Source organism: Hydrogenophaga sp. OTU3427, from assembly GCF_038440225.1.
In the GTDB taxonomy this organism is placed as follows: domain Bacteria; phylum Pseudomonadota; class Gammaproteobacteria; order Burkholderiales; family Burkholderiaceae_C; genus Hydrogenophaga.
Window position 1 is genome coordinate 1 of the sequence record NZ_JASATI010000001.1, and the last position, 56,229, is coordinate 56,229.

The 56,229-nt window shown below is 68.7% G+C and carries 49 protein-coding genes (1 of these 49 only partly in view); 26 read left to right on the forward strand and 23 right to left on the reverse strand.

Annotated elements, in window-relative coordinates; genetic code table 11:
• The first annotated feature begins 86 nt into the window (after positions 1-86).
• The 6 genes from urtB to AAHB17_RS00030 all read left to right on the forward strand — a co-directional run bounded on the left by urtB (position 87) and on the right by AAHB17_RS00030 (position 7,212).
• Positions 87-1,670 (forward strand): urea ABC transporter permease subunit UrtB, encoded by a 1,584-nt coding sequence (gene urtB, locus AAHB17_RS00005; RefSeq protein ID WP_342128343.1) that lies wholly within the window; start codon positions 87-89, stop codon positions 1,668-1,670.
• A 14-nt stretch (positions 1,671-1,684) separates the two neighbouring features.
• Positions 1,685-2,785: an urea ABC transporter permease subunit UrtC gene (gene urtC, locus AAHB17_RS00010; RefSeq protein ID WP_342128344.1), complete on the forward strand. Its 1,101-nt coding sequence runs from the start codon at positions 1,685-1,687 to the stop codon at positions 2,783-2,785.
• Positions 2,782-3,657, forward strand: a complete 876-nt coding sequence (gene urtD / locus AAHB17_RS00015) for an urea ABC transporter ATP-binding protein UrtD (protein ID WP_342128345.1) — start codon at positions 2,782-2,784, stop codon at positions 3,655-3,657. Before urtC ends, urtD begins: the two co-directional genes overlap by 4 nt.
• 17 nt (positions 3,658-3,674) lie before the next feature.
• Positions 3,675-4,367 (forward strand): urea ABC transporter ATP-binding subunit UrtE, encoded by a 693-nt coding sequence (gene urtE, locus AAHB17_RS00020; RefSeq protein WP_342128346.1) that lies wholly within the window; start codon positions 3,675-3,677, stop codon positions 4,365-4,367.
• Between the two features lie 219 nt (positions 4,368-4,586).
• Positions 4,587-5,843: an MFS transporter gene (locus AAHB17_RS00025; protein WP_342128347.1), complete on the forward strand. Its 1,257-nt coding sequence runs from the start codon at positions 4,587-4,589 to the stop codon at positions 5,841-5,843.
• 31 nt (positions 5,844-5,874) lie between these two features.
• Entirely contained in the window at positions 5,875-7,212 is a 1,338-nt protein-coding gene (locus AAHB17_RS00030; protein ID WP_342128348.1) for a glycerate kinase type-2 family protein, read from the forward strand.
• 268 nt (positions 7,213-7,480) lie between these two features.
• Here AAHB17_RS00030 and AAHB17_RS00035 read toward each other — a convergent pair whose 3' ends face one another.
• From AAHB17_RS00035 to AAHB17_RS00045, 3 genes are read right to left on the reverse strand one after another with little or no spacing between them, the layout of a single operon-like run.
• On the reverse strand, positions 7,481-8,446 hold the full coding sequence (locus AAHB17_RS00035; protein ID WP_342128349.1) for a Bug family tripartite tricarboxylate transporter substrate binding protein: 966 nt from the start codon (positions 8,444-8,446) through the stop codon (positions 7,481-7,483).
• A 20-nt stretch (positions 8,447-8,466) separates the two neighbouring features.
• Entirely contained in the window at positions 8,467-10,023 is a 1,557-nt protein-coding gene (locus AAHB17_RS00040) for an indolepyruvate oxidoreductase subunit beta family protein (protein ID WP_342128350.1), read from the reverse strand.
• A gap of 7 nt (positions 10,024-10,030) precedes the next feature.
• On the reverse strand, positions 10,031-12,196 hold the full coding sequence (locus tag AAHB17_RS00045) for an indolepyruvate ferredoxin oxidoreductase subunit alpha (RefSeq protein ID WP_342128351.1): 2,166 nt from the start codon (positions 12,194-12,196) through the stop codon (positions 10,031-10,033).
• Between the two features lie 84 nt (positions 12,197-12,280).
• On the opposite strand from AAHB17_RS00045, the gene AAHB17_RS00050 reads away from it, so the two are divergent.
• A complete protein-coding gene (locus AAHB17_RS00050) occupies positions 12,281-13,186 on the forward strand; it encodes a LysR family transcriptional regulator (RefSeq protein ID WP_342128353.1) in 906 nt (301 codons plus the stop codon).
• Positions 13,187-13,201: 15 nt separating this feature from the next.
• On the opposite strand, the gene AAHB17_RS00055 is transcribed toward AAHB17_RS00050, so the two are convergent.
• From AAHB17_RS00055 to AAHB17_RS00090, 8 genes are all read right to left on the reverse strand, one after another.
• Positions 13,202-14,032: an urease accessory protein UreD gene (locus AAHB17_RS00055; protein WP_342128354.1), complete on the reverse strand. Its 831-nt coding sequence runs from the start codon at positions 14,030-14,032 to the stop codon at positions 13,202-13,204.
• Positions 14,033-14,120: 88 nt separating this feature from the next.
• Positions 14,121-15,431, reverse strand: coding sequence for a citrate synthase (locus AAHB17_RS00060; RefSeq protein WP_342128356.1), 1,311 nt, complete (start codon positions 15,429-15,431; stop codon positions 14,121-14,123).
• Positions 15,428-15,739 carry an FAD assembly factor SdhE gene (locus tag AAHB17_RS00065; protein ID WP_342128357.1) on the reverse strand — a complete coding sequence of 104 codons (312 nt, stop codon included), beginning with the start codon at positions 15,737-15,739 and terminating at the stop codon, positions 15,428-15,430. Before AAHB17_RS00065 ends, AAHB17_RS00060 begins: the two co-directional genes overlap by 4 nt.
• Before the next feature lie 27 nt (positions 15,740-15,766).
• Positions 15,767-16,471 carry a succinate dehydrogenase iron-sulfur subunit gene (locus tag AAHB17_RS00070; protein WP_342128358.1) on the reverse strand — a complete coding sequence of 235 codons (705 nt, stop codon included), beginning with the start codon at positions 16,469-16,471 and terminating at the stop codon, positions 15,767-15,769.
• A 25-nt stretch (positions 16,472-16,496) separates the two neighbouring features.
• Positions 16,497-18,302, reverse strand: coding sequence for a succinate dehydrogenase flavoprotein subunit (sdhA, locus tag AAHB17_RS00075; RefSeq protein ID WP_342128359.1), 1,806 nt, complete (start codon positions 18,300-18,302; stop codon positions 16,497-16,499).
• Positions 18,303-18,305: 3 nt separating this feature from the next.
• Positions 18,306-18,671, reverse strand: a complete 366-nt coding sequence (gene sdhD / locus AAHB17_RS00080) for a succinate dehydrogenase, hydrophobic membrane anchor protein (protein WP_342128360.1) — start codon at positions 18,669-18,671, stop codon at positions 18,306-18,308.
• Between the two features lie 16 nt (positions 18,672-18,687).
• Entirely contained in the window at positions 18,688-19,119 is a 432-nt protein-coding gene (gene sdhC, locus AAHB17_RS00085) for a succinate dehydrogenase, cytochrome b556 subunit (protein ID WP_342128361.1), read from the reverse strand.
• Positions 19,120-19,269: 150 nt separating this feature from the next.
• Positions 19,270-20,073: a GntR family transcriptional regulator gene (locus AAHB17_RS00090; protein WP_342128362.1), complete on the reverse strand. Its 804-nt coding sequence runs from the start codon at positions 20,071-20,073 to the stop codon at positions 19,270-19,272.
• 172 nt (positions 20,074-20,245) lie between these two features.
• Here AAHB17_RS00090 and AAHB17_RS00095 point away from each other — a divergent pair, with 172 nt between their 5' ends.
• From AAHB17_RS00095 to acnB, 4 genes are read left to right on the forward strand one after another with little or no spacing between them, the layout of a single operon-like run.
• Entirely contained in the window at positions 20,246-21,232 is a 987-nt protein-coding gene (locus tag AAHB17_RS00095) for a malate dehydrogenase (RefSeq protein ID WP_342128363.1), read from the forward strand.
• Positions 21,233-21,272: 40 nt separating this feature from the next.
• A complete protein-coding gene (locus AAHB17_RS00100) occupies positions 21,273-22,280 on the forward strand; it encodes an HpcH/HpaI aldolase/citrate lyase family protein (RefSeq protein ID WP_342128364.1) in 1,008 nt (335 codons plus the stop codon).
• A gap of 11 nt (positions 22,281-22,291) precedes the next feature.
• On the forward strand, positions 22,292-23,008 hold the full coding sequence (locus tag AAHB17_RS00105; RefSeq protein ID WP_342128365.1) for a hypothetical protein: 717 nt from the start codon (positions 22,292-22,294) through the stop codon (positions 23,006-23,008).
• Positions 23,002-25,593: a bifunctional aconitate hydratase 2/2-methylisocitrate dehydratase gene (gene acnB, locus AAHB17_RS00110; RefSeq protein ID WP_342128366.1), complete on the forward strand. Its 2,592-nt coding sequence runs from the start codon at positions 23,002-23,004 to the stop codon at positions 25,591-25,593. Before AAHB17_RS00105 ends, acnB begins: the two co-directional genes overlap by 7 nt.
• A 60-nt stretch (positions 25,594-25,653) precedes the next feature.
• On the opposite strand, the gene AAHB17_RS00115 is transcribed toward acnB, so the two are convergent.
• Positions 25,654-26,499: a helix-turn-helix domain-containing protein gene (locus tag AAHB17_RS00115; RefSeq protein ID WP_342128367.1), complete on the reverse strand. Its 846-nt coding sequence runs from the start codon at positions 26,497-26,499 to the stop codon at positions 25,654-25,656.
• A gap of 112 nt (positions 26,500-26,611) precedes the next feature.
• On the opposite strand from AAHB17_RS00115, the gene AAHB17_RS00120 reads away from it, so the two are divergent.
• Together AAHB17_RS00120 and AAHB17_RS00125 are read left to right on the forward strand one after the other, a co-directional pair.
• Positions 26,612-27,016: a hypothetical protein gene (locus tag AAHB17_RS00120; RefSeq protein WP_342128369.1), complete on the forward strand. Its 405-nt coding sequence runs from the start codon at positions 26,612-26,614 to the stop codon at positions 27,014-27,016.
• Positions 27,017-27,168: 152 nt separating this feature from the next.
• Positions 27,169-29,193, forward strand: a complete 2,025-nt coding sequence (locus AAHB17_RS00125; RefSeq protein WP_342128370.1) for a spermidine synthase — start codon at positions 27,169-27,171, stop codon at positions 29,191-29,193.
• On the opposite strand, the gene AAHB17_RS00130 is transcribed toward AAHB17_RS00125, so the two are convergent.
• The 5 genes from AAHB17_RS00130 to AAHB17_RS00150 all read right to left on the reverse strand — a co-directional run bounded on the left by AAHB17_RS00130 (position 29,186) and on the right by AAHB17_RS00150 (position 38,366).
• The gene (locus tag AAHB17_RS00130; protein ID WP_342128371.1) at positions 29,186-32,215 is read right to left on the reverse strand and encodes a bifunctional diguanylate cyclase/phosphodiesterase; all 3,030 of its coding nucleotides are present in this window, start codon (positions 32,213-32,215) and stop codon (positions 29,186-29,188) included. The genes AAHB17_RS00125 and AAHB17_RS00130 overlap by 8 nt on opposite strands.
• Positions 32,216-32,334: 119 nt before the next feature.
• Positions 32,335-35,379 carry a bifunctional diguanylate cyclase/phosphodiesterase gene (locus AAHB17_RS00135; protein WP_342128373.1) on the reverse strand — a complete coding sequence of 1,015 codons (3,045 nt, stop codon included), beginning with the start codon at positions 35,377-35,379 and terminating at the stop codon, positions 32,335-32,337.
• Positions 35,380-35,480: 101 nt separating this feature from the next.
• A complete protein-coding gene (locus AAHB17_RS00140; RefSeq protein ID WP_342128374.1) occupies positions 35,481-35,969 on the reverse strand; it encodes an RNA-binding S4 domain-containing protein in 489 nt (162 codons plus the stop codon).
• Positions 35,966-37,420, reverse strand: a complete 1,455-nt coding sequence (locus AAHB17_RS00145) for a sensor histidine kinase (RefSeq protein WP_342128375.1) — start codon at positions 37,418-37,420, stop codon at positions 35,966-35,968. Before AAHB17_RS00145 ends, AAHB17_RS00140 begins: the two co-directional genes overlap by 4 nt.
• 265 nt (positions 37,421-37,685) lie before the next feature.
• Positions 37,686-38,366, reverse strand: a complete 681-nt coding sequence (locus AAHB17_RS00150) for a response regulator transcription factor (RefSeq protein ID WP_342128376.1) — start codon at positions 38,364-38,366, stop codon at positions 37,686-37,688.
• Positions 38,367-38,505: 139 nt separating this feature from the next.
• Here AAHB17_RS00150 and AAHB17_RS00155 point away from each other — a divergent pair, with 139 nt between their 5' ends.
• From AAHB17_RS00155 to AAHB17_RS00200, 10 genes are all read left to right on the forward strand, one after another.
• Positions 38,506-39,465, forward strand: coding sequence for a tripartite tricarboxylate transporter substrate binding protein (locus AAHB17_RS00155; protein ID WP_342128377.1), 960 nt, complete (start codon positions 38,506-38,508; stop codon positions 39,463-39,465).
• A gap of 17 nt (positions 39,466-39,482) precedes the next feature.
• Complete coding sequence (locus tag AAHB17_RS00160) at positions 39,483-40,007, forward strand: tripartite tricarboxylate transporter TctB family protein (protein WP_342128378.1); 525 nt, start codon at positions 39,483-39,485, stop codon at positions 40,005-40,007.
• 137 nt (positions 40,008-40,144) lie between these two features.
• Positions 40,145-41,629: a tripartite tricarboxylate transporter permease gene (locus AAHB17_RS00165; RefSeq protein ID WP_342128379.1), complete on the forward strand. Its 1,485-nt coding sequence runs from the start codon at positions 40,145-40,147 to the stop codon at positions 41,627-41,629.
• Between the two features lie 146 nt (positions 41,630-41,775).
• Positions 41,776-43,254, forward strand: a complete 1,479-nt coding sequence (locus AAHB17_RS00170) for a sigma-54 interaction domain-containing protein (RefSeq protein WP_342128380.1) — start codon at positions 41,776-41,778, stop codon at positions 43,252-43,254.
• 190 nt (positions 43,255-43,444) lie between these two features.
• Positions 43,445-44,635: a substrate-binding domain-containing protein gene (locus AAHB17_RS00175; RefSeq protein WP_342128381.1), complete on the forward strand. Its 1,191-nt coding sequence runs from the start codon at positions 43,445-43,447 to the stop codon at positions 44,633-44,635.
• A gap of 130 nt (positions 44,636-44,765) precedes the next feature.
• On the forward strand, positions 44,766-45,527 hold the full coding sequence (locus tag AAHB17_RS00180; protein ID WP_342128382.1) for an ABC transporter ATP-binding protein: 762 nt from the start codon (positions 44,766-44,768) through the stop codon (positions 45,525-45,527).
• Positions 45,524-46,264 (forward strand): ABC transporter ATP-binding protein, encoded by a 741-nt coding sequence (locus tag AAHB17_RS00185; protein ID WP_342128383.1) that lies wholly within the window; start codon positions 45,524-45,526, stop codon positions 46,262-46,264. The genes AAHB17_RS00180 and AAHB17_RS00185 overlap by 4 nt, the downstream gene beginning before the upstream one ends.
• 82 nt (positions 46,265-46,346) lie before the next feature.
• Positions 46,347-47,327: a branched-chain amino acid ABC transporter permease gene (locus AAHB17_RS00190; protein WP_342128384.1), complete on the forward strand. Its 981-nt coding sequence runs from the start codon at positions 46,347-46,349 to the stop codon at positions 47,325-47,327.
• A gap of 13 nt (positions 47,328-47,340) precedes the next feature.
• A complete protein-coding gene (locus AAHB17_RS00195; RefSeq protein WP_342128385.1) occupies positions 47,341-48,441 on the forward strand; it encodes a branched-chain amino acid ABC transporter permease in 1,101 nt (366 codons plus the stop codon).
• On the forward strand, positions 48,438-49,289 hold the full coding sequence (locus AAHB17_RS00200; RefSeq protein ID WP_342128386.1) for an alpha/beta fold hydrolase: 852 nt from the start codon (positions 48,438-48,440) through the stop codon (positions 49,287-49,289). The genes AAHB17_RS00195 and AAHB17_RS00200 overlap by 4 nt, the downstream gene beginning before the upstream one ends.
• 9 nt (positions 49,290-49,298) lie before the next feature.
• Here AAHB17_RS00200 and hemH read toward each other — a convergent pair whose 3' ends face one another.
• Complete coding sequence (gene hemH / locus AAHB17_RS00205) at positions 49,299-50,390, reverse strand: ferrochelatase (RefSeq protein WP_342128387.1); 1,092 nt, start codon at positions 50,388-50,390, stop codon at positions 49,299-49,301.
• 19 nt (positions 50,391-50,409) lie between these two features.
• Between hemH and AAHB17_RS00210 the strand changes: the two genes are divergently transcribed.
• From AAHB17_RS00210 to AAHB17_RS00220, 3 genes are read left to right on the forward strand one after another with little or no spacing between them, the layout of a single operon-like run.
• A complete protein-coding gene (locus AAHB17_RS00210) occupies positions 50,410-51,105 on the forward strand; it encodes an HAD family hydrolase (RefSeq protein WP_342128388.1) in 696 nt (231 codons plus the stop codon).
• A gap of 44 nt (positions 51,106-51,149) precedes the next feature.
• A complete protein-coding gene (locus tag AAHB17_RS00215; protein WP_342128389.1) occupies positions 51,150-51,800 on the forward strand; it encodes a glutathione S-transferase family protein in 651 nt (216 codons plus the stop codon).
• Between the two features lie 23 nt (positions 51,801-51,823).
• The gene (locus AAHB17_RS00220; protein ID WP_342128390.1) at positions 51,824-52,258 is read left to right on the forward strand and encodes an META domain-containing protein; all 435 of its coding nucleotides are present in this window, start codon (positions 51,824-51,826) and stop codon (positions 52,256-52,258) included.
• 3 nt (positions 52,259-52,261) lie between these two features.
• On the opposite strand, the gene hpnE is transcribed toward AAHB17_RS00220, so the two are convergent.
• The 5 genes from hpnE to AAHB17_RS00245 all read right to left on the reverse strand — a co-directional run.
• Positions 52,262-53,563: a hydroxysqualene dehydroxylase HpnE gene (gene hpnE / locus AAHB17_RS00225; RefSeq protein ID WP_342128391.1), complete on the reverse strand. Its 1,302-nt coding sequence runs from the start codon at positions 53,561-53,563 to the stop codon at positions 52,262-52,264.
• Positions 53,560-54,423, reverse strand: coding sequence for a presqualene diphosphate synthase HpnD (hpnD, locus tag AAHB17_RS00230; protein WP_342128392.1), 864 nt, complete (start codon positions 54,421-54,423; stop codon positions 53,560-53,562). Before hpnD ends, hpnE begins: the two co-directional genes overlap by 4 nt.
• A gap of 80 nt (positions 54,424-54,503) precedes the next feature.
• A complete protein-coding gene (locus AAHB17_RS00235) occupies positions 54,504-55,115 on the reverse strand; it encodes a chemotaxis protein CheC (protein WP_342128393.1) in 612 nt (203 codons plus the stop codon).
• A gap of 2 nt (positions 55,116-55,117) precedes the next feature.
• A complete protein-coding gene (locus AAHB17_RS00240) occupies positions 55,118-55,480 on the reverse strand; it encodes a response regulator (protein ID WP_342128394.1) in 363 nt (120 codons plus the stop codon).
• A 38-nt stretch (positions 55,481-55,518) separates the two neighbouring features.
• A protein-coding gene (locus tag AAHB17_RS00245) for a sensor domain-containing diguanylate cyclase (RefSeq protein WP_342128395.1) crosses the window boundary here: on the reverse strand, positions 55,519-56,229 show its end. It continues 912 nt past the right edge of the window; only the last 711 of its 1,623 coding nucleotides appear in the window; its start codon lies beyond the right edge, outside the window; its stop codon occupies positions 55,519-55,521.

Here is a 56,229-nt window from a genome sequence, read left to right on the forward strand (position 1 = left end):
CAATCCCCCCCCCCCCCCCCCGGGGGCCCGCGGCCCCCCCCCCCCCCCCACAGGGGTTTGTTGTGTGTCCTGTTCGAGACCTGCGCATGCTTGAGCGTCTGATCTGTATCTGCGTGGCCACCCTGGCGCTGGCCTGGGGCGCGCCGGCGCAGGCCCTGTCTGCGGCCGATGCCCAGGCCCTGGCGGTGGGCGACACCGACGCCCGCATCGAAACCCTGAACCGGCTGAGTTCGCAGGCCGATGCCGCGACCCAGGCCCTGATCGAAGCCCTGGCCGCCGACGCCGTGAAGGTGGCCGGCGCGCGCGTGTTCATCGTGCGCGAAGACCGGGCCACCGACGCCACCACCGGCCAGCCGGCCACCGTGCCCGACGACGCCGAGGACGTGGTCAACAACAACCGCATGCGTTCGGCGCTGGAGGTGGCCCTGGCCGCCCTGCGCCTGTCGCAGCCCGATGAAAAAGTCCGCCTGGCCGCCGCCGTGTCGCTCCAGGCCGATCCCAACCCCGATCAATTGCCGCTGGTGGAAAAGGCCCTGGCGGCCGAGACCAGCGAACGCGTGCGTGCCGCGCTGGAGCAGGTGCGTGCCGGCATCTGGCTGGGCAGCGAGCAGGAGGCCGAGCGCATGAAGGCCGCGCAGCTGCTGGCCACGAGCCGCCTGCCCGAGATCCAGAACCTGCTGACCGAACGCATCGCGCAGGAAAGCAGCCCCGCCGTCAAGGCCGCGCTGTTGCGCTCGCTGGACAGCGTGCGCGCCACCCAGGCCTGGACCGACCGCCTGGGCGTGGCCTTCACCGGCGTCAGCCTGGGCTCCATCCTGCTGCTCGCTGCGCTGGGTCTGGCCATCACCTACGGCCTCATGGGCGTGATCAACATGGCCCATGGCGAGCTGATCATGATCGGCGCCTACGCCACCTACGCGGTGCACGTCTTCTTCCGCGACCACCTGCCGGCCTGGTTCGACTGGTACCTGCTGGCCGCCGTGCCGGTGGCCTTCGCCGCCTCGGCCCTGGTGGGCGCGGCCATGGAGCGCACGGTGATCCGCTTCCTTTACGGCCGCCCGCTGGAGACCCTGCTGGCCACCTGGGGCATCAGCCTCATCCTCATGCAGGCCGTGCGCACGCTGTTTGGCGCCCAGAACGTGGGCGTGGAAAACCCGGTCTGGATGAGCGGCGGCTGGAACATCTGGGGCAACCTCTCGCTGCCCTGGAACCGCATCGTCATCATCGCGTTCGCGGGTGCCGTGCTGCTGGGCATGGCGCTGCTGATCGGTCGCACCCGGCTGGGCCTGTTCGTGCGCGGCGTCACGCAGAACCGCCCCATCGCCTCCTGCATGGGGGTCAACACGGCGCGTGTCGACACCTACGCCTTCGCGCTGGGTTCGGGCGTGGCCGGCCTGGCGGGCTGCGCCCTGAGCCAGATCGGCAACGTCGGCCCCGACCTTGGCCAGGGCTACATCGTCGACTCCTTCATGGTGGTGGTGCTGGGCGGCGTCGGCCAGCTCATCGGCACCGTCTACGCCGCCCTGGGCCTGGGTTTCCTCAACAAGCTGCTGGAGGGCTGGGCCGGCGCCGTGCTGGCCAAGATCGCGGTGCTGGTCTTCATCATCGTCTTCATCCAGAAACGCCCACAAGGCCTGTTCGCCATGAAGGGCCGGAGCGCCGAGGCATGAGAAACCCCAACGCCATGAACACCGTTCCCCTGCCCACCCCCGCGCCCCTGCTCAGCCGCAGCGGCTGGACGGCCTACATCGCCGCGCTGGTGGTGGTGTGTGCCGTCGCACCCGCGCTCAACCTGGTGGTGCCCGAGGGCAGCGCCCTGCACCTGAGCGACTACGCCGTGTCGCTGCTGGGCAAGATCATGTGCTACGCCATCTGCGCGTTGGCCATGGACCTGATCTGGGGCTACACCGGCATCCTGAGCCTGGGCCACGGCCTGTTCTTCGCGCTCGGCGGCTACGTGATGGGCATGTACCTCATGCGCCAGATCGGCACCGACGGTCAGTACCGCAGCGAGCTGCCCGACTTCATGGTCTTTCTCGACTGGAAGGCGCTGCCCTGGCACTGGGCGCTGTCCGACAGCTTCGTCGCCACGCTGCTGCTGATCGTGCTGGTGCCCGGCGCCGTGGCCTTCGTGTTCGGCTACTTCGCCTTCCGCTCGCGCATCAAGGGCGTGTACTTCAGCATCATCACGCAGGCGCTGACCTTCGCCGCCATGTTGCTGTTCTTCCGCAACGAGACCGGTTTCGGCGGCAACAATGGCTTCACCGACTTCAAGCGCATCCTGGGCCTGGCCATCGCCACGCCGGGCATGCGCATGACGCTGTTCGTGCTCACCGGCCTGACCCTGCTGGGTTTCTTCCTGGCGGCGCGCTGGCTGGTCAACAGCAAGTTCGGCCGCGTGCTGCAGGCGGTGCGCGACGCCGAGAACCGCGTCATGTTCTGCGGCTACAACCCGGTCGGCTACAAGTTGGCCATCTGGACCCTCTCGGCCATGATGTGTGGCGTGGCCGGTGCCCTGTACGTGCCCCAGGTGGGCATCATCAACCCCGGCGAGATGTCCACCGCCAACAGCATCGAGATCGCGGTCTGGGCGGCGGTGGGTGGCCGCGCCTCGCTGATCGGCCCCATCGTCGGCGCCTTCATCGTCAACGGCGCCAAGAGCTGGCTGACCGTGACCTTCCCCGAGTTCTGGCTCTACTTCCTCGGCGCGCTGTTCATCGTCGTGACGCTGTTCATGCCCCAGGGCGTGGTGGGCCTGGTCAAGAAACTGAGGAAAACCGCATGACCCCCGATCTGATGGCGGCGGGCGCCGAGCGCTTCGCCAAGGTGCAGGCCCTGGACGCCCAGGGCAAGACGGAATCGGGCGGTCGCGAGGCCGGCTTCTCGCGGCTGGTGGTGGACGGCGAGGTCGACCTGGCCCACGGCCGCATCCTCTACCTCGACGACGTGCACGTCAGCTTCGACGGCTTCAAGGCCATCAACGGCCTGTCGCTGGACATCGCGCCCGGCGAGCTGCGCTGCATCATCGGCCCCAACGGCGCCGGCAAGACCACGATGATGGACATCATCACCGGCAAGACCCGGCCCGACCGTGGCGAGGTCTTCTTCGGCAGCACCATCGACCTGCTGCGCCACACCGAACCCGAGATCGCCACCCTGGGCATAGGACGCAAGTTCCAGAAGCCCACCGTGTTCGAGCAGCTCAGTGTGTTCGAGAACCTGGAGCTGGCCCTGGCCACCCACAAGGGCGTGCGCCAGTCCATGGCGTTCGCCCTCACCGGCGAACAGAAGGACCGCCTGGCGGCGCTGCTCGTGACCATCCACCTGCTGCCCCACGCCGCCCAGACCGCCGGCGCCCTGAGCCACGGTCAGAAGCAGTGGCTGGAGATCGGCATGCTGCTGGCGCAGGACCCCAAGCTGCTGCTGCTCGACGAGCCCGTGGCCGGCATGACCGACGAGGAAACCGAGCGCACGGCCGAACTCTTCCTGACCCTCAAGGGCCAGCATTCGCTGATGGTGGTGGAGCACGACATGGGCTTCATCCGCACCATTTCCGAGAAGGTCACGGTGTTGTGCGACGGCGCGGTGCTGGCCGAGGGCACGCTGGACGAGGTGCAGGCGGATGAGCGGGTGATCGAGGTGTACCTGGGGCGTTGAAAGACGCGGAACAACACATGCTGAACGTCAAAGAACTCCACCAGTACTACAGCGGTTCCCACATCCTGCGCGGCGTCAGCCTGGAAGCCCGGCAGGGCGAGGTGACCGTCTTGCTGGGCCGCAACGGCGTGGGCAAGACCACCTTGCTCAAGAGCCTGATGGGCCTGGTGCCCATCAAGAGCGGCAGCATCGCGTTCAACGGCCAGCCCATCCACCAGGCCACCCCTTACGAACGTGCGCGGGCCGGCATCGGCTTTGTGCCTCAGGGGCGCGAGATCTTCGCCCGCCTGACGGTGGAGGAGAACCTGCGCATGGGCCTGGCCTACAAGCCCGGCGGCACGGCGATCCCGACCGAGCTGTTCGAGCTGTTTCCGGTGCTCAAGCAGATGCTGAACCGGCGCGGCGGCGACCTCTCGGGCGGGCAGCAGCAGCAGCTGGCCATCGCGCGGGCCCTGGCCGCCGGTCCCAAGCTTCTGATCCTGGACGAGCCCACCGAGGGCATACAACCCAGCATCATCAAGGACATCGGCCGCGTCATCCGCATGCTGGCCGACCGCGGCGACATGGCCATCCTGCTGGTGGAGCAGTACTACGACTTCGCCGAGGCCCTGGCCGACCAGTACCTGGTGATGGAACGCGGCGAGGTGATCGCCCGCGGACCCGGCAGCGAGATGGTGGACAAGGGCATACGCCAGCTTGTGGCTATTTGAAGGCTCCCCCGCGCCACCTTCGGCGTCACCCCCAGGGGGCGATGCCAGCCGACTGGCGGAGCCAGTTCGGCGGCATCCCCGGGTGGGCGGTTGCGTGCGGGACGGGTCCCACTCCGACTGGGTGGTGTTGATACGCCCCTCTTTTTTGTGGATTAAGGGTTTTCCCTAGAATCCAGGCCGGCCCTGCGTTCCTGCCGGGCATCGCCCAGGAGCCCGGCCTTGAACGCCTCACCATCCGCCGCCGACGGCGCGGAAAATCCCTCGCTTGTCCCGTCCGCTTCGTCCGCCGCCTTCGTGCGCGCGGTGCTCGCGCTCGGCGTCGGCGGCTTTGCCATCGGCACCGGCGAGTTCGTCATCATGGGGCTGCTGCCCGAGGTCGCGAAAGACATCGACGTCACCATCCCCCAGGCCGGCCACGTCATCAGCGCCTATGCGCTGGGCGTGGTCATCGGCGCGCCCGTGCTCGCGGTGCTGGCCGCCGGCTGGCGCCGCCGCGCGCTGCTGATCGCGCTGATGGCCGTGTTCGCGGCCGGCAATTTCGCCAGCGCGATGGCGCCCGGCTACCTGTCGCTCAACCTGCTGCGCTTTGCCACCGGTCTGCCGCACGGCACCTACTTCGGCGTGGCCGCGCTCGTGGCCGCCACGCTCGCGCCACCGGGGCGGCGCGCGCGCGCGGTCGGCCTGGTGATGCTGGGCCTCACCGGCGCCACGCTGGTTGGCGTGCCCATCGCGGCGTGGCTGGGCCAGCTGTTCGGCTGGCGCGCGGCCTTCGTGTTCGTGGGCGTCATCGCGCTCGTCGCCGTGGCGCTGCTGCGCCGCGACGTGCCCGACCACGCGCCCGCCGCCGGCGCCAGTCCCTGGCGCGAACTCGGCGCGCTCAAGCGCAAGCAGGTGTGGTTCACGCTGGGCATCGGCGCCATCGGCTTCGGCGGCATGTTCGCCGTGTTCAGCTACATCAAGCCCACGCTGATCGAGGTGGCCGGCCTGCCGCTGGGCGGCGTGCCCTTCGTGCTCGCGCTGTTCGGGCTGGGCATGGTCACCGGCAACCTCGTGGGCTCGCGGCTGGCCGACAAGTCGCTCATGCGCACCATCGGCGGCGTGCTCCTCTACGCGGCGCTGGTGCTCGCCAGCTTCACCTTCGCTGCCCACCACGTCGTCACGGCGGCCTTCACCGTGTTCCTGATCGGCACCACCGTGGCCATCGGCCCGGCCCTGCAGATCCGCCTGATGGACGTGGCCGGCGACGCCCAGACCCTCGCCGCCGCGCTCAACCACTCGGCCTTCAACATGGCCAACGCCCTCGGCGCCTGGCTCGGCGGCGTGGCCATTGCGGCCGGCCTGGGCTGGACCTCGACCGGCTGGGTCGGCGCGCTGCTGGCACTGGCGGGCGTGGGCATCTTCGCCTGGGCGGTGGCGAGCGCGCGTGCCCAGGCGCGCCGGCCCGTGGTCGCGGTTTGTGAAAGCCAGACGGGCTGAACCCGCCGGGTCGGCGCGGCACAATGTCGCCATGTCGACCTTTGAAAATCCCCGCCAGACCCTCCTCGATCTGTTCAACGTTGCCGTGTCGCGCGCCATGCCGCTGCACACCATGGCGGCGCATCTGCCGCCCCCACCGGCTTCCGGAGGGCGCACCGTGGTGCTGGGTGCGGGCAAGGCAGCCGCCTCCATGGCACATGCCCTGGAGGCCTTGTGGCCCGGGCACGTGCGCGCCCACGGCGGCGCCGATGCCAGCCTGTCGGGCCTGGTGGTCACGCGTTATGGGCATCTGCCGCCGCGCCCGGACGGGGTCCCGGCGCAGATCGAGATCGTCGAGGCGGCCCACCCGGTGCCCGACGAGGCCGGCCTGCGCGCGGCCCAACGCATCCTGGAGATCGCGCACGGCTGCACCGCCAACGATCTGGTGATCTGTCTGATCTCGGGCGGCGGCTCCTCGCTGCTGACCTGGCCTTGTGAAGGCCTGACCCTGGCCGACAAGCAGCGCATCAGCCGCGAACTGCTTCACAGCGGCGCCGACATCGGCGAGATGAACACCGTGCGCAAGCACCTGTCACGCATCAAGGGCGGGCGACTGGCCCTGGCTTGCGCGCCCGCGCGGGTGGTCACGCTGGCCATCAGCGACGTGCCAGGCGACGATCCGGCCGTGATCGCCAGCGGCCCCACCGTGCCCGATGCCAGCACCTGCGGAGAGGCGCTGGACATCCTGCGCCGCCACCACATCGAGTTGCCGGTGGTGGTGCAGCTGGCGCTGGAGAACGGCGCCCTGGAGTCGGCCAAACCCGGCCACCCGGCCCTGGCGGGCAACAGCCTGGCCATGATCGCCACGCCGGCCCAGTCGCTGTGGGCGGCTGCCGAGGCGGCACGTGCCATGGGGCTCAACGCCTATGTGCTGAGCGACGAAATCGAAGGCGAGTCGCGCGAGGTGGGCAAGGTGCACGCTGCGCTGGCCCGGGCGGCGGCGCGCGGCGAAGGCCCGTTCCAGAAACCTTGCGTGATCCTCTCGGGCGGCGAAACCACGGTCACCGTGCGGCCCCAACCCCAGGGCACGCCACGCGGCCGAGGCGGACGTGCGGGCGAGTTCTGCATGGGCCTGGCCCAAGGCCTGCAGGGCCAGGCCGGCGTGTGGGGCCTGGCCGCCGACACCGACGGCATCGACGGCGTGGAAGACAACGCCGGGGCCGTGGTGCTGCCCGACACGCTGGCGCGCGCCCGCGCCGCCAGCGTGTCGCTGCAGGCCCACCTCGACCGCAACGACGCCTACGGCTTCTTCGGCGCCCTGGGCGACCTGGTGGTGACCGGCCCCACCAACACCAACGTCAACGATTTCCGCGCGCTGCTGGTGTTGTGATCTGGGGCCTGTTCACACTGTTTTCCAAGATGCGTTGCGAGCCAAAAAGGCCATGCGCAAGGCACGAAACGCCGCCGGGGCATCCCCCCGGCAAGGCTTCGCACCGCGGCGCATGGCCTTTTTGGCCGCAACCCGAAGGGAATGGGGTGGAAACAGTGCCACCCGTCGTTGCACGCCTAGGCCAGACACCCAGTCTGGCCGTCGTCGCGCGCCTAGATTGGCGCTGTTTTCGCCCCATTCGCACTTGGAAAAACAGTGTGAACAGGCCCTAGTCGCCCTTGATGCTGCGTTCCTTGATGATGGCGCCGAAGCGCCTGGAATCGTCCAGGCTCTTGGCGCCAAAGGCCGCGGGTGTCAGCGGAAGGGCTTCGCCGCCGAGGTTGGTGATGCGCTCGCGTGCGGTCGGGGTGCCGAGGATGCGGTTGATCTCGGTGTTGAGCCGGGCCACCACGGCCGGCGGCGTGTGGGCCGGTGCATAGAAACCGAACACCGAGTCGGCATCGAAACCCTTGAGCCCGACCTCGTCCAGTGTGGGCACCTCGGGGAACAGCGGTGAGCGTTTGAGGCTGCCCACGGCCAACAGTTTGGTGCGCCCGGCCTTGGCCGCCTGCAGGCCGATGCCGGGGTCGAAATAGAAGTCGATCTGCCCGGCCATCAGGTCGTTGAGCGCCGGTGCCGCGCCGCGGTAGGGCACGTGGACCGCGAACAGGCCGGCCTGGCTCTTCATCATCTCGCCGGCCAGGTGGGGCGAGCTGCCGTTGCCGGCCGAGCCATAGGACAGCTTGCCCGGGCGGGCCTTGACGTAGGCGATGAAGTCGCTGGCGTCCTTGACCTCCAGCGTGGGCCGCGCCATCAGGTAGACCAGCACCCGCGCGGCCGAGGCCACCGGGGTCAGGTCCTTGACCGGGTCGAAGGGCATGGTGGCGTAGATGTGCGGGTTGACCGACACCATGCCACCCGAACCCATGAGCAGGGTGTAGCCGTCGGCCGGCGCCTTGGCCACGGTCTCGCCGGCGATGTTGCCGTTGGCGCCGGGCCGGTTCTCCACCACCACCGGCTGCTTCAGGGCCTCGGCCAGCGGCACCGAGACCAGGCGCGCGATCTGGTCGGCCGCGCCACCGGGCGGAAAGCCGACCACCACGCGCAGCGGTTTGTCGGGCCAGGTCTGGGCCTGCACCAGCGGGCTCAGGCCCAGTGCGAGGGTGACGGCCAGGGTCTTGGCTGAAATGGGCATGTCGCTTGTCTCCTTGTTGTTCAGGGTGCGCGGGTCTTCAGGCGCGGGTTGTGGTGCCAGCGTATGGGCTGGGCCTTGAGCGGTCGGGCCGGCGCGCCGTGCTGCACCAGCGCCCGGTCCAGGGCCTGGCCGGCCTCGTCGCTCAGCGCGGCCTGCCGGGCCTGTGCCACGGCCTCGGCGGTATCCAGGTGATCGATGATGTGCAGCAGGTTGTCCTTGCCGCGTTCGTTGGTGCTGCCGTAGCCCTTGATGAGCTGGCCACAGCGCGCCAGTTCCAGGCCCTGTTTGGCGCTGTGGGCGGCGCCACGCGCCACCGCGGCCAGCCAGCGGTCGATCAGGGCCTGCTCGGTGGCGAAGCGCTGCCCCAGCGGGCGCAGGCGCCGCAGGGCCGCCAGGGCCCGCAGCGCCAGCAGGCCGCCGACGCGGTCGCTGGCGATGCGCAGCGGCAGGGCCCAGGGGGCTTTGCCCCGGGCCACGCGGCGCGCGTCCCAGGCCAGCACGCGGCGCGCCAGGCTGGCCGGCAGCAGGGCGGCGAACTCGGGCGCGCCGGGCTTGAAGTGGTCGTACACGCGCAGCAGGTCGCCGTCGGCCAGTTTCACCTCGCCTGCCACGCGCTGGCGACGGCTGGCGCGGCTCTTGAGGTCGGCCACGCGCACGATGTCGTCGAAGGCCATCCACAGCGCCAGCCAGCGCGCGGTCTCACGCGTCGTGGCCCAGCCCTGGCTGGCGCCCGGGTCACCCTGCCGTTCGGCCGACAGCACCAGGCGCAGGCGCTGGGCGTAGCGTTCGCCGTAGGCGGCGTCCTGGTATTCGCAGACCCGGGCGTGGCCCAGGGCCAGCATGTCGTGCACCGCGGGCGGGAAGTCGCGCGCCAGCGCCCCGGGCAACACCGGGGCCGCCTGGCGCGGCGTGTCGTCGTCCTGCAGCACGGCGTTCACATAGGCGGCCTGGTGGCGTTGCGCCACCACCGCGTCGAAGGCCAGCGCAAAGCCCTTGAGGCTGGCCGTGGCCTGGGCGCCGATGGCGGCTTCGCAGTGGGCGCGGTCGAAAGGCAGCAGGCCGCTGCCGGCCAGCGCACCCAGCATCACGGCGCTGACCACGGTGCCGGCCTCGCGCGTGAGCGCGGCCATGTCCAGCACATGGTGGGCGCGGCTGTGGGCCTGCACCAGTTGCAGGAGTTCGGCCTGTTCGCGCCGGCCGTCGCCCATCACCATCTTCTCGGCCGTGGTCAGCGTGCGCGACGAGGACGTGATGACCAGGGTGTGGGTGTCGGACGCCAGACCGTTGGTGATCTGGCGCCCGGTTTCCAGCAGCTCGGACGACACCAGCGCATCGAGCCGGCCGGGCAGGGGGTTGAGGCCGAACACGGGGCGGCGGCCGGCCAGTTCGGACAGCGGCACCGGGAACACCTCCAGGTAGTAGGTGGTGGCGCCGGTGCGCTGGGCCACGCCGGGGATGGAGGTGGCCTGGGCGGCGTAGCCGGCGCGGCGCGCGCTGTCCACGATCCAGTCGGTCAGCACGCCGCCGCCTTCGCCGCCCAGGGCGCACAGCAGCAGGGAAATGGGTTGTGGTGTCATGTCGGGTTCAGGTCGATTGCAGCAGGTGCACGAAGGGGGCGCGCAGCGCGTCCAGCAGGCGTTCGTGCCAGCGCGGGTTCTGCACCACCTCGGCGCGGTAGAACGACGGGCACAGCGTGGCCGCGTGGGCGTTGGCGCCACACAGGCCGCAGCCCACACAGCCGTCGATGACGGTGGCCACCGGGTCGACCTTGAGCGGGTCGGGGTTGTCCTTGAGCGTGAGCGTGGGGCAGCCCGAGAGGCGGATGCAGGCGTGGTCGCCGGTGCAGACGTCCTCGTCGACGCCGTATTTCACCCGCACCACGCGCTCGCCTTTCTTGAGCAGACTGGCGATCCAGGGCTTGATGCGGCGCTGGCGCTCCAGCTGGCATTCGCCCTCGGCGATGATGACCTTGAGGCCCTGGAAGTCGGTGCTGAAGGCTTCGGTGAGGGTCTGGCGCACGGTCTCCACCTCGTAGGTGTGCACCGTGCGCAGCCATTGAACGCCCAGGCCCTGCAGCGTGCGTTCGATGGTCTGGTTCACGTGCGCCAGGCTCTGGTGCTTGTCGGTGGCGGCCAGCTTGGCGTCATCGTCTGGCGTGGAGATGATGTCCTGCGTGCCGGTGGCCGAGGTGTAGCCGTTCTTGAAGATCACCAGCACCGCGTCGTCGCCGTTGAACAGGGCCGACTGCACGCCGGTGAGCAGGCCGTTGTGCCAGAAGCCGCCGTCGCCCATGATGGACAGCACACGCCGCTTCATCACCGGCGAGACGCCGGCCCGGCTGGCCAGGCTCATGCCGTAGCCGAGGATGGAGTGGCCAAAGGAAAAGGGCTCGAAGGTGGCGAGTGCGTGGCAGCCGATGTCGCCCGCGATGTGCACCGGCCCCACGTCCTGCTGCGCCAGCCGCAGGGCCGAGAAGACCGGCCGTTCGGGGCAGCCCACACACATGCCCGGCGGGCGCGCGGGCAGCGGCGCCGGCAGGCTCTGGGCAGTCTGTGCGCGGCGCTGGCGGTTGCCCTCCAGCCAGGCCTGGGCGCTGCGCAGCGCCTCGCCCGCGGCCACCGGCAGGTAGCGCGCCACAAAGGCCGCCAGGCCACCGGCCATGGCCTCGGCCGTGTACTCCCCCGCGCTGGGCAGCATGTCCTTGCCATGCAGCGGGGTCTGGATGTCGGCACGGCGCAGCAGCGTGGCCAGCTCCTGCTCGATGTATTCGGGCTGGCCTTCCTCCACCATCAGCACGGCGCGTTTGCCGATGCAGAAGTCCTTGAGCTGTTCGGGCACCAGCGGGTAGGTCACGTTGAGCACCAGCAGCGGGATGTCGCTGTGGCCGAAGGCATCGGCCAGGCCGAACTGCTGCAGGGCGCGGATCAGCGTGTTGTAGAGCCCGCCCTGGACCACCAGCCCGAGGTCGCCGTGCTGGCCGCCGTCGAACAGCTCGTTGAGCCCGTGTTCGGCGATGTAGCGGCGCGCGGCCGGCAGACGTTCCTCGCCCTTGAGCTTTTCGTGGCGGAAGGTCACGGGCGGGTGGGCCAGGCGCATGTAGTCGAAGGCCGCGGGCTCGTCGATCAGCGCGCGCTTGGACAAGGATGGCGGCACGTTGTCCTTGGTCGTGAAGCTGCCGCGCACGTGGCAGGCGCGTATGCGCAACTCCATCAGGGCCGGCATGTTGGAGGCTTCGGACAGCCGGAAGCCGTGTTCCACCATGTGCACCATGCGCTGCAGTTCGGGTCTCGGGTCCAGCAGCACCATGCTGGACTTGAGCGCGTAGGCGTGGGTGCGCTCCTGGATCACGCTGGCGCCTTCGCCGTAGTCCTCACCCACCACCACCAGCACGCCACCGGTGACGCCGGGCGAGGACAGGTTGGACAGCGCATCGGCCGCCACGTTGGTGCCGACGATGGACTTCCAGGTCACGGCGCCGCGCAGCGGGTAGTGGATGGAAGCGCCCAGCATGGCCGCGGCCGAGGCCTCGTTGGCACAGGCCTCCACGTGCACGCCGAGTTCGTCCATGTAGGGCTTGGCCTGCACCATCACGTCCAGCAGGTGCGACACCGGCGCCCCCTGGTAGCCGCCCACGTAGGCCACGCCGGACTGCAGCAGCGCCTTGGTGATGGCCAGGATGCCCTCGCCATGAAAGGTCTGCCCGGCGCCCAGGCGCAACGATTCGATCTCCTGGTGGAATGAAACTTCCAAAGTCGTGTCTCCTGTTGGCGTCGCAGTATGGGTGTTGCCGCGTCATCCATCAATACAATGAAACGACTAAGCATCATTAGCCAAATGCATATCAACGACCTCGATCTCAACCTGCTGCGCCTGTTCGACGAGGTCTACCGCGCCGGCAACGTGAGCCGCGCGGCCGAGCGCCTGGGGCTGACGCAGCCGGCGGTCAGCCAGGGGCTGACGCGGTTGCGGCTGCTGATCCACGACCCGCTGTTCGTGCGGTCGCCTGGCGGCGTGCGACCCACGCCCAAGGCGCAGGCCATGGCCGAGGCGGTGGGGTCGGCGCTGGCCATGCTCACGCGCGCGCTGTCCGACACGGCGGCCTTCGATCCGGCCCGCTCGCAGCGCCTGTTCAGCCTGCACATGAGCGACATCGGCGAGGCGCGTTTCCTGCCTGAGCTGATGGCGGCCCTGCGCGCGCAGGCGCCCCACGTGCGGGTGGCCACGCGGCCGGTGCCCCACGGCGGCATGGCCGACGCGCTGGACAGCGGCGCCATCGACTTCGCCTTCGGTTACCTGCCCCAGGTCAAGGACACGCAGCGCGCGCCCCTGGTGCACGACCGCTACATCGTGCTGATGCGCGCGGCACACCCCCGGCTGGAGGCGCTGCGCCGCCTTCGGCCCGCCGCGCTGCTCAAGGCGATGCAGCAGTTGGACTTCGTGGCGGTGCGCAGCCACACCGACACCCTGCGCCTGCTGCAGCAGGAGGGCCTGCAGGAGCGGCTGCGGCTGACCACGGAACATTTCATGGTCTTGCCCGCCATCGTGCGGGCGACCGACCTGTGTGTGGTGATGCCACGCAACATCGCCCAGGGATTTGTGCAGGGCGACGGTTGCGCCGTCGTCGCGCCGCCCTTCGCCGGGCGCGATTTTGTGGTTGACCTGCACTGGAGCCGCCGCTTCGAGGGCGACCCGGCGCACCGCTGGTTCCGCGACCTGGCCCGACAGCTGTTCACCGGCTGATCACACGCACCGGATTCACACGTCCCAGATGCGCGGGCGCTGCGGCGCCAAGCCCCAGGCCGCCGGACGCAGCGCGGTCCACGCCTGCTGCAGGAGGTTCATCACGGGCTCGACCACCGGGCCCAGCACCCGCAGCACCAGCATCTGCGGATTGGGGCAGGTGGCGCCGGCGCGCAGGCGCAGCGGGTGGGCGGAACAGACGGCGCGCACGGTGTCCAGCAGGTGCTCCTTGCGCTCGCGGGTCAGGGCGCTGCCCGAGGCGAACACCAGGGTGCCCAGGCAGCGCTGGCCATCCAGGCCCAGGGGCGCGTCCAGCAGGCGGGTGTCGTCGGCGCGGATGTGGGCGTGCTCCAGCCACAGTCCCGGCACGTCCATGTGCTGGGTGAATTCGCCGGCGTCGAAAGCCTTGCCGGCCGAGGGCTGGCCCAGCGCCAGCACGTCCCACACCATGGCCTCGGCGCTGGGCGCGAGTTCCAGGCTGAGCCGGTTCAAGCCGATGCAGCCGCTGTAGGCCAGGGTTTCCAGCGGCAGCCATTCGAGGCGGGCGTTCTCCTGCACCCGCAGGCTCACGCGTTGCTGCGCGGCCTCGCCGCCGCTGCGGTAGAAGCGGGTGGCGCCGGGTGTGCCCAGCCAGGCGTGGGCGCCGGGGCCGACGTTCACGGCGATGTCGATCACGTCGCCGTTGGCCAGGCCGCCCGGGGGGTGCACCAGCACGTTGTGGCAGATCGCGGGGCCTTCGGGGTAGAGGCTCTGGAAGACGCGCAAGGGGCCTTCGTGGCGGTGGTGCAGCACGGTGCTGCCGTTGCGCAGGTGGTGGTCGAGTTCGAGTCGGGCGTGCCAGGGCATGGGGGGAGTTTAGGGTAGCGGCCTGCCCCTGGGCCAGGACAAAAAAAGCCCGCAACAAGTGCGGGCTTCAACTGGATGGGGGAAAAAATCAGCGCTGTTCGATGGGCTTGACGTCGCGCTTGACGGAACCGGTGAACAGCTGGCGCGGGCGGCCGATCTTGTACTCGGGGTCGCTGATCATTTCGTTCAGCTGCGCGATCCAGCCCACGGTGCGGGCCAGCGCGAAGATGCCGGTGAACAGGTTGACCGGGATGCCGATGGCGCGCTGCACGATGCCGGAGTAGAAGTCCACGTTCGGGTAGAGCTTGCGCTGCACGAAGTAGTCGTCTTCCAGGGCGATCTTCTCCAGCTCCTTGGCCAACTTGAACAGGGGGTCGTTCTCCAGGCCCAGCTCGGCCAGCACCTCGTTGCAGGTTTCCTGCATCAGCTTGGCGCGCGGGTCGTAGTTCTTGTAGACGCGGTGACCAAAACCCATCAGCTTGACGCCGGAGTTCTTGTCCTTGACCTGGTTCATGAACTCACCGACCTTGGCCACGCCGCCCTGGCGCTGGATGTCTTCCAGCATGTTCAGGCAGGCTTCGTTGGCGCCGCCGTGGGCAGGGCCCCACAGGCAGGCCACGCCGGCCGCGATGGCGGCGAACGGGTTGGTGCCCGACGAGCCGCACAGGCGCACGGTGGAGGTGGAGGCGTTCTGCTCGTGGTCGGCGTGCAGGATGAAGATGCGGTCGAGCGCGCGCTCCAGCACCGGGTTGACCTTGTAGTCTTCACACGGCACGCCGAACATCATGCGCAGGAAGTTGCCCGAGTAGGACAGTTCGTTGCGCGGGTACATGAAGGGCTGGCCGACGCCGTACTTGTAGGCCATGGCCACCAGGGTGGGCATCTTGGCGATCAGGCGGATGGCCGCGATGTCGCGGTGTTCCGGGTTGTTGATGTCGGTGCTGTCGTGGTAGAAGGCCGAGAGGGCGCCGACCAGGCCGGTCAGGACCGCCATGGGGTGGGCGTCGCGGCGGAAACCACGCAGGAAGAACTGCATCTGCTCGTTGACCATGGTGTGGTTGGTCACGAGCTTGTGGAAGTCGGTGCGCTCCTTCTCGTTGGGCAGTTCGCCCTTGAGCAGCAGGTGGCAGGTGTCGAGGTAGTCGCAGCTGGTGGCCAGTTGCTCGATGGGGTAGCCGCGGTACAGCAGTTCGCCCTTGTCGCCATCGATGTAGGTGATGGCCGACTGGCACGAGGCGGTGGACAGGAAACCCGGGTCGTAGGTGAACATCCCGGTTTGCGCATACAGCTTGCGGATGTCGATCACGTCCGGACCGATGTTGCCGTGGTAGACCGGCAAGTCGATGCTGGGGCTGCCATTGCTGAACGACAGCGTGGCTTTGTTGTCTGCAAGTTTCATGCGCTTTCCTCTAGGTGCTGATGAGAATGGGGCTCGGGTGGCTGCCTCAACATAGCCAGTAGTTCAATGACGTCGGCACGGGCCAGGGCGCCCTCGGGTGACTTGCGGCCCAGCAACAGATCGAGCAGATCGTTGTCGGAGAGGTCCATCAGTTCACCCAGGGCGTCGGCCTGCCGCACCGTCAAGCCAGCTTCATGCCTGGCGAAGAAACGCTCGATGAACAAGTCGTTCTCGAGCAGGCCACGGCGGCAACGCCACTTGAGCTTGCTCAGGGCGCGTTCGTCCAGCGGGGGGCTCAGTGTTGTCATGCCGTGGTGTCCGGAGGGGTCGATCGGTCAGATGGCGCGGTGCACCATCATTTCCTTGATCTTGCCAATGGCCTTGGTGGGGTTCAGGCCCTTGGGGCACACGTCCACGCAGTTCATGATGGTGTGGCAGCGGAACAGGCGGTATGGGTCTTCCAGGTTGTCCAGGCGCTCGGCGGTGGCTTCGTCGCGGCTGTCGGCGATGAAGCGGTAGGCCTGCAACAGGCCGGCCGGGCCCACGAACTTGTCCGGGTTCCACCAGAAGCTGGGGCAGCTGGTCGAACAGCTGGCGCACAGGATGCACTCGTACAGGCCGTTGAGTTCTTCGCGCTCCTCGGGGCTCTGCAGGCGTTCCTTCTCGGGCGGCACGGTGCTGTTGATCAGGTAGGGCTTGATGCTGTTGTACTGCTTGAAGAACAGCGTCATGTCCACGATCAGGTCGCGCACCACCGGTAGGCCGGGCAGGGGCTTGAGGACGATGTCGCCCTTGAGCGTGTTCATGTTGGTCAGGCAGGCCAGACCGTTCTTGCCGTTGATGTTCATCGCGTCCGAGCCGCAGACGCCTTCGCGGCAGGAGCGACGGAAGGAGATCGAGGGATCGACCTTCTTGAGCTTCATCAGCGCGTCCAGCAGCATGCGCTCGTGGCCGTCCAGCTCGACCTCGATGGTCTGCATGTAGGGCTTGGCGTCCTTCTCGGGGTCGTAGCGGTAGATCTTGAATGTGCGTTTGGCCATGTCGGTGCTCCAGTACGGGTCAGGCTCAGAAGGTGCGGACTTTGGGCGGAACCGAATCCACCGTCAGCGGCTTGAGGTTGACCGGCTTGTAGGTCAGGCTGTTGTCGGCGCTGTGCCACAGGGTGTGTTTCATCCACACCTTGTCGTTGCGACCGAGCGGGAATTCGGCGTCGTCGGGGCCACGCTCGTAGTCGTTCACCGTGTGGGCGCCACGGCATTCCTGGCGGGCGGCGGCCGAGGTCATGGTGGCCTGGGCGGCCTCGATCAGGTTCTCGACTTCCAGCGCTTCAATGCGGGCGGTGTTGAACACCTTGGACTTGTCGCCCAGGGCGATGTTCTGCACGCGTGCGCGCATGGCATCGATCTTCTTGGCGCCTTCGTTCATGCTGGCCTGGGTGCGGAACACGCCGGCGTGTTGCTGCATGGCGGCACGGATGTCGTTGGCCACGTCCTGCGCGTATTCGCCCCCGGTGGTGTTGTCCAGGCGGGCCAGGCGCGACAGGGTGCGGTCGGCGGCGTTGGCCGGCAGCGACTTGTGGGTCTTGTTCTTGTTGTTGAACTCGACGATGTGGTTGCCGGCGGCCTTGCCGAAAACCAGCAGGTCCAGCAGCGAGTTGGTGCCCAGGCGGTTGGCGCCGTGCACCGACACGCAGGAGCATTCGCCGACCGCGTACAGGCCATTCACCACGGCCTGGCCGCCGTTGCCGTCGGGCGTGACGACCTGGCCATTGATGTTGGTCGGGATGCCGCCCATCTGGTAGTGGATGGTGGGCACCACCGGGATGGGCTCGCGCGTGATGTCGACGTTGGCGAAGTTGACGCCAATTTCGTACACCGAGGGCAGGCGCTTGTGGATGGTCTCGGCGCCCAGGTGGTCGAGCTTGAGCAGCACGTAGTCCTTGTTGGGGCCACAGCCACGGCCTTCCTTGATCTCCTGGTCCATGCAGCGCGAGACGAAGTCACGCGGTGCCAGGTCCTTCAGGGTGGGCGCATAGCGCTCCATGAAGCGTTCGCCGTTGCTGTTGAGCAGGATGGCGCCTTCGCCACGGCAGCCTTCGGTCAGCAGCACGCCCGCGCCGGCCACGCCGGTGGGGTGGAACTGCCAGAACTCCATGTCCTGCAGCGGGATGCCGGCGCGCGCCGCCATGCCCAGGCCATCGCCGGTGTTGATGAAGGCGTTGGTGGAGGCCGCGAAAATGCGGCCGGCGCCACCGGTGGCCAGCAGCGTGGTCTTGGCTTCGAGGATGTGCACATCGCCGGTTTCCATTTCCAGCGCGGTCACGCCCACCACGTCGCCATCGGCGTCGCGGATCAGGTCCAGCGCCATCCACTCGACGAAGAAGGTCGTGCGGGCGGCCACGTTCTGCTGGTACAGCGTGTGCAGCATGGCGTGGCCGGTGCGGTCGGCCGCCGCGCAGGCGCGCTGCACCGGTTTCTCGCCGTAGTTGGCGGTGTGGCCGCCGAACGGGCGCTGGTAGATGGTGCCGTCGGGGTTGCGGTCAAAGGGCATGCCCATGTGTTCCAGCTCGTACACCACCTTGGGTGCTTCGCGGCACATGAATTCGATGGCGTCCTGGTCGCCCAGCCAGTCGGAACCCTTGACGGTGTCGTAGAAGTGGTAATGCCAGTTGTCTTCCGACATGTTGCCCAGCGAGGCGCCGATGCCGCCCTGGGCCGCGACGGTGTGGGAACGGGTGGGGAAGACCTTGGACAGGACGGCCACGTTGAGGCCTGCGCGTGCCAACTGCAGCGAGGCACGCATGCCAGAGCCACCGGCGCCGACGATGACGACGTCGAACTTGCGCTTGGGCAGGGAAGAAGATGCGGTCATGGCTTACAGCCTCCAGAGAACTTGAATGGCCCAGCCGGCGCAACCCACCAGCCAGACGAGCGTGAACACGTGCAGCGCCAGGCGCACACCAACGGGCTTGACGTAATCCATCCAGACGTCGCGCATGCCCACCCAGACGTGGTAGAGCAGTGCCACGATGACGGCGAACGTCAGCACCTTCATCCATTGGGCGGCAAAAATGCCGGCCCAGCCTTCGTAGCCGAGCGGGCCGCTGGTGAAGATGACCTGGACCAGCACCACCAGGGTGAACAGGGCCATCAGGGTGGCGGTGACACGCTGGGCGAGCCAGTCGCGCAGACCGTAGTGGGCGCCGCTGACGACGCGTTTGGAACCGTAGTTGACAGACATCTTGTATTCCTCTGAATCAGTACAGGCCAAACAGCTTGGCGCCCAGCACCAGGGTCAGGCCAATGCTCAAGACCAGGGTGACGGTGGCCGAGGACTTGCCGAATTCCTTGGTGACCGCGTGTGTCATGTCCATGTAGAGGTGGCGCACGCCGGCGATGAAGTGGTGCAGGTAGGCCCAGATCAGTGCCAGGGCCACCAGTTTGATGAACCAGCCCGGCACGAAGCCGATGCCGGCCTCGAAGGCCGAGGTGAACTCGGCATAGGAGAACTCGGACGACAGCGAGGTGTCGAACATCCAGATGATGAAGGGCATGAGCAGGAACATCACCACCCCGCTGACGCGGTGCAGGATGGACACCCAGCCCGCAGCCGGCAGGCGGTAGGTCGGCAGGTCCGACAAGGCGTTGATGTTGCGGAACTCAGGCCGCTTTTTTGTCAGCTCAGTCATGCTTGGCTTTCACTTTCGGGCGATGGAACAGGTGGTAACCTGATGGTAACTTTGACCACAATCCCTGACGGGTGGCTGTCAAATTCTATTGCAATGCAGCATGATGCCTGTGCGTAGATACCGTTATCCGCGTGAAGAAGTGCGATTGCATCAGCTCAACTCGTTGCGGTAGTGGTGGGTGTCGGTGCGGTACAGCCCGCGGCGCAACTCCATGGGCACGTCGTTGTAGGTGTAGGCAAGGCGTTCCACGCTCAGCAGCGGCGTGCCGGGCGCCACGCCCAGCAACGGGGCCGATTCGGCGTCGGCCGCCAGCGCCTTGATCTTTTCCTCGGCGCGCACCATGCGCACGCCGAACTGGGCCTCGAACAGCGCGTACATCGGGCCGCGGTCGCCGGCCAGGGTTTCCAGCGTCAGGCCCTTGAAGGGGACGCCGGGCAGCCAGAGGTCTTCCAGGATGGCCGGCGTGCCGTGGAAGGCGAGCACGCGGCGCACCTGCAGAACCGGGTCGCCGCTGCGCAGGCCCAGCAGGCGCGCGATCTCGGCGGGCGCGCGCAGGCGGCGGCATTCGACGATGTTGCGCTCGGCCGGGCCTTCGCTGCGCTGGTCGCCCACGTCGGGCTGCAGGCGCAGGAAGCGGTACTGGGTGTGCTGCTCGGCGTGGGTCGCCACAAAGGTGCCCTTGCCCTGGCGGCGCACCAGCAGGTTGTCGGCGGCCAGTTCGTCGATGGCCTTGCGCACCGTGCCCTGGCTCACGCGGTAGCGCGCGGCCAGCTCGAACTCGCTGGGGATGGTGTCGCCCGGTTTCCACTCGCCGGCCTGCAGGCTCTGCAGGATCAGCGACTTGATCTGCTGGTACAGCGGGCTGAAGGCCGGCGTGGCGGCGGCGCCCAGACCTTCGGCCTGGGGCGCGCTGGAGGCGCCGCCTGCGGTGTTGGAGGGCGTGTTCTGGCTCATGGTTTGAATTGTCAATCATATCTTATATAAGACATAAGACAAATTGACGCTTGCGGGTTTGCGAGGGTACACTCGGGGTTGGTTTTGATGCAAGTCGCTGCAGGGGCCCCGGTCACCGCCGCGACAGTGCACCGCCCGTCATCCGCTTTCCTTCATTCCATTGGAGTTTTTCATGAGCAAGAAGCCCGTTCGCGTGGCCGTCACCGGCGCCGCAGGTCAAATCGGTTACGCACTGCTGTTCCGCATCGCCTCGGGCGAAATGCTGGGCAAGGACCAGCCCGTCATTCTGCAACTGCTGGAAATCCCCGATGAGAAGGCCCAGAAGGCGCTCAAGGGCGTGATGATGGAGCTGGAAGACTGCGCCTTCCCGCTGCTGGTGGGCATGGAAGCCCACAGCGACCCGATGACCGCCTTCAAGGACACCGACTACGCCCTGCTGGTGGGCTCGCGTCCGCGTGGCCCGGGCATGGAGCGCGCCGAGCTGCTGGCCATCAACGGCGCCATCTTCACCGCCCAGGGCAAGGCCCTGAACGCCGTGGCCTCGCGCAACGTCAAGGTGCTGGTGGTTGGCAACCCCGCCAACACCAACGCCTACATCGCCATGAAGGCCGCGCCGGACCTGCCGCGCAAGAACTTCACCGCCATGCTGCGCCTGGACCACAACCGCGCGCTGAGCCAGATCGCGGCCAAGACCGGCAAGGCCGTGGCTTCCATCAAGAAGCTGACCGTCTGGGGCAACCACTCGCCCACCATGTACGCCGACTACCGCTTCGCCACCATCGACGGCGCCTCGGTCAAGGACATGATCAACGACCAGGAATGGAACGCCAACGTGTTCCTGCCCACCGTGGGCAAGCGCGGCGCGGCCATCATTGAAGCGCGTGGCCTGTCTTCCGCTGCCTCGGCCGCCAACGCCGCCATCGACCACATGCGCGACTGGGCCCTGGGCACCAACGGCGAATGGGTCACCATGGGCATCCCCTCCAATGGCGAATACGGCATCCCCAAGGACGTCATGTTCGGCTTCCCCGTCACCTGCGAAGGCGGCGAATACAAGATCGTCGAAGGCCTGGCCATCGACGCTTTCTCGCAAGAGTGCATCAACAAGACCCTGGCCGAGCTGCAGGGCGAGCAGGACGGTGTCAAGCACCTCGTCTGACAAGCACTTTGTTGCGTGGTAACCGCTTGGTAACTCGACCGTGAACCAACACCCCGCTGCCATCCTGCTGGGCGCCCAGGGCGGTGCGTTTGCACTGCCGGTGTGCGACCACTACAGCGGGGTCGAGGTGCGCATGCGCAAGAGCCTGCAGCTTCAGGCCGACATGGCGGCCGAGTTCGGCGCCTGCGTGTTCGACGTCACGCTCGACTGCGAGGACGGCGCGCCCGTGGGCGGCGAGGTGGAGCATGCCCATCTGGTGAGCGAGCTGGCCCTGGCAGCCGCAGCCGGTGCCCGGGTGGCGGTGCGGGTGCATGCGGTGGATCACCCGGCCTTCGAGGCCGACGTTGCCACCGTGGTGGGCCGCGCCGGCCACCGCTGGTGCCATGTCATGGTGCCCAAGGTCGAGTCGGTGGCCGATGTCGAGCGTGCCGTCGCGGCCATCGACGCAGCCTCCAGTCGGCCCGGCAGCGTGCCGCTGCATGTGCTGGTCGAGTCGCCCGCCGCGGTGCACCGCGCCTTCGACATCGCCGCACACCCGCGCGTGCTGTCCATCAGTTTCGGCCTGATGGACTTCGTCTCGGCCCACGGCGGCGCCATTCCCGCGTCCGGCATGGGGGTGGCGGGGCAGTTCAACCACCCGCTGGTGCTGCGCGCTAAGATGGACATCGCCAGTGCCTGCCATGCCCACGGCAAGGTGCCGTCGCACTGCGTGGTGACGGAGTTCAAGGACGCCCAGGCGCTCAAGGCCGCGGCCACGCAGGCGGCCCAGCAGCTGGGCTACACCCGGATGTGGAGCATCCACCCCGACCAGATCCGTCCCATCCTGGAGGCCTTCGCGCCTCAGGCGGACGAGATCGCGCGCGCGGCCGACATCATTGCGCTGGCCCATGCGGCGCAATGGGCGCCGGTGCAACACGCCGGGCAACTGCACGACCGCGCCAGTTACCGCTACTTCTGGCAGGTGCTGGAGCGCGCGCACCGCACCGGGCGTCCCCTGCCTCCCGAGGTGGACGCGTTTTTTGCCACAATGGCAGACCGCCCCACATGAGGAGACCTGCCATGGCAAAGCCCCACGCTTTTGCGCCGCGCGCCACCGCGCGCCCACAACCGTCCCGTGCCCTGGTGGCGGTGGGTTTTTCGCTGGCCCTGTTGGCGGCCGCACTCTGGCCCCGGCTGGCCGGCGCCGAAACGGCTGCCCCCAAGAAGCCGGTGCCGGCCAGCAAGCCGCAGGTGAAGCGCACCGTGGCAGCGGCGGCGCCGATGGCCAAGCCGGCCGCGCCGGAGCCGGTGGTGGTCGAAGCCCCGCTCACCGCCAACGAGCTGGCGGTGGCGGCCCAGGTGCATGTGGGCGCCCTGCCTTGCGAAATGGGCAAGGTGGTCCGCATGGAGCTCGACGCCACCACCCCTGGCTTTTTCCGGCTGCACATCGACCAGCAGCGTTTCCGTCTGCGTCCGGTCGAAAGCCGCACCGGTGCGGTGCGCCTGGAAGACCCGCAGCAGGGCGTGGTCTGGATACAGCTGGCCAACAAGTCCATGCTGATGAGCCAGAAACTCGGCCGCCGTCTGGCGGACGAGTGTGCTGGCGAGTCGCAGCAGCAGGTGGCCGCCGCCCTCAAGCTCAACCCGGCACCGAGTTTGCTTGACCCCTTGCCGGTGCCCGCGCCCACCGTTGCCGCGGCCTTGCCTGCCCCGACCCCCACGCCGGCGGTGATGGCCACCGATTGCCGCCGACCCGCGAACACCCCCTCTTTACCCTCTGGAGTTGAAACATGTTGAAAGCCTACCGTGACCACGTGGCCGAACGCGCCGCACTGGGCATCCCGCCGCTGCCGCTGGACGCCAAACAAGTTGCCGCGCTGATCGAGCTGATCAAGGCCCCCCCCGCCGGTGAAGACGCCTTCCTGCTGGACCTGCTGACCCACCGCGTGCCCCCGGGCGTGGACGATGCCGCCAAGGTCAAGGCCAGCTTCCTGGCCGCCGTGGCCCACGGCGACGAGAAGGTCGCGCTGATCTCCAAGGCCAAGGCCACCGAGCTGCTGGGCACCATGGTGGGCGGCTACAACGTGCACCCCCTGATCGAGCTGCTGGACGACGCCGAAGTGGCGGCGGTGGCGGCCGAGGGTCTGAAGAAGACCCTGTTGATGTTCGACTTCTTCAACGACGTGGCCGAAAAGGCCAAGGCCGGCAACGCCAAGGCCAAGGAAGTCATCCAGAGCTGGTCCGAGGCCGAGTGGTTCACCACCCGCCCCGAAGTGCCCAAGTCCATCACCGTGACCGTTTTCAAGGTGCCGGGCGAGACCAACACCGACGACCTGTCGCCCGCGCCCGACGCCTGGAGCCGTCCCGACATCCCGCTGCACTACCTGGCCATGCTGAAGAACACGCGCGAAGGCGCGGCCTTCAAGCCCGAGGAAGACGGCAAGCGCGGCCCGATGCAGTTCATCGAGGACCTGAAGAAGAAGGGTCACCTGGTGGCCTACGTGGGCGACGTGGTGGGCACCGGCTCCAGCCGCAAGTCGGCCACCAACTCCGTGATCTGGGCCACCGGCCAGGACATCCCCTTCGTGCCCAACAAGCGCTTTGGTGGTGTGACCCTGGGCGGCAAGATCGCCCCCATCTTCTTCAACACCCAGGAAGACTCCGGCTCGCTGCCCATCGAGGTGGACGTGTCCAAGCTGGAAATGGGCGACGTGGTCGACATCCTGCCTTACGACGGCAAGATCGTGCGCAACGGCGAGACCGTCGTCGAATTCCAGCTCAAGAGCGATGTGCTGTTCGATGAAGTGCGCGCCGGTGGCCGCATCAACCTCATCATCGGCCGCTCGCTGACCGCCAAGGCGCGTGAGTTCCTGGGCCTGCCGGCCTCCACCGTGTTCCGCCTGCCTCAGCCGCCGGCCGCCACCCAAGCCGGTTTCACGCTGGCCCAGAAGATGGTCGGCCGCGCCGTGGGCCTGCCGGAAGGCCAGGGCGTGCGCCCCGGCACCTACTGCGAACCCAAGATGACCACCGTGGGCAGCCAGGACACCACCGGCCCCATGACCCGCGACGAGTTGAAGGACCTGGCCTGCCTCGGCTTCAGCGCGGACATGGTGATGCAGTCCTTCTGCCACACCGCGGCCTACCCCAAGCCAGTGGACGTCAAGACCCACCGCGAGCTGCCCGCCTTCATCAGCAACCGCGGCGGCGTGGCCCTGCGCCCGGGCGACGGCGTGATCCACAGCTGGCTCAACCGCCTGCTGCTGCCCGACACCGTGGGCACCGGCGGCGATTCGCACACCCGTTTCCCCATTGGCATCTCCTTCCCGGCCGGCTCCGGCCTGGTGGCCTTCGGCGCCGCCACCGGCGTCATGCCGCTGGACATGCCCGAGTCGGTGCTGGTGCGCTTCAAGGGCAAGATGCAGCCGGGCGTGACCCTGCGCGACCTCGTGCACGCCATCCCGCTGTACGCCATCAAGGCCGGTCTGCTGACCGTGGCCAAGGCCGGCAAGAAGAACATCTTCTCCGGTCGCATCCTGGAAATCGAAGGCCTGCCCGACCTCAAGGTGGAACAAGCCTTCGAGCTGTCCGACGCCTCGGCCGAACGCTCCGCCGCGGGCTGCACCATCAAGCTCAACCCCGAGCCGGTCAAGGAGTACCTGACCAGCAACGTGGTGCTGATGAAGAACATGATCGCCGACGGCTACGCCGACAAGCGCACCCTGCAGCGCCGCATCGAGAAGGTCGAGGCCTGGCTGGCCAAGCCCGAACTGCTCGAAGCCGACAAGGACGCCGAATACGCCGCCGTTATCGAGATCGACCTGGCCGACATCACCGAGCCCATCCTGTGCTGCCCCAACGATCCGGACGATGCCAAGACCCTGTCCGAAGTGGCCGGCACCAAGATCGATGAAGCCTTCATCGGTTCGTGCATGACCAACATCGGCCACTTCCGCGCCGCCGCCAAGCTGCTCGGCGGCACCCGCGACATCCCTGTCAAGCTGTGGGTGGCCCCGCCCACCAAGATGGACGAAAGCGAGCTGATCAAGGAAGGCCACTACGCCAACTTCGGCGCCGCCGGTGCCCGCACCGAAATGCCGGGCTGCAGCCTGTGCATGGGCAACCAGGCCCAGGTGCGCGAAGGCGCGACGGTGGTGTCCACCAGCACCCGCAACTTCCCCAACCGCCTGGGCAAGAACACCAACGTGTTCCTGGCCTCGGCCGAGCTGGCGGCGATCGCGTCCAAGCTGGGCAAGATCCCGACCGTGGCCGAGTACCACGCGGCCATGGGCATCATCAACAAGGATGCCGCCGACACCTACCGCTACATGAACTTCGACCAGATCGAGGAATACGCGGACGTGGCCAAGGGCGTGAGCGCCTGACCACCAGCGTCTGCGCTGCCATGAACCAACGGCCCTTCGGGGCCGTTGGTCTTTTGGGGCTCACCCCGGCGCGCTGGTGGTGAGCTCCGCCAGGTGCCGCCGCAAGGCCGCGGCCGTGGCCTCGTCGCCCGGGAAAAAGGTCTCCAGGGCCAGCTCCTGCAGGGTGATGTCCACCGGCGAGCCGAACACGGTGGTGGTGCTGATCAGGTGCAGCAGGCCGTTGGGCGTGTGAAACAGGAAGGGCATGAGCACCCCGGGGTGCTCGCCGTCCAGGTGCTTTGCCACGTCGTCGGGCTGTGCCGGGTAGGCCAACAGCTCCTGGAGCAACGCTGCCAACGTGGTGTCGCCGGTCTGCTGGATCTGCTGGCGCAGACGGGCGAACAGGTGCTCGCGCCACTGGTTGAGGTTGGCGATGCGCGGCGCCAGGCCGCCCGGGTGCAGGCTCACGCGCAGCAGGTTCACCGGCCCCTGCAGCAGCTCGGGCGCCACGCCCACGAGCAGCGGCGCCACCATGCGGTTGGCCATCACCATGTGCCAGTGGCGGTCGAAGGCGACGGCGGGCCAGGGCTCGTGGCTGTCCAGGAGATGTTGCACGGCGCGCCGCGCGGCGGCCATCGACGGGTCGTCCAGCCGGTGTTCCCGGTACATGGGCGCGAAGCCCGCCGCCACCAGCCAGGCGTTGCGTTCGCGCAGCGGCACGGCCAGCCGCTCGCACAGGCGCAGCACCAGCTCGCGGCTGGGGCTGGCCTTGCCGGTTTCCACGCAGCTCAGGTGGCGCGTGGACAGCTCGGCCTCGCTGGCCAGGTCAAGCTGGCTCAGGCGCCGCAGCTGGCGCCAGTGACGCAGGTGGTCGCCCACGCCCGCGCGACGTGGGGGCGGTGAGGTGGAGGTGGGTGTGGTGTGCATGGGCGCATGGTAGGGCGTCCGCGTCCCGGGTCCATGACCTGCGGGGTCATGGACCCCATGCCCGGCTGGGTGGAGCATGGCGGCTCCTGTCCACCTTTTCAAGGAGTCCACCATGTTGAATCTGTCTGTCCCCGCCCTGCGTCGCGTGCTCTGGCTGGATGCGTCCAGCGGCCTGGCCATGGCCCTGGCCCACTTCGGCATGTCCGGGCAGCTGTCCCGCTGGCTGGGCCTGCCGCCCGCGTGGCTGCTGGTGTCCGGACTGGTGGTGCTGGGGGCCGCGCTGCTGTCGGGCAGCCTGGCTTGGCGCGCCGCGCCACCGGCGGCCGGTGTGCGCCTGCTGGCGGTGGGCAACTTCGGGTGGGTGGCCGCCAGCGTCTGGGCGGTCTGGGGCGCCGGCCTGGCGCTCACCACACTGGGCGTGGCCTGGGTGCTGGCACAGGCGGCTTTTGTGCTGGTGCTGGCCGAGCTGGAATGGGCCGGCAGCCGCCGCGCACCGGCGATCTTGATGGGTGCCTGACACGGCTTCGGATGTCAAGCGCCGCCGCCGGCGGGCTATGGCGCGTTGACAACAGCGGCGGTGGAAAGCCCACCGCCGCCGCCGAAAGTGTCAAGAATCGGAAACATCGCGGGGCCGCCGGCCCCCGGGATGCTTTTTGCGCCGTACCCACCATGATGCTGTTTGCCACCACGGTTTTTCTGTCGGCCTTTCTGCTGTTCCAGATCCAGCCCATCGTGGCCAAGATGATCCTGCCCTGGTTCGGCGGCGCGTCATCGGTGTGGAGCATCTGCCTGGTGTTCTTCCAGGCCGAGCTGTTGCTGGGCTACGCCTATGTGCACTGGCTGCACGAGCGCCTGGCGCCGCAGCGCCAGATGCTGGTGCACGGCGCGTTGCTGCTGCTGAGCCTGGCCACGCTGCCGGTGGTGGCCAACCCGGCCTGGAAGGACGTGGCCCAGGCCCATCCCAGCCTCAGCGTGCTGGCGGTGCTGGCCACCACGGTGGGCGCGCCCTACCTTCTGCTGTCCACCACCGGTCCGCTGATGCAGGCCTGGTACGCGCGCTCGGCCGCCATGGCCAGCGGCGGCGTCCAGCCCTACCGCCTCTACGCCCTGTCCAACCTGGCGTCCATGCTGGCTTTGTTGTCCTACCCGGTGCTGGTCGAGCCCTTCATGGCGGTGGCCGACCAGGGGCTGGGCTGGTCGGCGGGCTACGCGGTGTTCGTGTTGTCCTGCCTGGGCACCGCCGCCATGACCTGGCGCCGTGGCCGCACCCAGCCGGACAGCGGCTCGGCGGACACCGATCCCGGCCCCCCGCCCGGCTGGCGCGAATGCCTGCTGTGGGTGGGCCTGGCCGCCACCGCCTCGGTGCTGCTTCTGTCCATCACCCGCCACCTGACCCAGGACGTCGCGCCCGTGCCCTTCCTGTGGGTGCTGCCGCTGAGCATCTACCTGCTGAGCTTCATCCTGTGTTTCGATGCGCCGCGCTACTACGTGCGCCCGCTGTTCCTGACGGCGTTGCCCCTGGCCTTCCTGGCGCTGGACCACGTGATGAACAGCGGTGCCGACGTGCCGGTGCTGATCACGCTGCTGTGTGTGTCCCTGTTCGTGTTCTGCATGGTCTGCCACGGTGAACTGGTGCGGCGCAAGCCGCCGGTGCGCCACCTCACGCTGTTCTACCTGATGCTGTCGGTGGGCGGCGCGATGGGCGGCATGCTGGTGGGGCTGGTCGCGCCCGCGCTGTTCAACGCCTATTACGAATTGCCGCTGGGCCTGTTCGCCTGCGCGGCCTTGCTGCTGGTGGTGCTCTGGTCCCCGTTGCAGCGGCATTGGCGCGTGCTCCTGCTGATTGCCCTGCTGGCCTATGGCGCCCGGCTGGTCGAGATATCGCTGAGTTATGTGCAGGGCTACCGCGCCGTCATGCGCAACTTCTACAGCCAGCTGCGGGTGGAAGACAGCGTGGACGAGAAGCTGGGCCCGGTGCGGGCCATGTTGCACGGCCGCATCAACCACGGAGAACAGGCGCTGGCGCCCGCGCACCGGCGCCAGCCCACCGCCTACTACTGCGAGCGCTCGGGCATAGCCCGCGCGCTGCGCAGTCTGCCGCAGGACCGGCCGCTGAAGCTGGGCGTGGTCGGCCTGGGCACGGGCACGCTGTCGGTGTACGCGCGGGCCGGCGACGAGATGCGGGTCTACGAAATCAACGACCAGGTGCTGGCGCTGGCCCGGCGCGAGTTCAGCTACCTGGCCGACAGCCCGGCACGCATCGTGCCCCTGCTGGGCGACGGCCGCCTGGTGCTGGAGCGCGAAGCGCCGCAGGGCTTCGATCTGCTGGCCATGGACGCCTTCTCGGGCGACTCCATCCCCACCCACCTGCTCACCATCGAGGCCGTGCGGGCCTACCTGCGCCACCTGCGCCCCGACGGCCTGCTCGCGGTGCACATCACCAACCGCTACCTCGATCTGCAGCCCGTCATGGCCAGCGCGGCGGCGGCCACCGGCAAGGTGGCCCTGGCCTACGACCTCGATCCGGCCGACGACGACCTGTACTGCCGGCATTCGGTCTGGGTCTTGTTCGTGTCGCCGCAGCAGGCGGCGCGGCTGCCCGCCGGCCTGGCCGATGGGGCGGTGCTGGCCGTCAAGCCCGGCTTCAAGCCCTGGACCGACACCTTCTCCAACCTGCTCACCATCCTCAAGTGACAGCCCGGTCCCGCAGCCACTGCGCCAGCGGCAACGGGCGGGCGAAGTGGTAGCCCTGCAGGCCGCCGCAGTCGCTGGCCGACAGGAAGCGGGCCTGCGCCTCGGTCTCCACGCCTTCGGCCACCACCCGCAGGCTCAGGTGGCTGGCCATGGAAAGGATGGCGCGCACGATGCCGGTGTTGCCGGCGTCGTGTGGCACGTCCTGCACGAAGCCCTTGTCGATCTTGATCTCGTACAGCGGCAGGCGCCGCAGGTAGGCCAGGCTGGAGTAGCCGGTGCCGAAGTCGTCGATCGAGAAGCGGATGCCCAGCGCGACCAGCTCGGCCATGCGCGCCACCGTGTCGTCGAAGTGTTCGATCAGCAGGCCTTCGGTGACCTCGAACACCAGCCGGTCTGCCGGCGCGCCGGTCTCCGTCAGCACCTGGCGCACCTGGGCCACGAAGTCCTCTGCGTGGAACTGGCGCGGGCTCACGTTGACCGACAGCGTGTGGTCGCTGCCCGACGCTCGCAGGCGCGCCAGGGCCTCGCAGGCCTGGCGCAGCACCCATTGGCCCAGCGGCACGATCATGCCGCTGGCCTCGGCCACCGGGATGAACAACATCGGTGAAACCAGGCCACGCCGGGGGTGGTGCCAGCGCAGCAGCAGCTCGGCGCCGACCTCGCGCCCCTGGCCGTCCACCTGCGACTGCGCGTGGGCCTCGAACTGCTGCTGTTGCAGCGCGTCCTTGAGGTCCTGCTCGATCGCCAGGCGCTCCTCGACCTCGGCCTGCATCTCGATCTGGAAAAAGGCCGTGCGGTTGCGCCCGCCAGCCTTGGCCCGGTACATCGCCGTGTCGGCCTCGCGCAGCAGGTCATCCACCGCCGTGCCGTGGCGCGGGAACAGCGTCAGGCCGATGCTGCCGGTGGTCGAGTAGCGCGAGCCCTCGATCTCGTGCGGACGGTCCAGCGCCGCGCGCACCTTCTCGGCCACCGCCATGGCGCCGTGGGCCGCCTGTTCGGCGTGGGTGCCCAGGTCGCTGATCAGCACCACAAATTCGTCGCCACCCAGGCGGGCCACCGTGTCCTCGCCGCGCAGCAGTTCGGCCAGGCGCTGGGCCACTTGCTGCAGCAGCGCGTCGCCCACCGAGTGGCCACGCGCGTCGTTGATGTGCTTGAAGTGGTCGAGGTCGAGGAACATCAGCGCGCCGAACTGCCCAGTGCGCTGGGCCGAGGCCAGCGCGTGGCCGATGCGGTCGGTCAGCATGCGCCGGTTGGGCAAGCCGGTCAGGGCGTCGAAGTAGGCCAGGCGGTGGGTGTGTTCCTCGGCCGCCTTGCGCTCGGTGATGTCGGAGATGAAACCGTGCCACACGATGCTGCCATCGGGCAGTGCCTCGGGCATGGCCTCGCCGCGGCGCCAGCGCAGGCCCTGCTGCGGCAGCACCACCCGGAATTCCAGCTGCCAGGGCGTCAGTTTTTCGACCGATTGCATCACCGACTGCTGCAGCATGGGGAGGTCGTCCGGGTGCACGCGCTGCCGGATCAAGCTGTTCTCGCGCATCTCCTCGGCGGTGTACTCCAACATGTTCCAGATGCCTTCGCTGGCGTAGGGCATGCTGAAGTGCCCGTCCGGGTGGCGCTGCAGCTGGTAGATCACGCCGGGCACCCGGCGCGCGAGGTTGTTGAGCAAATCCAGGCTCTGCTTGAGCCTGCGCGCCCATTGCTCGCGTTCGCTGATGTCTCGGAACATGAAGCTGGCGCGGGCTTCGCCACCGGCATCGGCGTAGTAGACCGAGCTGACCTCGACCTCGAAACGCTCGCCGTTGCCCCGGTACATGGCAATCACGCCGCGCGCCTTGCCGTGGCGCTCGCGCTCGTCCAGCAGGGGCTGCAGCCGGGGGTCGTCCATGACCAGGATCTGTTCGCGCGGACGCTGGAGGATCTCGGCCTCGCTCAGGCCCAGCATCTGGCAGGCGGCGGGGTTGGCCGACAGCACCGCGCCGCCGGGGCGTGTCTCCAGCAGGCCGTCCATGCTGGTGTTGAACAGCAGCTCGAAACTGGCCTGGGTGGCCTGGCGCTCACGTTCGGCGCGCTGGCGTTCACTGAGGTCGGTGTTGGTGCCCGACAGCCGCACGGCGCGGCCGTGCTCGTCGCGCAGGATGTGGCCACGCGAGAGCACCGGCACGTAGCTGCCGTCGCGGTGGCGCAGCCGGAACTCGGCCGCGTAGTGGGTGGCGGTGCTGCGGATGGCGGCCTTGAAGTCCTGGGCCACCCTGTCCTGGTCGTCCGGGTGGATCAGGGACTCCCAGTCGAGGTGGGCCTGCGGCCGCTCGCCCGAGGTGTAGCCCAGCATGGTCCAGCCGCGCTCCGAGTTGTAGCGTTCACCGGTGCGCAGGTCCCAGTCCCACCAGCCATCGTTGGCGCCCTTGAGCACCAGCTCCAGCCGTGTTTCCCGCAGTTGCACCTGCTGCTGCAGATCCTGCAGCGCCTGGTGTTGTTGGGCCATGTCTTTCAGTGCCGCGCCGAGGATGGCGTTGTGCCGGCGCAGCTCGAGGTGGGCCATCACCTGGTGCGACAGCACCCGCAGGGCCTCGCGCTCCTGTGGGCTGAACTGCCGGGGTCGGGAGTCGATCACGCACAGCGTGCCCAGCGCGTGCCCTTCGGTGGTCCACAGTGGGGCGCCCGCGTAGAAGCGGATGTGGGGTTGCTGCGTGACCAGGGGGTTGGCGGCAAAACGCGCGTCCTGCTGCGCGTCTTCCACCACCATCACCTCTCGGCCGCGTATCGCCTGGTCGCAGAAGGCGATGTCGCGCGGGGTTTCCTGCACCGCCATGCCGACGCGCGACTTGAACCATTGCCGCTCGCCGTCGATCAGCGAGACCAGGGCGATGGGCGTCTGGAACCAGCGCGCGGCCAGCTGGGTCAGCTCGTCCAGCGCCGCGTCCGGCGGCGTGTCCAAGACATGAAAGGCCCGCAACTCTGCCAGCCGTGCGGCTTCAAGGCGCTCGGTGTCGGTTGGCTGAGGGGTGGCGGGTTCGGTGGCCACGGGGGCAGGCATACAGGTGGAGACGGGTGCGAGCCCAGTAAATGACACCTGAATTTAACACTCAAGCCCCCAGCCAGGGGGTGCCATGGTTTCGTGTGCCCTGGCCAGGGTGGTGCCGGTCAGTGGGGGCGCACCCGTTGCCGCAGCCAGGCCGCCAGGGGCTCGGGACGGGCAAAACGGTAGCCTTGCATCACCGGGCAGCCGCTGGCGGCCAGAAAACGCGACTGCACCTCGGTCTCCACGCCATCGGCCACCACGTTCAGCTTGAGGTGCCTGGCCATGGCGAGGATGGCGCGCACGATGGCGGTGTCGCCCGCGTCCTCGGGTGTGTCCTGCACAAAACCCTTGTCGATCTTGAGTTCGTACAGCGGCAGGCGCTTGAGGTAGGCCAGGCTGGAGTAGCCGGTGCCGAAGTCGTCGATGGAAAAACGCAGGCCCATGGCCACCAGCTCGTCCATGCGCGCCACGGTGTCGTCGATGTGTTCGATCAGCAGGCCTTCGGTGACCTCGATCACCAGTTGCCCGGCGGGGGCGCCGCTGCGTGCCAGCACCTCGCGCATCTGGGCCACGAAGTTGTCGGTGTGGAACTGGCGCGGGCTGACGTTGACCGACAGGGTCAGCGGCCGCCCGGCCGCCTGCAGGCGCACCAGGGTGTCGCAGGCCTGGCGCAGCATCCACTGGCCCAGCGCCACGATCAGGCCGCTGGCCTCGGCCACCGGGATGAACTGCGCCGGCGACACCAGGCCACGTGTCGGGTGGTGCCAGCGCACCAGCAGTTCGGCGCCCACCTCCCGGCCCACGCTGTCCACCTGCGACTGCGCGTAGGCTTCGAGCTGCCCGCCCAGCAGCGCCTCCTTGAGGTCCTGTTCGATGGACAAGCGCTCCTCCACCTCGGCCTGCATCTCGATCTGGAAGAAGGCCGTGCGGTTGCGACCGTCGGCCTTGGCGCGGTACATGGCGGTGTCGGCCTCGCGCAGCAGGTCTTCGACCGCGCTGCCGTGGCGCGGAAACAGGGTCAGGCCGATGCTGCCGGTGGTGGAGTAGCGCGCGCCTTCGATCTCGTGCGGGCGGTCGAGCGCGGCGCGCACCTTCTCGGCCACCGCCAGTGCGCTGCGTGCCGCCTGATCGGCGTGTGGGCCCATGTCGCTGATCAGCACCACAAACTCGTCGCCCCCCAGGCGTGCCACCGTGTCCTCGGCGCGCAGCAGCCGGTTGAGGTTGTGGGCCACCTGCTGCAGCAGGGCGTCGCCCACCGAATGACCGCGGGCGTCGTTGATGTGCTTGAAGTTGTCCAGGTCGAGGAACATCAGCGCGCCAAACTGCCCGGTGCGCTGGGCCGAGGCCAGCGCGTGGGCGATGCGGTCGATCAGCAGGCGCCGGTTGGGCAGGCCGGTGAGGGCGTCGTAGTAGGCCAGCCGGTGGGTGTGCTCCTCGGTCTGCTTGCGTTCGGTGATGTCGGAGATGAAGCCGTACCAGACCACACAGCCGTCGGCCAGCCGCTCGGGCATGGCGTCGCCCAGGCGCCAGCGCAGGCCCTGCTGGGGCAGCCGCACGCGGAACTCGTGGTGCCACGGCGTCAGGCTGCGGGCCGACACCTCGACCGAGTGCAGCAGCGCGCTGATGTCGTCCGGGTGGACGTGGCGCAGGAGGATGGTCGGGTCTTGCTTGACCTGCTCGGGCGTGTGTTCGTAGATGGCCCACATGCCCTCGCTGGCGTAGGGCATGGTGAGGTGGCCGTCAGGGTGCAGCTGCATCTGGTAGAGCACGCCGGGCACGCGGCGCGCCAGGCTGTTGAGCATGTCCAGGCTGTCCTTGAGGCGCTGTTCCCAGCGGTGGCGTTCGCTCACGTCGCGGAACACCAGGCTGGCCCGCTGCTCGCCGCCCGGGGTGGTGTAGCTGGCGGTGGTCACCTCCACCTCGAAGCGCTCGCCGTTGCCGCGGATCATGGTGATCTCGCCACGCGCCCGGCCCAGGCGCTGGCGCTCGCCCAGCAGCTGGCTCAGCCGGGGGTCGTCGGCGGCCATCAGCTCGTGGGGGTCGCGCTGGCGGATCTCGGCCTCGCTCAGGTCCAGCATGGCGCAGGCCGCCGGGTTGGCCGACAGCAGCTCGCCGTCGGGGCGGGTCTGCATCACGCCGTCCATGCTGGTGGCGAACAGCAGCTCGAAGTTGGCCTGCGTGGCCTCGCGCTCGCGTTCGGCGCGCTGGCGTTCGCTGAGGTCGGTGTTGGTGCCCGACAGGCGCAGCGCGTGGCCCCGCTCGTCGCGCAGGATGTGGCCACGCGAGAGCACCGGCACGTAGCTGCCGTCGCGGTGGCGCAGGCGGATTTCGGTCGCGTAGTGGGTGGCCGGGCTGCGGATGGTGGCCTGCAGGCTGGTGGCCATGGCCAGCCGGTCCTCGGGGTGGATCAGTTCTTCCCAGATGGTTTCGTAGGGCGGGTGCTCGCCTTCGGGGTAGCCCAGCATGGCCCAGCCGCGGGCCGAGTGGTGGCGCTCGCCGGTGCGCAGGTCCCAGTCCCACCAGCCATCGTTGGCGCCCTTGAGCACCAGTTCCAGCCGGGTTTCGCGGGCGTGCATCTGGTGCTGGAGTTCCTGCAGCTGGCGGTGCTGGGTGGCCTGCTCGTCCAGGGCCGCTTGCAGCAGGGCATTGCGCCGGCGCAGCTCCAGCTGGTTCATCACCTGGCGCGACAACACGGCCAGGGCGGCGCATTCGTGTGCGGTGAACTGGCGCGGCTCGCGGTCAATCACACACAGCGTGCCCAGCGCGTGGCCGTCGGGTGTGCGCAGCGGCGCGCCGGCATAAAAGCGCATGCCGGCCTGGCCGTGCACCAGCGGGTTGTCGCGAAAACGCGGGTCGTTGCGGGCGTCGCTCACCACCGTCACGCCGCTGTCGCGCATGGCGTGGTCGCAAAAGGCCAGCGAGCGGGGCGTCTGCGCCACCGCCACGCCCACGCGGGACTTGAACCACTGGCGCTGTTCGTCGAGCAGGGAGACCAGGGCGATGGGCACCTGGAAGATGCGGGCTGCGAGCTGGGTCAGTTCGTCCAGGGCGGCGTCGGGTGGGGTGTCGAGCACCGCGTAGCTGTGCAGCGCCGCCAGCCTGGCGCGTTCAACCGCGTCGTCGGGTGGGGGGGCCGAAGGCCAGGAGGCGGGGCGGTTCGGTGGCACGGCGAACGGGATGGTGTGCCAACCAATCTATCACCCGCTCTTCGACCCCGACCGCCGGCCAGACCACCCCAGCCGCCCATTCGTCGATACGGCCCGGGCGCTCAGGGGCTGCGTCGCGTCGGCGCGGCCGCACTCCAGCGCTCGTCCCAGTCGGCCGGGCCGTCATGCCCCTGGCGCAGGGCGTCCATGTGGCGGCGGTCGCGTTTGGTCGGGCGGCCTTCGCTCAGATCCAGCGCGGGCTCGGGCGCCAGGCGGCGCTGCTCGGCCTGGGCCAGCCGTCGCGCCACCGAGTCGGCGTTTTCCTCGTAGAGCAGGGCGGCCTGCGGCGCTGGGCCGCGCACGCCGCTGATGGCGCGCACCACCACGGTCTTGAGCACGGGGCCCTGGGCCACCTCCAGCTCGTCGCCGATCCGGACCTCGCGCGCCGGCTTGACGGGTTGGCCGTTGACGCGCACGCGGTGTTTCTCGATCGCCTCCACCGCCAGCGCGCGGGTCTTGAAGAAGCGGGCCGCCCACAGCCATTTGTCCAGGCGCAGGCGCTCGGTGCTGGCCGGGTGGTCGGGTGGGATGGCGGGGCTGCGGGGGCTCATCGTGTCGGGTCCTCGTCAGAAGGGCGGGCCAGGGGCAGCCGCACGCAGGCCTCGAGGCCCACGGTGCGGCCGTGGGCGCGGCGGTTGTCCAGCGTGATCTCGCCGCCCAGCGAGCGCGTGATTTCCTGGCAGATGGCCAGGCCCAGCCCGCTGCCGCCGGGCAGCGCGCCGGGCTGCGCGTGGCGCGCGAAAGGCTCGAACAGGTGGGCCCGCAGGCTGGCCGGGATGCCCGGTCCGCTGTCGGCGATGGTGAGCGCCGCGGTGCGCTCGTCGCACACCAGGCGGATGTCCAGCGTGGCCGCGGCCGGGATGTGTTTGATGGCGTTGTGCAGCAGGTTGCGCGCCAGCTCGCGCAGCGCCCATTCGTGGGCGCGCACGGGCGCCGGGTCGGTGGCGATGGCGAAGTCCAGCTGGCGCTCGGCGATCAGCGGCGCCAGGTCCAGGGCCACGTCGCGCACCACCGTGGCCCAGTCGAGCACCGGGGCGTCGTCCTGCTGGCGCAACTGCTCCACCTTGGCCAGCGACAGCATCTGGTTGGCCAGCTCGGTGGCGCGGTTGACGGTGTGTTCGATCTCGCCCAGCGCGAGCATGGGGTCGACGTCGCCACGCCGGGCCGACTGCACCTGGGTCTTGAGCACCGCCAGCGGGGTGCGCAGCTGGTGGGCGGTGTCGCGCACGAAGCGCTTCTGGTGGCTCAGCAGGTGGGCCAACCGGGCCATGTGCTGGTTGGTGGCTTCCACCAGCGGGCGCACCTCGCGCGGGGCTTCGCTGGCCTGCAGGGGCGTGAGGTCGCTGTCGCTGCGGTCGGCCAGCGCAGCGCTCAGGCGGCGCACCGGGCGGGTCGCGCGTTGCACCACCAGCACCACCACGCCGGCGATCACGGCCAGCAGCAGAGCCTGGCGCCACAGGGTGTCGACCAGCATCTGGCGCGCCAGGGTCTGGCGCAGCTCCAGCGTTTCGGCCACCTGGATGGTGACCATGCCTTGCCCGCCGGGGCCGGACACCGGCTGCAGCAGCACGGCGATGCGCACCGGCTCGCCCCGGTACTGGCCGTCGTAGAAGTCCACCAGGGCCGCGTACAGGCTCTTGGTCGGCAGTTCGCCGCGCCACAGCGGCAGGTCGTCGAAGCCTGAGACCATCTCGCCCTCGAAGCCGCTGACGCGGTAGTAGAGGCGGCTGCGGTTGTCGGCCTCGAAGGGCTCCAGCGCCGAGTAGGGCAGGGTGGCGCGCACCCGGGCCTGTTCACCCTGACCCACCATCTCCAGCTGTTCGCCGATCGATTTGGCGGTGGCCAGCAGGGTGCGGTCGTAGGCAGTGTCGGCGGCGCGCAGCGCCTGGCGGTACAGCACACCGCTGTTGACCAGCACCAGCAGCAGCACCGGCACCAGGATACCGATCATCAGCTGGCTGCGCAGCGAGTGCGCCTGCCACCAGTGTGAGAGCCTGTTCATGATCTCAACGAGGTCACGCAAGTGCCTTTTAGGGATGGGCTGCCAGGCGCGAAACGCAGACGGGCCGGTGGCCCGTCGAGGCTTTGCAACGCCGCAGAGCGCCCGAAAAGGCGCCTGCCCTGCGGGTTGGAACGAAATCGGGCGATTTGCCCACCCATCCCCTTGCATGGGCATGAGCCCATGCGGCGGGTCTGTGCGGTCAACTCATCCCGATTGCGTTCCAACGTGACCCCGTTGAGATCATGAGCAGGCTCTGCGAGGTGGTTCATGCCGGCGCCTTGAGCAGGTAGCCCAGGCCCCGCAGCGTGACCAGCTGCACGCCGGTGTCCGCGATCTTCTTGCGCAGGCGGTAGACCACCACCTCGATGGCTTCGTACTGCACCTCGCTTTCGCCCGGAAACACCAGCTCGAACAGGCGCTCCTTGGCGATGGCGTGGCCGGGCCGCGCCAGCAGGGCGCGCAGCAGGGCCAGTTCGCGCGGCGCCAGGTCCAGCGCCTGGCCATGGTGGTAGACCGCGCCGCTGCCGGCGTCGCAGTACAGGCCGCCGACCATGGCCGTGGGCTCCGCCGCGGGCGGGGGCGCGCCGGCCGCGCGGCGCACCAGGGCACGCACGCGGGCCTCCAGCTCATCGAGGTCGAAGGGCTTGGGCAGGTAGTCGTCGGCGCCGGTGTTCAGGCCCAGGATGCGGTCGCCCACGGTGCCGCGGGCGGTGAGGATGAGCACCGGCGTGCGCAGGCCGGCGGCACGCGCCTGTGCCAGCACCTGCAGGCCGTCCAGCCCGGGCAGGCTCAGGTCCAGCAGCACGGCGTCGGGGCGGATGCTGCGCCACATGTCCAGCGCGCGCAGGCCGTCGTCGCAGGTGTGCACCGCCATGCCCTGGCGCTCCAGCGCGCGCTGCAGCGTGGCACGCATGGTGGGGTTGTCTTCGACCAGCAGCAGCTTCATGTGCAAACCATACCAGCCGGCACGCGCGGGCTCGCCAGGTGGGTGGATGACCTAGGGTTTCCACGGGGGTGGTGGACAGTGGACTGACAGCCTCGCGGGTCAACATCCGTGTCGTCCGAACAACCCTCAGGAGACACGCATGCGTCGAGATACCTTCCTCAAGTCCCTGGCCGCCCTGGCGGCTTCCGGTGCCCTGCCCCTGTCGGCCTGGGCCGCCGCCAACGTGAAGATGATGATTCCCGCCAACCCTGGGGGCGGCTGGGATTCGACCGGCCGCGCGCTGGGCAAGGCGCTGCAGGACGCGGGCGTGGCCGCCTCGGTGACATACGAGAACAAGGGCGGCGCGGCCGGCGCCATCGGCCTGGCGCAGTTCTTCAACGCCAGCAAGGGCGACCCCAACGCCATGATGGTGATGGGCGCCGTGATGCTGGGCGGCATCATCACCGGCAAGCCGCCGGTGTCCATCACCCAGGTCACGCCGATCGCGCGCCTGACCACCGAATACAACGTCTTCGTGCTGCCCGAGAACTCGCCCTACAAGAGCATGGCCGAGGTGGTGGCGCAGATGAAGAAGGACCCGGGCAGCGTCAAGTGGGGAGGCGGCTCGCGCGGCTCCACCGAACACATCGCCGCGGCCATGATCGCGCGCGAGGCCGGCGTCGATGCGGCCAAGATCAACTACGTGCCCTTCCGTGGCGGTGGTGAAGCCACGGCGGCCATCCTGGGCGGCAACGTCACCGTGGGCGGCAGCGGCTTCAGCGAGTTCCAGCAGTACATCGAGGCCGGCAAGATGAAGGCCATCGGCGTGACCGCGCCCGCCCGCATCAAGGGCATCAACGTGCCGACCCTGAAGGAGCAGGGCATCAACGTCGAGATCGGCAACTGGCGCGGTGTCTATGGCGCCGCCGGCATCACCCCGGCCCAGCGTGACGCGCTGACCGAGATGATCGTCAAGGCCACCAAGAGCAAGGCCTGGGCCGAGGCGCTGGACAAGAACGGCTGGACCCCGGCCCTGCTGACCGGCAAGGCGTTCGATGAGTTCGTGGACCGCGACTTCGCCGGCCTGCGTGCCATCATGGTCAAGTCCGGCATGATCTGACGCGACGGGTGGCCCACATGAGTCAAGCACCCAATCGCCCCCAACCGGCGTCCTTGCCCGAAGTCCTGATCGGCGTGGGCGTCCTCGCCCTGGCCGCCTTCCTGGCCTGGGGCGCCACCGGCATCTCCAGCGAGGCGGGTTACGCCGGTGTGGGCCCCAACTTCCTGCCCTGGATGGTGTCGGCCGCACTGGCCATCTGCGGCGTCTGGCTGCTGTGGGAAGCCCGCAGCGGCGGCTACCGCTCCCGCGAGGCGCCATCGGGTGCCGAGCGGGGCGACTGGCCCGCTTTTGCCTGGGTGTCGGTGGGCGTGCTGGCCAACGCCGCGCTGATCACCACCCTGGGTTTTGTCGTCAGTTGCGCCCTCTGTTTTGTGCTGGCCGTGCGCGGCCTGCGCATCGCCGAAGGCAAACCAGGCGGCGGCCTGCACCAGACCCTGAAGGATGCGGCGGTGGGCCTGCTGATCTCGGCCCCGGTCTACTGGCTGTTCACCAAAATCCTCGCCGTGAACCTCCCCGGCCTCACCGCCACCGGCTGGTTGTAACAAGAGCCCCCGAAGCGCCTGTGGCGCCTCCCCCCCCAAGGGGCGGCACCAGCCGTCCGGCAGAGCCGGCGCGGCGGTGTCCCCGGATGGCGGGTGTGGCGGGCCGCTGCGGTTGCGAACCGGAAAAGAAAGTCGATATGGACACCTGGAACCTTCTCCTGGGTGGCTTTGCCACCGCCGCCACACCCATCAACCTGTTGTGGGCTTTTGTGGGCTGTGTGCTGGGCACCGCCATCGGCGTGCTGCCTGGCCTGGGCCCGGCCGTGACCGTGGCCATGCTGCTGCCCATCACTTCGCAGGTGGAGCCCACCGCGTCGATGATCTTCTTCTGCGGCATCTACTACGGTGCCATGTACGGTGGCTCGACCACCTCCATCCTGCTCAACACCCCCGGTGAAACCGGCACCATGGTGACCGCGCTGGAAGGCTTCAAGATGGCCAAGAGTGGGCGCGCCGGCGCGGCCCTGGCCACCTCGGCCATCGGCTCCTTCGTCGCCGGCACCATCGCCACCGTGCTGGTCACGCTGGCGGCACCGGTGATGGCCAGCTTCGCGGTCAAGCTCGGGCCGCCGGAGTACTTCTGCCTGATGCTGCTGGCTTTCACCACCGTGAGCGCGGTGCTGGGGCAAAGCACGCTGCGCGGGCTGACCGCGCTGTTCCTGGGCCTGGCCATGGGCCTGATCGGCATCGACCAGATCACCGGGCAGGTGCGTTATTCCGGCGGCGTGCCCGAGTTGATGGATGGCGTGGAAGTGGTGCTGGTGGCCGTGGGCCTGTTCGCCGTGGCCGAGGCGCTGTACAACGCGCTCTACGAAGGCCGCAGCGTGAGCCAGATGAACAAGATGAACAAGGCCCACATGACCGGCGCCGAATGGAAGCGGTCCTGGCCGGCCTGGCTGCGGGGCACCTTCATCGGCTTCCCGTTCGGCACCATCCCGGCCGGTGGTACCGAGATCCCGACCTTTCTGAGCTATGCCACCGAGCGCAAGCTGTCCAAGCACCAGGAGGAGTTCGGCACCACTGGCGCCATCGAAGGCGTGGCCGGTCCCGAGGCCGCCAACAACGCCGCCGTGACCGCCACCCTGGTGCCGCTGCTGACCCTGGGCATCCCCACCTCGGTGACGGCCGCCATCTTGCTCAACGCCTTCCAGAACTACGGCATCAACGCCGGCCCTCAGCTGTTCCAGACCTCGTCTTCGCTGGTCTGGGCGTTGATCGCCTCGCTCTACATCGGCAACATCATGCTGCTGGTGCTCAACCTGCCCTTGGTGGGGCTGTGGGTCAAGCTGCTCAAGATTCCCAAGGCCCAGCTCTACGCCGGCATCCTGATCTTCGCCACCGTCGGTGTGTACGGCATGCGCCAGAGCGCCTTCGACCTCTACCTCATGTACGGCCTGGCGCTGGTGGGGCTGCTGATGCGCCGCTACGACTTCCCCATCGCGCCCGTCATCGTCGGCCTCATCCTGGGCCCCCTGGCCGAAGCCCAGTTGCGCAACGCGCTGTCCATCGGCTCCGGCAGCTGGGTGGTGTTCATCGAGCGGCCGATGTCGCTGACGCTGCTGGTGGTGGTGGTCCTGGTGCTGCTCACGCCGCGCCTGCTGGCGTGGCGACGCAAGGTTTGACGTAACGCCCCCACGCTTCGCCGTCGCGCGGGTTGCTGCCCGCTCCCCGTGGGCGCGCGGTCTTGCGGGAGCGTGACCCGGCACTGGGGCCTCTGTGCCGCGACAGCGTCTCATCAGGGCATCGTCGGGTCCCCATGCGCGCTACCATGCGCGCCATGTCCACCCCACCCGAGACCAACAGCCGCCTGCCGCGCGACGCCCAGAGCATCCTGGAGCTGGCCGCGCGTTCCATGTTCGATCTGTTCGCCCACGCCAGCGAGGGCATGATGCTGGTGGACCGCGAGGCGCGCGTGGTCTGGATCAACGACCAGTACCGCCGTTTCCTGCCGGCCCTGGGCTTTGAGCGCGAGGAAGACTTTGTCGGCCACCCGGTCTCCAGCGTGGTGCAGAACACGCAGCTGCACCAGGTGCTGGCCACGGGCAAACCCATCCTGATCGACTTGCTGACCAACAAGGCAGGCACCTTTGTGGTCAGCCGCATCCCGCTGCGCGACGAGGCGGGCGAGGTGATGGGTGCTTTGGGCATCGTGTTGTTCGACCACCCCGAAACCACGCTGCAGCCGCTGATCGCCAAGTTCGCCCGCATCGAGAACGACCTCAACGAGGCCCGGCGCGAGCTGGCCAGCCAGCGGCGCAGCAAATACACCTTCGCCAGCTTCGTGGGCAGCAGCCCGGCGGCGGTGGAGGTCAAGCGCCAGGCGCGCCGCGCCGCGCAGTCCAGCAGCCCGGTGCTGCTGCTGGGCGAAACCGGCACCGGCAAGGAGCTGCTGGCGCACGCCATCCACGCCGCGTCCGAACGCGCTGGCCGCGCCTTTGTGGGCGTGAACATCGCGGCCGTGCCCGACACCCTGCTGGAGGCCGAGTTTTTTGGCGTGGCGCCCGGCGCCTACACCGGGGCCGATCGCAAGGGGCGCGAGGGCAAGTTCAAGCTGGCCGATGGTGGCACCCTGTTCCTGGACGAGGTGGGCGACATGCCGGCCGCCGTGCAGGCCAAGCTGCTCCGGGTGCTGCAGGAGGGCGAGGTGGAGCCGCTGGGTTCCAACAAGCTGGTGCGGGTGGACGTGCGGGTGGTGGCCGCCACCTCGCGCGACCTGCCGCAGCTGGTGCGCGAGGGGCGCTTCCGCGAGGACCTGTTCTACCGCCTCAACGTGCTGCCCATCCACCTGCCGCCCCTGCGCGAGCGCCGCAGCGACATCGCCATGCTGACGGAGGTGTTGTGCGAGGACATCGCAGCGCGCAGCGGAGGTGTGCAGATGGACCTGGCGCCCGAGGCGTTGGCGCTGCTGCAGGCCCAGGCCTGGCGCGGCAACATCCGCGAACTGCGCAACGTGCTGGAGCAGGTGGCCTTGCGCACCGACGACCACCACATCACCGGCGCCACGCTGGAGGCGGTGTTGCGCAGCGCTGGCCAGCAGCAGATTGCGACGCCGCTGGTGCTGCCCGAGCCTGCCACCGCCGCCAGCGACGACACCGTGCTGCGTCCCCTGGCCGAGCAGGTGGCCGCGCTGGAGCGCCGTGCCATGCGCGCGGCGCTGGCGCACACCGGCGGCAACCGCTCGGCCGCGGCACGCCTGCTGGGCATGTCGCGGGCGAGCTTTTACGACAAGCTGGCGGCCCTGGGTTAGGTGTCTGATATTCAGACAATTGTCTGAAAAATTGACAGTTGAAATTCATGTGGATTGTCTGAATTTCAGACAATACACATGAAATTATAGAAAAAACCCATACAAATCAAGGCTGTTTGGGCCTGGCACGATGTGTGCAAACTGGCACGGCAGGCGGCCTGTGCCGCCCCTATACCCACTGGAGACAAGCATGATCAACACCACCCGCCGCCTGGCGGTCGTCGCCCTGGCCTGCGCCTCGACCCTGGCCTTCGCCCAATCCAAGGAAGTCCGCATCGCCCACGTCTACAGCAAGACCGGCGCGCTGGAAGCCTATGCCAAGCAGACCCACGTGGGCCTGATGATGGGCCTGGACTACGCCACCGGCGGCACCATGGAAGTGGCCGGCAAGAAGCTGGTGGTCATCGAGAAGGACGACCAGGGCAAGCCCGACCTGGGCAAGAGCCTGCTGGCCGCCGCCTACGGGGACGACAAGGCCGACATCGCGGTCGGCCCGACCGCCTCGCCGGTGGCCCTGGCCATGCTGCCGGTGGCCGAGGAGTACCGCAAGATCCTGCTGGTGGAGCCCGCCGTGGCCGACTCCATCACCGGCGACAAGTGGAACAAGTACATCTTCCGCACCGGCCGCAACAGCTCGCAGGATGCCATCTCCAATGCCGTGGCGCTGGACAAGCCCGAGAACACCCTGGTCACGCTGGCGCAGGACAACGCGTTCGGTCGTGACGGCGTCAAGGCCTTCCGCGAATCGATCAAGAAGGGCAAGCTGGTGCACGAGGAGTACCTGCCCGCCGCCACCACCGACTTCACCGCCGGCCTGCAGCGTGTGGTCGACAAGCTCAAGGACGTGCCTGGCCGCAAGTTCGTCTGGGTGGTCTGGGCCGGCGCCAACTCGCCCTTCAGCAAGTTCGCCGAGCTGGAGCTCAAGAAGCGCTACAACATCGAGCTCGCCACCGGCGGCAACATCCTGCCAGCCATGACCGCCTACAAGCAGTTCCCCGGCATGGAAGGCGCGGCCTATTACTACTTCGGCATCCCCAAGAACCCGGTGAACGAGGCCATGGTGGCCCGCCACTACAAGGAGTTCAAGAGCCCGCCGGACTTCTTCACCGCTGGCGGCTTCAGTGCCGCCATGGCCCTGGTGACCGCGCTCAAGAAGACCAACGGCGACGCCAGCGCCGCCAAGCTCATCCCCGCCATGGAAGGCATGAGCTTTGACACCCCCAAGGGCAAGATGACCTTCCGCAAGGAAGACCACCAGGCCATGCAGAGCATGTACCACTTCAAGATCAAGGCCGACCCCGCGTTTGCCTGGGGCGTGCCCGAGCTGGTGCGGGAGATCAAGCCTGAAGAGATGGATGTCCCTATTCGAAACAAGCGCTGAGCGCTTGTCCCCTCGCGCCGCACCCTAGGGGGCGCGTCACCCCCCAGAGGGGGGCAACACGAGCGGACCGGCGGAGCCGGATCCGCCGTGTTCCCGGTTCAGTCACGCGCTCCGACGGAGTTTTTTCCTCATGCTTGAAACACGCGATCTCACGGTCCGCTTTGGTGGGCACGTGGCGGTCAGTGCCGTGTCCTGTGCGTTCGCGCCGGGCACGCTGACCGCCATCGTGGGCCCCAACGGCGCCGGCAAGACCACTTACTTCAACCTGATCTCGGGCCAGATCAAGGCCTCGGCGGGCTCGGTGGCGATGAACGGCCAGGACCTCACGCCGCTGGGCGCGGCCGCGCGGGCACAGGCCGGCCTGGGCCGCGCCTTCCAGCTGACCAACCTGTTTCCGCAGCTCAGCGTGCGCGAGAACGTGCGCCTGGCGGTGCAGGCGCGCGCCAAGGCCGGGCTGGACCTCTGGCGCATCTGGAGCGACCGGCGCGACCTGCTCGAAAAGACCGACCGCGTGCTCGAGGCCGTGGCCCTGGCCGACAAGCGCGATGCCGTGGCGGCCAGCCTGCCCCACGGCGACCAGCGCAAGCTGGAGGTGGGCATCCTGATGGCGCTGGAGCCCCAGGTCTTCATGTTCGACGAACCCACCGCCGGCATGAGCGTGGACGAGGTGCCGGTCATCCTCAACCTGATCCGCAATCTGAAGAACGACAAGACCAAGACCATCCTGCTGGTCGAACACAAGATGGACGTGGTGCGCGAACTCTCGGATCGCATCATCGTGCTGCACAACGGCGAACTGGTGGCCGATGGCGATCCCGAGACCGTGATCGCCTCGCCAGTGGTCCAACAGGCTTACCTCGGTGTGAATCCCGAAGAGAAGGAGGCCGCATGAGCGCCGACAACCTGCTCACGCTCGAAGGGGTGCACACCCACATCGGGGCTTACCACATCCTGCACGGCGTGGACCTCCAGGTGCCCGCCAACCAGCTCACCATGCTGCTGGGCCGCAATGGCGCAGGCAAGACCACCACGCTGCGCACCATCATGGGCCTGTGGCACGCCAGCCAGGGCCGCATCACGCTGGCCGGGCGCGACATCACCGCCGCCCACACACCCGACATCTCGCGCAGCGGCGTGGCCTACGTGCCCGAGAACATGGGCATCTTCGCCGACCTCAGCGTGAAGGAAAACATGCTGCTGGCGGCGCGGGGGGCGCGCTCGGTGGACGACATCGACACCCAGCGGCTCGAATGGATCTTCGAACTGTTCCCGGCCATGAAGAAGTTCTGGAACCACCCGGCGGGCAAGCTCTCGGGCGGGCAGAAGCAGATGCTGGCGGTCTCTCGTGCCATCGTCGAGCCGCGCGCGCTGCTGCTGATCGACGAGCCCAGCAAGGGCCTGGCCCCCGCCATCATCCAGAACATGATCGCCGCCTTCAAGGCGCTCAAGGCCGCACAAACGACCATCCTGCTGGTGGAGCAGAACTTCAACTTCGCGCGCCAGCTGGGCGACAGCGTGGCCGTGATGGACGACGGCCGCGTGGTGCACAGCGGCAGCATGGCGGAGCTGGCCGAGGACGAGGCGCTGCAAGGCCGCCTGCTTGGTTTGTCCCTGAAGGCACATCAATGAACCCCCACGCTCAACACTTCGTGTATTCGCTGCCCCCCGAGGGGGCGCAGGTCTCCCTTGGGGCGGCCCGGCGGGAGGCCTCATGAAAACCGACTTCGACTACAAGCCGCTGCTGCTGGTGCCGCTGCTGGCACTGATCGCCCTGCCGCTGACCGGCAGCGCCTCCACCTGGCTCACGCTCACCGTGGCCGGCCTGGCCATGGGCATGATCGTGTTCGTCATCGCCTCGGGCCTGACGCTGGTGTTTGGCCTGATGGACGTGCTCAACTTCGGCCACGGGGTGTTCATCGCGCTGGGCGCCTTCGTCGCCACCTCGGTCTTCGCGGCCATGGGCACGTATGTGGAGGCCGACAGTTTGTGGCTCAACCTTGTGGCCTTGCTGCCGGCGATGTTGGTGGCCATGGCGGTGGCCGGTGCGCTGGGTTATGTGTTCGAGCGGCTGATCGTCAAGCCGGTCTATGGCCAGCACCTCAAGCAGATCCTCATCACCATGGGCGGCATGATCATCGGCGAGGAGCTGATCAAGGTCATCTGGGGCCCGCAGCAGATCGCCATGCCGCTGCCGGTGTCGTTGCGCGGCGCCTTCATCTTCGGCGATGCCGCCGTCGAGAAGTACCGCGTGCTGGCGGTGCTGGTGGGCGCGCTGGTCTTTGTCGCCATGGTCTGGACCCTCAACCGAACCAAGGTCGGCCTGCTGATCCGCGCCGGCGTGCAGGACCGCGAAATGGTCGAATCGCTGGGCTACCGCATCGTGCGCCTGTTCATTGGCGTGTTCGTGGCCGGCAGTGCGCTGGCCGGCCTGGGGGGCGTGATGTGGGGTCTGTACCAGCAGACCGTGACGCCGCAGATGGGCGCGCAGGTCAACGTGCTGATCTTCATCGTCATCATCATCGGCGGCCTGGGTTCCACCACGGGGGCCCTCATCGGCGCGCTGCTGGTGGGCCTGATGGCCAACTACACCGGCTTCCTCGCGCCCAAGGTGGCGCTGTTTTCCAACATCGCGCTGATGGTGGCCATCCTGCTGTGGCGGCCTCAGGGTGTGTACCCCGTGGCCAACCGATAAGGGCGCCGGCAACATGCTGTCAAGAATCCTCTCCCACGACCTGCCACGCAGCCGCTGGCTGGCGGCGGCGCTGGTCCTCATCGTGCTGGGGCTGGCCTTTGCGCCCTTCATCTTTCCGGGGGTGAAAGCGCTCAACGTGGCGGCCAAGGTGCTGGTCTTCATCGCCCTGGTGGTGAGTTTCGACCTGCTGCTGGGCTACACCGGCATCGTGAGTTTTGCCCACACCATGTTCTTCGGCATCGGCGCCTACGGCCTGGCCATCGCGCTCAATGCGATGGGGCCGACCTGGGGTGCCATCGCGGTGGGCACGCTGGCCGCGCTCGCCATTTCGCTGGTGTTGTCGCTGGTGATCGGCCTGTTCTCGCTGCGGGTGCGGGCCATCTTCTTCGCCATGATCACGCTGGCCGTGGCCTCTGCCTTCCTCACCCTGGCCTCGCAGCTGTCGGACTTCACCGGTGGCGAGGACGGCCTGACCTTCAAGGTGCCCGAGCTGCTGTCGCCCGGCTTCGCGCTGATGGAAGAGGACTGGGAAGGGCCGTTTGGCGCGGTCGCGCTCAACGGCCGGCTGATCACCTACTACCTGCTGTTTGCGGTGGTCACCGGCCTGTTCCTGATCATGCTGCGCATCGTCAACTCGCCCTTTGGCCGCGTGCTGCAGGCCATCCGCGAGAACGACTTCCGCGCCGAGGCCCTGGGCTACCGCACCGTGGTCTACCGCACGCTGTCCAACGTGCTGGCCGCGCTGTTCGCCACCCTGGCGGGCTGCCTGCTGGCGCTCTGGCTGCGCTACAACGGACCGGACACCTCGCTGTCCTTCGAGATCATGCTGGACATCCTGCTCATCGTGGTCATCGGCGGCATGGGTACGCTCTACGGCGCCATCCTGGGCAGCACCCTGTTCCTGCTCGCGCAGAGCTACCTGCAGGACCTGCTGCGCCTGGCCGGCGGTGCCACCGAAGGCCTGCCGCTGCTTCCCGCCCTGTTCACCCCCGACCGCTGGCTGTTGTGGCTGGGCCTGTTGTTCGTGTTGTCGGTCTACCACTTCCCGACCGGCATCGTCGGGCGCCTGCGCGACCGCGCGCTGCGCCAGCGCACCCCTGGGAGCCCCACATGAGCAGCGCCACACCCGCCTCCCGCTACCTCATCTGCGAGGGCCGCGAAATCCACTTCACGGAGTGGGGTGCCGAGCACACCGACACCGTGATCGCCTGGCATGGCCTCGCCCGCACCGGGCGCGACATGGACGACCTGGCCGAGCACCTGAGCACCCGCTACCGCGTGATCTGCCCTGACACCATCGGCCGCGGCTTGAGTCAGTGGAGCCCGCAGCCCGAGCGCGAATACTGCCTGGACTTCTACGCCCGGATCGCCGTCTCGCTGGTCGACCAGCTGGGTCTGCAGCGTTTCCACTGGGTGGGCACGTCCATGGGCGGCGCCATCGGCCTGGTGGCGGCCGGTGGGCCGCTGTCGGGGCGCATCACGCGCCTGGTGCTCAACGACGTGGGGCCCCAGCTGGCCGACGCCGCCATCCAGCGCATCCGGGGTTATGCGGGCAGCCCGCCGGCCTTCGACACCGTGAGCGAACTGGAGGCCTATTTCCGCACCGTCTACAAGCCCTATGGCTTCCTGACCGATGCGCAGTGGCGCCGCCTGACCGAAAGCTCCACCCGCCGCCTGCCCGACGGCCGCGTGACGCCCCACTATGACCCGGCCATGGTGGCGCAGTTCATCCACCACCCGCACGACTACGAGCGCTGGGACGACTACGAACGCATCACCGTGCCGGTGCTGTGCCTGCGTGGGGAAACGTCCGACCTGCTGCTGGCCGACACCGCCGACGCCATGCGCGAGCGCGGCCCGCGTGCCCTGGTGGTGACGGTGGCCGGTTGTGGCCACGCGCCAGCGCTCAATGTGCCGGACCAGCTGGAGCTGGTGGCGCGGTTTCTGGCCGGGGGCGGCTGAGCGGCGCGTTCAGCGCTGGGCGCCCAGGGCCATCGCACGCGCCCGCGTGTCGCGTGTCGCGGCGTCGTCCGCTTTGGCCTGTGTGGGCCAGCCGCCCAGGTGGCGTTCGCTCAGGTCGGCCAGGGCGCGTAGCCACTCGTTGCGGTCGTTCAGGCAGGGCAGGTAATGGAAGCTTTCGCCGCCCGCGTGCAGGAACGCCGCGCGCGCTTCCATGTTGATTTCTTCCAGGGTTTCCAGGCAGTCGCTGGTGAAGCCGGGACACATGACATCCACCCGTTTCACGCCCGATTGCGCCAGCGCCACCAGCGTCGGTTCGGTGTAGGGCTGCAGCCACTTGGCCTTGCCGAAGCGCGACTGGAAGGTGACCACGTAGCGGTCCTTGGCCAGGCCCAGGGCCTCGGCCAGCAGGCGGCCGGTCTTGAGGCATTCGCAGTGGTAGGGGTCGCCCAGGTGCAGCGTGCGTTCGGGCACGCCGTGGAAGCTCATCACCAGCTTGTCGGGCTGGCCGTGGGCCATCCAGTGCTGGCGCACCGAGGCGGCCAGCGCGGCGATGTAGCCCGCGTCGTCGTGGTAGCGGTTGACGAAGCGCAGCTCCGGGAGGTGGCGCACTTTTCTGCCCCAGTCGTACACCGCGTCCATCACGCTGGCAGTGGTGGTGCCGCTGTACTGCGGGTAGAGCGGCAGGATCAGGATGCGGGTCGCGCCTTCGGCCTTGAGCGCGTCGAGCTGGGCAGCGATGGACGGGCTGCCATAGCGCATGGCGTGGCGCACCAGCACCTGGTGGCCCCGTTCGCCCAAGAAGCCGCGCAGCAGGGTGGCCTGTTTCTCGGTCCAGACCTTGAGCGGGGAGCCCTCGGGCGTCCAGATGGACGCGTATTTGGCCGCCGACTTCGCAGGACGCACGCGCAGGATGATGCCGTGCAGGATCAGCCACCAGAGGGGCTTGGGGATTTCGACCACGCGGCCGTCACCGAGGAATTCGGCCAGGTAGCGGCGCACGGCCGGTGCGGTGGCTTCGTCGGGCGTGCCCAGGTTGCACAGCAGCACGGCGGTCGTGGCGGGCTGCCCGTGGGTGTGTTCGGGTTCGGGTCGGAAGGGCATGCGGTATTCTCGCCCACCTATGCTGGACCCATCACGCATCAAGGCCATCACCCTCGATCTGGACGACACGCTGTGGCCGATCTGGCCCACCATCGCGCGTGCCGAGACGGTGCTGACCACCTGGCTGGCGCCCCGTGCACCCGGCACCGTGGCCTTGCTCGCCCAGCCCGACATGAAGCGACAGATTCGCGCCGATACCGAGGCCGCGCACCCACAGCTGGCGCACGACCTGAGCGCGCTGCGCCGCGAAGCCATCCGCCAGGCCCTGCGCCGCGCCGGCGACGACCCGGCCCTGGCCGAGCCCGCCTTCGAGGTGTTCTTCGAGGAGCGTCAGCGCGTCGAGCTGTTTGCCGATGCGTTGCCGGCACTGGAGGCGCTGAGTGCCCGTTACCCGCTGGTGGCCTTGTCCAACGGCAACGCCGATCTCCGGCGCGTGGGCCTGGAACGCTACTTCAAGGCCGGCCTGAGCGCGCGCGAGTTCGGCGTCGGCAAGCCGGACCCGCGCATTTTCCACGCCGCCGCCGCGCTGGCCGGCGTGCCCGCTGAGGCCACCTTGCACGTGGGCGACGACGCCCACCTCGACGGTGTGGGCGGCCTGGAGGCGGGCATGCAGTTCGCCTGGGTGAACCGCGATGGGCATGACTGGGCCCACCCGCCGCACCAGCCCCACCTCACCGTGAACGATCTGTCGGCCCTGGTCCAGCACCTGGGCTGAGAATCTCCATTCGCCCCGCGCCCGTCACTCCGCCGAGACAGCCCATGACCCTGACCATCCACGGCATCGTGTCGTCCCGCGCCGCCCGGCCCCTGTGGGCCGCGGCCGAGCTGGGCCTGGCCCACGAACACGTGCCCACCCACTATCTCGGTGGCGCCACCCGCACGCCCGAATTCCTGGCGCTCAACCCCAATGGGCGGTTGCCGGTGCTGGTCGACCAGCGGCCCGAAGGCGAGGTGCGGGTCTGGGAGTCGATGGCCTGCACGCTGTACCTGGCCCGCCACCACGGCAAGGGCGACGGCAGCGACATCGCGCCCGCCAACGCGGCCGAGGATGCCGAGGCCTTGCGCTGGAGCTTCTGGGCCGTGACCGAACTCGAGAAGGACGCGCTGACGGTGCTGATGCACCGCGCCGTGATGCCGCCGGAGCAGCGCAAGCCCGAGCTGGCCGACCAGGCCGAGCGGCGCCTGGTGGTCCCCTTGCGTGTGCTGGAGCAGCACCTGCAGCGCCAGCAGGGGCGCGGGCACAGCTGGCTGGCGGCCGACCGCTTCACCGTGGCCGACCTGTGTGTGGCCAGCGTGCTCAACTGGGCCACCCCGGCCGCGGAGTTGATGGCGCGTTTCCCGCTGGCCGGCGAATGGCTGCAGCGCTGCGTGAGCCGGCCGGCCCATGTCCGCTTGCGCGCCACCCCTTGAACACCTGCCAGGAGCCGATCGCCATGAAACCTCAATTGAACCGAATGGGCCTGCTGGCGGCGGCCGCGCTGTTGGCCGCCTGCCAAAGCGCCCCCCAGGTGCCGCCCGCGTTGCCGTCCCTGAGCGCCTTGCCGGGCACGCAGTGGGCGCTGGCCGACGCCGCGGTGGCGCAGTTGCCGCTGGGGCAGCAGCCCGAACTGCAGTTCATCAGCGCCACCCAGGTGCTGGGCAACAGCGGCTGCAACCGGTTCGCTGGCGCCGCCCGCGTGGCCGGTACGGCGCTGCAACTCGGACCGCTCGCGGGCACCCGCCGTGCCTGCTCGGACGCGTTGATGGCGTTGGAGCAGCGCGTGCTGCGTGCCCTGGACGCGACACGCGAAGCGCGGCTGGAGCCCGGGCAACTGGTGCTGCTCGACGGCCGTGGCGGCGAACTGCTGCGCTGGGTGCAGCGGCGCTGAAATTCAGTCGGCGCGGGCGCCCGCGGCAAGGCCGCAGCGCACCGCGCCTTCCAGCGTGGCCGGGTAAGGGCCGTCGACGTAGTCGCCCACCGCCCACAGCCGGGGCGCCAGGCGGCTGGCGGGCCGCAGCAGGGCCGGTGTGCAGGCGAAAGTGGCGCGTTTCTCGACCACCGTCTGCAAGGCCCGCAAGGGCCCCAGGCCCAGCGCCAGGGCCTGCTCCATCACCTGGGCCTGCAGGGCCTGCCGGTCGTCGTGGCTGGCGCTGACCACGAAGGCCAGCAGGCCGGGTGGCCCGCCCAGCTGGCCCCGGTCGAACACGAACTGGGCGGGGGCCTGCGGGCTGGGCCGCAGGGCCATCATGGGCACCTGGCCGGGCAGCGGCTGGCTGCCCTGGCCATAGACCGTGGCGATGGCCTCGAAGCGCAGGGCCAGGGCCTGTGGAATCCAGTCCGCCACGCTCGGGTGTTCCGGCGCGACGCCTTGCAGCAGCCGTGCCGATTCGCCCGGGGGCGCGGCCAGCAGCACGCGATCAAAGGCTTCTCCGTCCACCTGCCAGCGGTCACCCGCCAGCGGCGCGAGCGACAACACCCGGCGCCCGGTGTGCACGTGGGCGCCGTGCGCCAGCAACCATTGCCGCGCCGGTTCGGGCAAGAGGGCGCCCAGGTCGGCGCGGGGCAGCAGCAAGGTCGAACCGTTCCAGGCGCCGTGGCCGCGCCCGAACAGGGCGTCCTTCAGCACCCGCAGGAACACCGCCGCGCTGGCCTGGTGGGCGGGCGTGTTGAGCGCCGAGACACACAGCGGCTCGATCAGTCCCTCGTTGACCCGCGCCGGCAGCGCCTGGCAGAGCCTGGCCACCGTGAGACGGGTGTCGCATTGGAAACCCCGCACCTGCCAGCCCACCGAGGCGAGGACCAGCGCCACCTTGTCGCGCCAGGTCCAACCCGGTGTGGTGGCGATGGCCGCGAGCGCGTCGAGCGGCGCCGGCCATCGGGCCGCCCAGGCCGGTGTGCGCAGCCCGGTGCCATCGGCGAAGGGCAAGGCCAGCGGCATGGCATGCAGCACCGCCTCGGGTGCGATGCCCAGGCGCTGCATCAGGTCCAGCGTGGCGGTGTAGGCGCCGATCAGGATGTGCTGGCCGTTGTCCACCGTCTGTGGCCCGTCCGGCGTATCGATCAGCACCGCCCGGGCGCGGCCCCCCAGGGTGCGTGCGGCCTCGATCAGCGTGACTTGCTGGCCGGCCTCGGTGGCGGCCACCGCCGCGGCCAGGCCGGCCCAGCCACCGCCGACAACAGCGGTTCTGGTCACAGTCTGCCCAGCGCTTGCACCTTCCACGCGAGCCAGAATTTGCGCAGGGGGGTCAGGGTCACGCGTTGTGTCAGCACCAGTTGCGGGTCGGTGGCGATCTCGCGCAGCAAGGTGCGGTAGATGCTGGCCATCATCAGGCCGGGTTTCTGGGCGCGCCGGTCGGTGGCTGGCAGCAGCGCCAGGGCCTCGTCGTAGGTGGCCAGGGCACGTTCGATCTGGAAACGCATCAGGGCGCCGAAGCGTTGCTTGAAGTCGGGATCAACCGCCCCCTGCCCACGCTTGATCAGTTCGTGGGCCTTGACGTTGAAGCGCTGCAGTTCGTTGATGGGCAGGTAGATGCGCCCGCGCATGGCATCCTCGCCGACGTCGCGCACGATGTTGGTCAGCTGCAGCGCCCGGCCCAGGGTGTGGGCGTAGGCGGTGGTTTGTGCATCTGTCTGGCCGAAGATGCGGGCCGAGACCTCGCCCACGATGCCGGCCACCAGGTGGCAATAGGTCTTGAGGCTGTTGAAATCGAGGTAGCGGCTCTGGTCGAGGTCCATCTGGCAGCCGTCGATGACGGCCAGCAGTTGGCGCGCTTCGATGCCGTAGGTCGGCACGTGGGGCCAGAGCGCCCGCATGGCCGGGTGTTGCGGGTCGCCGGCAAAGGTGCGCTGCACTTCCCCACGCCACCAGTCCAGTTTGGTCTTGGCCACGCCCAGATCGGTGGTTTCGTCGACAACATCGTCGATCTGCCGGCAGAACGCGTAAAAAGCGGTGATCGCCGCCCGCCGTGGCGCAGGCAGGAAGAGAAAAGCGTAGTAGAAGCTGCTGCCGGAGGCGGCAACCTGTTGCTGGACGGTCTGTTCTTCTGGGGTCATCGGCGGCGGCGGTGGATGAGGAAGTGTAAACAGCCGCACAGGCATGACCCGCCGGGCACCGCCGCCGGACGTCGCGGGGATCAGGCGACGGTGGTGGGCCGGCCCAGCAGGCGGTCCAGCGAGGTGCGCAGGGCTTCGAGCGAGGTGGTGTTGAGCACGAAGACCACAAAACCCTCGATCTCGCTGGTCTTGAGTTCGAAGCGGATGTGCAGGAACACCACAAGGTGGTTCTGGATGCGGGTGCGCAGGATGGTGCGGCCGTCGCCGATGTCCACGTCGGTCATGCCGAGTTCGAACTCGTTTTGCAGCAGGTCAGACAAGGCGGCGATGCAGGCGTTGAGCATGACGTTGCCGATTTCGGTCATGGCGTCGCGCTCCAGGCCGGAGATGTCTTCCTCGGGAACCGACTGGCCGGCCACGATGCGCACGATCTCCAGGCTTTTCTCGCTCGGAAAGATCAGCAGCGCGTCGCCCTTGAACACGCCGTCGAACGGCTGGCGCACCGTGTACAGGCGCGGGTTGGCCGCGCTGAGTTCCTGGGCGGCTTCGTTCACGGTGAGCAGGCTGACGTGGGGCACCGACAGCAGCACCTCGTCGCCCACCAGGCCGCTCATGGCCGCTGCCGCCTTGCCCACGCCGATGTTGAAAATCTCGGACAGGGCATCGAGCTGATCGTCATCGAGCTTCAGCATGGTCAGCCTCCTGCACCGTTGGCGATGGCCTTGAGCGTCTCGGCCGTGATGGGTTTGGGCAGAAAGGGGATGCCCGCCGCGCGTGCGCGATCCTGGATGGAGGCCTGAACGTTGGCGCTGAGCAACACGATGTAGGCCTTCGGCTGCAGTTCGCGCAGGGCGATGGCGGCGTCCAGACCGTTGATGCCCTGCATGTTGTAGTCCATGGACACCACGTCCAACGGTGTCTCGCCCGCGATCTTCAGGGCTTCGTCACCGCTGGCGGCTTGCAGCACGTTCCAGTCGGGGTGGTGCTGGTCCACCAAGCCCTTGAGGAGCATGCGGGACATGCGGCTGTCGTCGACGATGAGGAGTTGGATGGGCATGTGAGGGATTCCGTGGCGCAAGCCTAATTTAAAACAAATTACAAATCCAGCATTTCCGCGGTGTAGGCCACGGCGCGGTTGCGTCCTTCGGCCTTGGCGCGGTAGAGCGCCTGATCGGCCTGGGCGAGCAGTTGCGCCAGCGTCTGGCCGGGTGGCTGGAAGCTGGCCAGGCCCAGCGACACGGTGAAGCGCAGGGTTTCGCCATTGGCCAGGGGCAGGGCGATCGCCTCGACCGCCTGCCGGATGCGTTCGGTGGTGTCGCGCGTGCCTTGCGGGTCGGCGTTGGGCAGCAGCACGGCGAATTCCTCGCCGCCCAGGCGGCCGACAACGTCCGCCTCGCGCAGCACCTGCAGGATGGCGCGGCCGGTGGCGCGCAGGGCGTCGTCGCCGACATGGTGGCCGTGGCGGTCGTTGACGGCCTTGAAGTGGTCGATGTCGATCATCAACGCGCCGCAGGCGTTGCGGTAGCGCCGGCAGTGCTCGAGGATGGCGTCGGCCTTCTCGAGGAAGGCACGCCGGTTGTTCAGGCCAGTGAGCACGTCGGTGGTGGCCAGCAGGCGCAGTTCGTTCTCCAGATGCTTGTGGATGCTGATGTCAAAGCCCCACACCAGGTGGCACAGGCGGCCTTCCACCTCGATGAGCTGAGCCGACAGTGAGCTCCAGTAGGGTGGCTGCGAGGCGATCAGCGCTTCCACGCCGTGGATCTGCCCCGATTGGTCCAGCGCCTGCAGCAGCGCCTGGCCGGCCTG

What these genes read in the sequence shown, in the direction of transcription:
- urtC (WP_342128344.1), top strand. Translation starts at nt 1,685, where the DNA reads ATGAACACCGTTCCCCTGCCCACCCCCGCGCCCCTGCTCAGCCGCAGC.
- AAHB17_RS00170 (WP_342128380.1), top strand. Translation starts at nt 41,776, where the DNA reads ATGCGCGCCATGTCCACCCCACCCGAGACCAACAGCCGCCTGCCGCGC.
- sdhC (WP_342128361.1), bottom strand. Translation starts at nt 19,119, where the DNA reads ATGACTGAGCTGACAAAAAAGCGGCCTGAGTTCCGCAACATCAACGCC.
- AAHB17_RS00210 (WP_342128388.1), top strand. Translation starts at nt 50,410, where the DNA reads ATGCTGGACCCATCACGCATCAAGGCCATCACCCTCGATCTGGACGAC.
- AAHB17_RS00040 (WP_342128350.1), bottom strand. Translation starts at nt 10,023, where the DNA reads ATGACACCACAACCCATTTCCCTGCTGCTGTGCGCCCTGGGCGGCGAA.
- AAHB17_RS00120 (WP_342128369.1), top strand. Translation starts at nt 26,612, where the DNA reads ATGTTGAATCTGTCTGTCCCCGCCCTGCGTCGCGTGCTCTGGCTGGAT.
- AAHB17_RS00125 (WP_342128370.1), top strand. Translation starts at nt 27,169, where the DNA reads ATGATGCTGTTTGCCACCACGGTTTTTCTGTCGGCCTTTCTGCTGTTC.
- AAHB17_RS00030 (WP_342128348.1), top strand. Translation starts at nt 5,875, where the DNA reads ATGTCGACCTTTGAAAATCCCCGCCAGACCCTCCTCGATCTGTTCAAC.
- AAHB17_RS00190 (WP_342128384.1), top strand. Translation starts at nt 46,347, where the DNA reads ATGAAAACCGACTTCGACTACAAGCCGCTGCTGCTGGTGCCGCTGCTG.
- AAHB17_RS00165 (WP_342128379.1), top strand. Translation starts at nt 40,145, where the DNA reads ATGGACACCTGGAACCTTCTCCTGGGTGGCTTTGCCACCGCCGCCACA.
- urtE (WP_342128346.1), top strand. Translation starts at nt 3,675, where the DNA reads ATGCTGAACGTCAAAGAACTCCACCAGTACTACAGCGGTTCCCACATC.
- AAHB17_RS00155 (WP_342128377.1), top strand. Translation starts at nt 38,506, where the DNA reads ATGCGTCGAGATACCTTCCTCAAGTCCCTGGCCGCCCTGGCGGCTTCC.
- hpnD (WP_342128392.1), bottom strand. Translation starts at nt 54,423, where the DNA reads ATGACCCCAGAAGAACAGACCGTCCAGCAACAGGTTGCCGCCTCCGGC.
- AAHB17_RS00055 (WP_342128354.1), bottom strand. Translation starts at nt 14,032, where the DNA reads ATGCCCTGGCACGCCCGACTCGAACTCGACCACCACCTGCGCAACGGC.
- AAHB17_RS00220 (WP_342128390.1), top strand. Translation starts at nt 51,824, where the DNA reads ATGAAACCTCAATTGAACCGAATGGGCCTGCTGGCGGCGGCCGCGCTG.
- AAHB17_RS00200 (WP_342128386.1), top strand. Translation starts at nt 48,438, where the DNA reads ATGAGCAGCGCCACACCCGCCTCCCGCTACCTCATCTGCGAGGGCCGC.
- AAHB17_RS00065 (WP_342128357.1), bottom strand. Translation starts at nt 15,739, where the DNA reads ATGACAACACTGAGCCCCCCGCTGGACGAACGCGCCCTGAGCAAGCTC.
- AAHB17_RS00150 (WP_342128376.1), bottom strand. Translation starts at nt 38,366, where the DNA reads ATGAAGCTGCTGCTGGTCGAAGACAACCCCACCATGCGTGCCACGCTG.
- AAHB17_RS00140 (WP_342128374.1), bottom strand. Translation starts at nt 35,969, where the DNA reads ATGAGCCCCCGCAGCCCCGCCATCCCACCCGACCACCCGGCCAGCACC.
- AAHB17_RS00105 (WP_342128365.1), top strand. Translation starts at nt 22,292, where the DNA reads ATGGCAAAGCCCCACGCTTTTGCGCCGCGCGCCACCGCGCGCCCACAA.
- urtD (WP_342128345.1), top strand. Translation starts at nt 2,782, where the DNA reads ATGACCCCCGATCTGATGGCGGCGGGCGCCGAGCGCTTCGCCAAGGTG.
- AAHB17_RS00235 (WP_342128393.1), bottom strand. Translation starts at nt 55,115, where the DNA reads ATGCTGAAGCTCGATGACGATCAGCTCGATGCCCTGTCCGAGATTTTC.
- AAHB17_RS00095 (WP_342128363.1), top strand. Translation starts at nt 20,246, where the DNA reads ATGAGCAAGAAGCCCGTTCGCGTGGCCGTCACCGGCGCCGCAGGTCAA.
- sdhA (WP_342128359.1), bottom strand. Translation starts at nt 18,302, where the DNA reads ATGACCGCATCTTCTTCCCTGCCCAAGCGCAAGTTCGACGTCGTCATC.
- AAHB17_RS00050 (WP_342128353.1), top strand. Translation starts at nt 12,281, where the DNA reads ATGCATATCAACGACCTCGATCTCAACCTGCTGCGCCTGTTCGACGAG.
- AAHB17_RS00240 (WP_342128394.1), bottom strand. Translation starts at nt 55,480, where the DNA reads ATGCCCATCCAACTCCTCATCGTCGACGACAGCCGCATGTCCCGCATG.
- AAHB17_RS00185 (WP_342128383.1), top strand. Translation starts at nt 45,524, where the DNA reads ATGAGCGCCGACAACCTGCTCACGCTCGAAGGGGTGCACACCCACATC.
- AAHB17_RS00145 (WP_342128375.1), bottom strand. Translation starts at nt 37,420, where the DNA reads ATGAACAGGCTCTCACACTGGTGGCAGGCGCACTCGCTGCGCAGCCAG.
- AAHB17_RS00160 (WP_342128378.1), top strand. Translation starts at nt 39,483, where the DNA reads ATGAGTCAAGCACCCAATCGCCCCCAACCGGCGTCCTTGCCCGAAGTC.
- AAHB17_RS00060 (WP_342128356.1), bottom strand. Translation starts at nt 15,431, where the DNA reads ATGAAACTTGCAGACAACAAAGCCACGCTGTCGTTCAGCAATGGCAGC.
- AAHB17_RS00115 (WP_342128367.1), bottom strand. Translation starts at nt 26,499, where the DNA reads ATGCACACCACACCCACCTCCACCTCACCGCCCCCACGTCGCGCGGGC.
- AAHB17_RS00175 (WP_342128381.1), top strand. Translation starts at nt 43,445, where the DNA reads ATGATCAACACCACCCGCCGCCTGGCGGTCGTCGCCCTGGCCTGCGCC.
- AAHB17_RS00180 (WP_342128382.1), top strand. Translation starts at nt 44,766, where the DNA reads ATGCTTGAAACACGCGATCTCACGGTCCGCTTTGGTGGGCACGTGGCG.
- AAHB17_RS00215 (WP_342128389.1), top strand. Translation starts at nt 51,150, where the DNA reads ATGACCCTGACCATCCACGGCATCGTGTCGTCCCGCGCCGCCCGGCCC.
- AAHB17_RS00195 (WP_342128385.1), top strand. Translation starts at nt 47,341, where the DNA reads ATGCTGTCAAGAATCCTCTCCCACGACCTGCCACGCAGCCGCTGGCTG.
- urtB (WP_342128343.1), top strand. Translation starts at nt 87, where the DNA reads ATGCTTGAGCGTCTGATCTGTATCTGCGTGGCCACCCTGGCGCTGGCC.
- AAHB17_RS00070 (WP_342128358.1), bottom strand. Translation starts at nt 16,471, where the DNA reads ATGGCCAAACGCACATTCAAGATCTACCGCTACGACCCCGAGAAGGAC.
- AAHB17_RS00090 (WP_342128362.1), bottom strand. Translation starts at nt 20,073, where the DNA reads ATGAGCCAGAACACGCCCTCCAACACCGCAGGCGGCGCCTCCAGCGCG.
- acnB (WP_342128366.1), top strand. Translation starts at nt 23,002, where the DNA reads ATGTTGAAAGCCTACCGTGACCACGTGGCCGAACGCGCCGCACTGGGC.
- AAHB17_RS00035 (WP_342128349.1), bottom strand. Translation starts at nt 8,446, where the DNA reads ATGCCCATTTCAGCCAAGACCCTGGCCGTCACCCTCGCACTGGGCCTG.
- sdhD (WP_342128360.1), bottom strand. Translation starts at nt 18,671, where the DNA reads ATGTCTGTCAACTACGGTTCCAAACGCGTCGTCAGCGGCGCCCACTAC.
- hemH (WP_342128387.1), bottom strand. Translation starts at nt 50,390, where the DNA reads ATGCCCTTCCGACCCGAACCCGAACACACCCACGGGCAGCCCGCCACG.